Source organism: Ruegeria sp. BHSB196 (genome assembly GCF_059613135.1).
The window spans coordinates 1-52,865 of record NZ_JBXWRY010000024.1; the positions used below are offsets into that span (position 1 = coordinate 1).

General features: G+C 65.2%; 59 protein-coding genes (1 of these 59 running past the window's edge). 26 read left to right on the forward strand and 33 right to left on the reverse strand.

The window, feature by feature from the left end:
• Together AC2FNJ_RS12800 and AC2FNJ_RS12805 are read right to left on the reverse strand one after the other, a co-directional pair.
• The coding region (locus AC2FNJ_RS12800) for a nucleotide-binding protein (protein WP_496764706.1) at positions 1–488 on the reverse strand (488 nt) is incomplete at its 3' end.
• Positions 489–648: 160 nt separating this feature from the next.
• Entirely contained in the window at positions 649–972 is a 324-nt protein-coding gene (locus AC2FNJ_RS12805; RefSeq protein ID WP_496764708.1) for a DUF6280 family protein, read from the reverse strand.
• A 219-nt stretch (positions 973–1,191) separates the two neighbouring features.
• Between AC2FNJ_RS12805 and efp the strand changes: the two genes are divergently transcribed.
• Positions 1,192–1,755 carry an elongation factor P gene (gene efp, locus AC2FNJ_RS12810; RefSeq protein ID WP_496764710.1) on the forward strand — a complete coding sequence of 188 codons (564 nt, stop codon included), beginning with the start codon at positions 1,192–1,194 and terminating at the stop codon, positions 1,753–1,755.
• A gap of 78 nt (positions 1,756–1,833) precedes the next feature.
• Here the strand turns inward: efp and AC2FNJ_RS12815 are convergent, their stop codons facing one another.
• From AC2FNJ_RS12815 to ygfZ, 3 genes are all read right to left on the reverse strand, one after another.
• Positions 1,834–2,772: an ABC transporter transmembrane domain-containing protein gene (locus AC2FNJ_RS12815; RefSeq protein ID WP_496764712.1), complete on the reverse strand. Its 939-nt coding sequence runs from the start codon at positions 2,770–2,772 to the stop codon at positions 1,834–1,836.
• A gap of 139 nt (positions 2,773–2,911) precedes the next feature.
• Positions 2,912–3,829: a DMT family transporter gene (locus tag AC2FNJ_RS12820; protein WP_496764714.1), complete on the reverse strand. Its 918-nt coding sequence runs from the start codon at positions 3,827–3,829 to the stop codon at positions 2,912–2,914.
• A gap of 68 nt (positions 3,830–3,897) precedes the next feature.
• Positions 3,898–4,638 (reverse strand): CAF17-like 4Fe-4S cluster assembly/insertion protein YgfZ, encoded by a 741-nt coding sequence (ygfZ, locus tag AC2FNJ_RS12825; RefSeq protein WP_496764716.1) that lies wholly within the window; start codon positions 4,636–4,638, stop codon positions 3,898–3,900.
• A gap of 72 nt (positions 4,639–4,710) precedes the next feature.
• Between ygfZ and AC2FNJ_RS12830 the strand changes: the two genes are divergently transcribed.
• Positions 4,711–5,388: a TIGR04283 family arsenosugar biosynthesis glycosyltransferase gene (locus AC2FNJ_RS12830; RefSeq protein ID WP_496764718.1), complete on the forward strand. Its 678-nt coding sequence runs from the start codon at positions 4,711–4,713 to the stop codon at positions 5,386–5,388.
• Here AC2FNJ_RS12830 and AC2FNJ_RS12835 read toward each other — a convergent pair.
• The gene (locus tag AC2FNJ_RS12835; protein ID WP_496764719.1) at positions 5,330–6,151 is read right to left on the reverse strand and encodes a hypothetical protein; all 822 of its coding nucleotides are present in this window, start codon (positions 6,149–6,151) and stop codon (positions 5,330–5,332) included. The two genes, AC2FNJ_RS12830 and AC2FNJ_RS12835, sit on opposite strands and share 59 nt — an antisense overlap.
• A 179-nt stretch (positions 6,152–6,330) precedes the next feature.
• Between AC2FNJ_RS12835 and AC2FNJ_RS12840 the strand changes: the two genes are divergently transcribed.
• A complete protein-coding gene (locus tag AC2FNJ_RS12840; RefSeq protein ID WP_496764721.1) occupies positions 6,331–7,125 on the forward strand; it encodes an alpha/beta hydrolase in 795 nt (264 codons plus the stop codon).
• Between the two features lie 209 nt (positions 7,126–7,334).
• Here the strand turns inward: AC2FNJ_RS12840 and AC2FNJ_RS12845 are convergent, their stop codons facing one another.
• From AC2FNJ_RS12845 to gloB, 4 genes are all read right to left on the reverse strand, one after another.
• Positions 7,335–7,889, reverse strand: a complete 555-nt coding sequence (locus AC2FNJ_RS12845) for a hypothetical protein (protein ID WP_496764722.1) — start codon at positions 7,887–7,889, stop codon at positions 7,335–7,337.
• 3 nt (positions 7,890–7,892) lie between these two features.
• Positions 7,893–9,851, reverse strand: coding sequence for a DNA topoisomerase IV subunit B (gene parE, locus AC2FNJ_RS12850; protein WP_496764723.1), 1,959 nt, complete (start codon positions 9,849–9,851; stop codon positions 7,893–7,895).
• Between the two features lie 387 nt (positions 9,852–10,238).
• A complete protein-coding gene (gene clpA / locus AC2FNJ_RS12855; protein ID WP_496764724.1) occupies positions 10,239–12,566 on the reverse strand; it encodes an ATP-dependent Clp protease ATP-binding subunit ClpA in 2,328 nt (775 codons plus the stop codon).
• A 174-nt stretch (positions 12,567–12,740) separates the two neighbouring features.
• A complete protein-coding gene (gene gloB, locus AC2FNJ_RS12860; protein WP_496764725.1) occupies positions 12,741–13,508 on the reverse strand; it encodes a hydroxyacylglutathione hydrolase in 768 nt (255 codons plus the stop codon).
• Positions 13,509–13,569: 61 nt separating this feature from the next.
• Between gloB and AC2FNJ_RS12865 the strand changes: the two genes are divergently transcribed.
• From AC2FNJ_RS12865 to AC2FNJ_RS12895, 7 genes are all read left to right on the forward strand, one after another.
• Positions 13,570–14,304, forward strand: a complete 735-nt coding sequence (locus AC2FNJ_RS12865) for a class I SAM-dependent methyltransferase (protein ID WP_496764726.1) — start codon at positions 13,570–13,572, stop codon at positions 14,302–14,304.
• Positions 14,305–14,625: 321 nt separating this feature from the next.
• Positions 14,626–15,186, forward strand: coding sequence for a F0F1 ATP synthase subunit delta (locus tag AC2FNJ_RS12870; protein WP_496764727.1), 561 nt, complete (start codon positions 14,626–14,628; stop codon positions 15,184–15,186).
• The gene (atpA, locus tag AC2FNJ_RS12875; RefSeq protein WP_496764728.1) at positions 15,187–16,725 is read left to right on the forward strand and encodes a F0F1 ATP synthase subunit alpha; all 1,539 of its coding nucleotides are present in this window, start codon (positions 15,187–15,189) and stop codon (positions 16,723–16,725) included.
• Positions 16,726–16,737: 12 nt separating this feature from the next.
• A complete protein-coding gene (locus tag AC2FNJ_RS12880; protein WP_496764729.1) occupies positions 16,738–17,613 on the forward strand; it encodes a F0F1 ATP synthase subunit gamma in 876 nt (291 codons plus the stop codon).
• A gap of 20 nt (positions 17,614–17,633) precedes the next feature.
• On the forward strand, positions 17,634–19,058 hold the full coding sequence (atpD, locus tag AC2FNJ_RS12885) for a F0F1 ATP synthase subunit beta (protein WP_496764730.1): 1,425 nt from the start codon (positions 17,634–17,636) through the stop codon (positions 19,056–19,058).
• A gap of 12 nt (positions 19,059–19,070) precedes the next feature.
• Positions 19,071–19,481, forward strand: a complete 411-nt coding sequence (locus AC2FNJ_RS12890) for a F0F1 ATP synthase subunit epsilon (protein WP_496764731.1) — start codon at positions 19,071–19,073, stop codon at positions 19,479–19,481.
• 116 nt (positions 19,482–19,597) lie between these two features.
• Complete coding sequence (locus tag AC2FNJ_RS12895) at positions 19,598–19,948, forward strand: H-type lectin domain-containing protein (RefSeq protein WP_496764732.1); 351 nt, start codon at positions 19,598–19,600, stop codon at positions 19,946–19,948.
• A gap of 239 nt (positions 19,949–20,187) precedes the next feature.
• Here AC2FNJ_RS12895 and AC2FNJ_RS12900 read toward each other — a convergent pair whose 3' ends face one another.
• Complete coding sequence (locus AC2FNJ_RS12900; protein ID WP_496764733.1) at positions 20,188–21,207, reverse strand: ribose-phosphate pyrophosphokinase; 1,020 nt, start codon at positions 21,205–21,207, stop codon at positions 20,188–20,190.
• Between the two features lie 107 nt (positions 21,208–21,314).
• On the opposite strand from AC2FNJ_RS12900, the gene AC2FNJ_RS12905 reads away from it, so the two are divergent.
• The gene (locus AC2FNJ_RS12905; RefSeq protein WP_496764735.1) at positions 21,315–21,917 is read left to right on the forward strand and encodes a 2-hydroxychromene-2-carboxylate isomerase; all 603 of its coding nucleotides are present in this window, start codon (positions 21,315–21,317) and stop codon (positions 21,915–21,917) included.
• Positions 21,914–22,732 (forward strand): alpha/beta fold hydrolase, encoded by an 819-nt coding sequence (locus tag AC2FNJ_RS12910; RefSeq protein WP_496764736.1) that lies wholly within the window; start codon positions 21,914–21,916, stop codon positions 22,730–22,732. Before AC2FNJ_RS12905 ends, AC2FNJ_RS12910 begins: the two co-directional genes overlap by 4 nt.
• 11 nt (positions 22,733–22,743) lie before the next feature.
• Here AC2FNJ_RS12910 and AC2FNJ_RS12915 read toward each other — a convergent pair whose 3' ends face one another.
• The 3 genes from AC2FNJ_RS12915 to AC2FNJ_RS12925 are packed head-to-tail and all read right to left on the reverse strand — an operon-like array spanning position 22,744 to position 25,180.
• A complete protein-coding gene (locus tag AC2FNJ_RS12915; RefSeq protein WP_496764738.1) occupies positions 22,744–23,778 on the reverse strand; it encodes a threonine aldolase family protein in 1,035 nt (344 codons plus the stop codon).
• On the reverse strand, positions 23,778–24,251 hold the full coding sequence (locus AC2FNJ_RS12920; protein WP_496764739.1) for a YcgN family cysteine cluster protein: 474 nt from the start codon (positions 24,249–24,251) through the stop codon (positions 23,778–23,780). The genes AC2FNJ_RS12915 and AC2FNJ_RS12920 overlap by 1 nt, the downstream gene beginning before the upstream one ends.
• Positions 24,248–25,180, reverse strand: a complete 933-nt coding sequence (locus tag AC2FNJ_RS12925; RefSeq protein ID WP_496764740.1) for a bifunctional riboflavin kinase/FAD synthetase — start codon at positions 25,178–25,180, stop codon at positions 24,248–24,250. The genes AC2FNJ_RS12920 and AC2FNJ_RS12925 overlap by 4 nt, the downstream gene beginning before the upstream one ends.
• Before the next feature lie 264 nt (positions 25,181–25,444).
• On the opposite strand from AC2FNJ_RS12925, the gene AC2FNJ_RS12930 reads away from it, so the two are divergent.
• Entirely contained in the window at positions 25,445–26,026 is a 582-nt protein-coding gene (locus AC2FNJ_RS12930; protein WP_496764741.1) for a methylenetetrahydrofolate reductase C-terminal domain-containing protein, read from the forward strand.
• Positions 26,023–27,012, forward strand: coding sequence for a methylenetetrahydrofolate reductase (locus AC2FNJ_RS12935; RefSeq protein WP_496764743.1), 990 nt, complete (start codon positions 26,023–26,025; stop codon positions 27,010–27,012). The genes AC2FNJ_RS12930 and AC2FNJ_RS12935 overlap by 4 nt, the downstream gene beginning before the upstream one ends.
• A 222-nt stretch (positions 27,013–27,234) precedes the next feature.
• On the opposite strand, the gene AC2FNJ_RS12940 is transcribed toward AC2FNJ_RS12935, so the two are convergent.
• The 3 genes from AC2FNJ_RS12940 to AC2FNJ_RS12950 form a co-directional block, all read right to left on the reverse strand.
• Positions 27,235–27,678 (reverse strand): MaoC family dehydratase, encoded by a 444-nt coding sequence (locus AC2FNJ_RS12940; RefSeq protein WP_496764744.1) that lies wholly within the window; start codon positions 27,676–27,678, stop codon positions 27,235–27,237.
• A gap of 102 nt (positions 27,679–27,780) precedes the next feature.
• Positions 27,781–28,656: a TIGR01459 family HAD-type hydrolase gene (locus AC2FNJ_RS12945; protein WP_496764746.1), complete on the reverse strand. Its 876-nt coding sequence runs from the start codon at positions 28,654–28,656 to the stop codon at positions 27,781–27,783.
• Between the two features lie 151 nt (positions 28,657–28,807).
• Positions 28,808–29,728, reverse strand: a complete 921-nt coding sequence (locus AC2FNJ_RS12950; protein ID WP_496764747.1) for a manganese-dependent inorganic pyrophosphatase — start codon at positions 29,726–29,728, stop codon at positions 28,808–28,810.
• Positions 29,729–29,877: 149 nt separating this feature from the next.
• Here AC2FNJ_RS12950 and AC2FNJ_RS12955 point away from each other — a divergent pair, with 149 nt between their 5' ends.
• Positions 29,878–30,552: a DUF2161 domain-containing phosphodiesterase gene (locus tag AC2FNJ_RS12955; RefSeq protein WP_496764749.1), complete on the forward strand. Its 675-nt coding sequence runs from the start codon at positions 29,878–29,880 to the stop codon at positions 30,550–30,552.
• A 54-nt stretch (positions 30,553–30,606) separates the two neighbouring features.
• Here AC2FNJ_RS12955 and AC2FNJ_RS12960 read toward each other — a convergent pair whose 3' ends face one another.
• Together AC2FNJ_RS12960 and AC2FNJ_RS12965 are read right to left on the reverse strand one after the other, a co-directional pair.
• Entirely contained in the window at positions 30,607–31,485 is an 879-nt protein-coding gene (locus tag AC2FNJ_RS12960) for an alpha/beta fold hydrolase (protein ID WP_496764751.1), read from the reverse strand.
• A 47-nt stretch (positions 31,486–31,532) separates the two neighbouring features.
• Positions 31,533–32,174 (reverse strand): TIGR02453 family protein, encoded by a 642-nt coding sequence (locus AC2FNJ_RS12965; protein WP_496764752.1) that lies wholly within the window; start codon positions 32,172–32,174, stop codon positions 31,533–31,535.
• Positions 32,175–32,289: 115 nt separating this feature from the next.
• Here AC2FNJ_RS12965 and AC2FNJ_RS12970 point away from each other — a divergent pair, with 115 nt between their 5' ends.
• Entirely contained in the window at positions 32,290–33,702 is a 1,413-nt protein-coding gene (locus AC2FNJ_RS12970; RefSeq protein ID WP_496764754.1) for an MATE family efflux transporter, read from the forward strand.
• Here AC2FNJ_RS12970 and AC2FNJ_RS12975 read toward each other — a convergent pair.
• From AC2FNJ_RS12975 to AC2FNJ_RS12985, 3 genes are all read right to left on the reverse strand, one after another.
• Positions 33,641–35,011 carry a dipeptidase gene (locus AC2FNJ_RS12975; RefSeq protein WP_496764756.1) on the reverse strand — a complete coding sequence of 457 codons (1,371 nt, stop codon included), beginning with the start codon at positions 35,009–35,011 and terminating at the stop codon, positions 33,641–33,643. The two genes, AC2FNJ_RS12970 and AC2FNJ_RS12975, sit on opposite strands and share 62 nt — an antisense overlap.
• Before the next feature lie 71 nt (positions 35,012–35,082).
• The gene (locus tag AC2FNJ_RS12980; RefSeq protein ID WP_496764757.1) at positions 35,083–35,478 is read right to left on the reverse strand and encodes a hypothetical protein; all 396 of its coding nucleotides are present in this window, start codon (positions 35,476–35,478) and stop codon (positions 35,083–35,085) included.
• 18 nt (positions 35,479–35,496) lie between these two features.
• The gene (locus AC2FNJ_RS12985; protein WP_496764758.1) at positions 35,497–36,699 is read right to left on the reverse strand and encodes a pyridoxal phosphate-dependent aminotransferase; all 1,203 of its coding nucleotides are present in this window, start codon (positions 36,697–36,699) and stop codon (positions 35,497–35,499) included.
• A 90-nt stretch (positions 36,700–36,789) separates the two neighbouring features.
• Between AC2FNJ_RS12985 and AC2FNJ_RS12990 the strand changes: the two genes are divergently transcribed.
• The 3 genes from AC2FNJ_RS12990 to AC2FNJ_RS13000 all read left to right on the forward strand — a co-directional run bounded on the left by AC2FNJ_RS12990 (position 36,790) and on the right by AC2FNJ_RS13000 (position 38,010).
• Positions 36,790–37,182: a helix-turn-helix domain-containing protein gene (locus AC2FNJ_RS12990; protein WP_496764760.1), complete on the forward strand. Its 393-nt coding sequence runs from the start codon at positions 36,790–36,792 to the stop codon at positions 37,180–37,182.
• Positions 37,179–37,436 carry a succinate dehydrogenase assembly factor 2 gene (locus AC2FNJ_RS12995; protein WP_496764762.1) on the forward strand — a complete coding sequence of 86 codons (258 nt, stop codon included), beginning with the start codon at positions 37,179–37,181 and terminating at the stop codon, positions 37,434–37,436. The genes AC2FNJ_RS12990 and AC2FNJ_RS12995 overlap by 4 nt, the downstream gene beginning before the upstream one ends.
• Before the next feature lie 76 nt (positions 37,437–37,512).
• Complete coding sequence (locus AC2FNJ_RS13000) at positions 37,513–38,010, forward strand: MarR family winged helix-turn-helix transcriptional regulator (RefSeq protein ID WP_496764764.1); 498 nt, start codon at positions 37,513–37,515, stop codon at positions 38,008–38,010.
• On the opposite strand, the gene AC2FNJ_RS13005 is transcribed toward AC2FNJ_RS13000, so the two are convergent.
• From AC2FNJ_RS13005 to AC2FNJ_RS13015, 3 genes are read right to left on the reverse strand one after another with little or no spacing between them, the layout of a single operon-like run.
• Entirely contained in the window at positions 38,004–38,726 is a 723-nt protein-coding gene (locus AC2FNJ_RS13005) for a DUF1194 domain-containing protein (RefSeq protein WP_496764766.1), read from the reverse strand. The two genes, AC2FNJ_RS13000 and AC2FNJ_RS13005, sit on opposite strands and share 7 nt — an antisense overlap.
• Positions 38,723–39,427, reverse strand: coding sequence for a DUF1194 domain-containing protein (locus AC2FNJ_RS13010; protein WP_496764803.1), 705 nt, complete (start codon positions 39,425–39,427; stop codon positions 38,723–38,725). Before AC2FNJ_RS13010 ends, AC2FNJ_RS13005 begins: the two co-directional genes overlap by 4 nt.
• Entirely contained in the window at positions 39,424–39,852 is a 429-nt protein-coding gene (locus AC2FNJ_RS13015; RefSeq protein ID WP_496764768.1) for a VOC family protein, read from the reverse strand. The genes AC2FNJ_RS13010 and AC2FNJ_RS13015 overlap by 4 nt, the downstream gene beginning before the upstream one ends.
• A 222-nt stretch (positions 39,853–40,074) precedes the next feature.
• Between AC2FNJ_RS13015 and thyX the strand changes: the two genes are divergently transcribed.
• Positions 40,075–40,986, forward strand: coding sequence for an FAD-dependent thymidylate synthase (gene thyX, locus AC2FNJ_RS13020; RefSeq protein ID WP_496764770.1), 912 nt, complete (start codon positions 40,075–40,077; stop codon positions 40,984–40,986).
• A gap of 137 nt (positions 40,987–41,123) precedes the next feature.
• Here thyX and AC2FNJ_RS13025 read toward each other — a convergent pair whose 3' ends face one another.
• On the reverse strand, positions 41,124–41,330 hold the full coding sequence (locus AC2FNJ_RS13025) for a cold-shock protein (protein WP_496764771.1): 207 nt from the start codon (positions 41,328–41,330) through the stop codon (positions 41,124–41,126).
• A 209-nt stretch (positions 41,331–41,539) separates the two neighbouring features.
• Between AC2FNJ_RS13025 and AC2FNJ_RS13030 the strand changes: the two genes are divergently transcribed.
• A complete protein-coding gene (locus AC2FNJ_RS13030; RefSeq protein WP_496764772.1) occupies positions 41,540–41,857 on the forward strand; it encodes an ArsC/Spx/MgsR family protein in 318 nt (105 codons plus the stop codon).
• A gap of 55 nt (positions 41,858–41,912) precedes the next feature.
• On the opposite strand, the gene AC2FNJ_RS13035 is transcribed toward AC2FNJ_RS13030, so the two are convergent.
• From AC2FNJ_RS13035 to thrS, 5 genes are all read right to left on the reverse strand, one after another.
• Complete coding sequence (locus AC2FNJ_RS13035; RefSeq protein WP_496764774.1) at positions 41,913–42,431, reverse strand: DoxX family protein; 519 nt, start codon at positions 42,429–42,431, stop codon at positions 41,913–41,915.
• On the reverse strand, positions 42,428–43,189 hold the full coding sequence (locus tag AC2FNJ_RS13040; protein ID WP_496764776.1) for an HvfC/BufC family peptide modification chaperone: 762 nt from the start codon (positions 43,187–43,189) through the stop codon (positions 42,428–42,430). The genes AC2FNJ_RS13035 and AC2FNJ_RS13040 overlap by 4 nt, the downstream gene beginning before the upstream one ends.
• Positions 43,186–44,043 (reverse strand): MNIO family bufferin maturase, encoded by an 858-nt coding sequence (bufB, locus tag AC2FNJ_RS13045; protein ID WP_496764777.1) that lies wholly within the window; start codon positions 44,041–44,043, stop codon positions 43,186–43,188. The genes AC2FNJ_RS13040 and bufB overlap by 4 nt, the downstream gene beginning before the upstream one ends.
• Before the next feature lie 70 nt (positions 44,044–44,113).
• Positions 44,114–44,416, reverse strand: a complete 303-nt coding sequence (locus tag AC2FNJ_RS13050) for a BufA1 family periplasmic bufferin-type metallophore (protein WP_496764779.1) — start codon at positions 44,414–44,416, stop codon at positions 44,114–44,116.
• Between the two features lie 221 nt (positions 44,417–44,637).
• The gene (thrS, locus tag AC2FNJ_RS13055; RefSeq protein WP_496764780.1) at positions 44,638–46,596 is read right to left on the reverse strand and encodes a threonine--tRNA ligase; all 1,959 of its coding nucleotides are present in this window, start codon (positions 46,594–46,596) and stop codon (positions 44,638–44,640) included.
• Between the two features lie 215 nt (positions 46,597–46,811).
• Between thrS and AC2FNJ_RS13060 the strand changes: the two genes are divergently transcribed.
• The 4 genes from AC2FNJ_RS13060 (at position 46,812) to AC2FNJ_RS13075 (ending at position 49,982) form a co-directional block, all read left to right on the forward strand.
• On the forward strand, positions 46,812–47,561 hold the full coding sequence (locus AC2FNJ_RS13060) for an alpha/beta hydrolase (protein WP_496764782.1): 750 nt from the start codon (positions 46,812–46,814) through the stop codon (positions 47,559–47,561).
• Complete coding sequence (locus AC2FNJ_RS13065) at positions 47,561–48,553, forward strand: alpha/beta hydrolase (RefSeq protein ID WP_496764783.1); 993 nt, start codon at positions 47,561–47,563, stop codon at positions 48,551–48,553. The genes AC2FNJ_RS13060 and AC2FNJ_RS13065 overlap by 1 nt, the downstream gene beginning before the upstream one ends.
• Before the next feature lie 17 nt (positions 48,554–48,570).
• Positions 48,571–49,185 carry a hypothetical protein gene (locus AC2FNJ_RS13070; protein ID WP_496764804.1) on the forward strand — a complete coding sequence of 205 codons (615 nt, stop codon included), beginning with the start codon at positions 48,571–48,573 and terminating at the stop codon, positions 49,183–49,185.
• 86 nt (positions 49,186–49,271) lie between these two features.
• Positions 49,272–49,982, forward strand: coding sequence for an alpha/beta fold hydrolase (locus tag AC2FNJ_RS13075; protein ID WP_496764784.1), 711 nt, complete (start codon positions 49,272–49,274; stop codon positions 49,980–49,982).
• On the opposite strand, the gene AC2FNJ_RS13080 is transcribed toward AC2FNJ_RS13075, so the two are convergent.
• Together AC2FNJ_RS13080 and phaZ are read right to left on the reverse strand one after the other, a co-directional pair.
• Positions 49,979–50,554: a DUF6151 family protein gene (locus AC2FNJ_RS13080; RefSeq protein WP_496764786.1), complete on the reverse strand. Its 576-nt coding sequence runs from the start codon at positions 50,552–50,554 to the stop codon at positions 49,979–49,981. The two genes, AC2FNJ_RS13075 and AC2FNJ_RS13080, sit on opposite strands and share 4 nt — an antisense overlap.
• 3 nt (positions 50,555–50,557) lie before the next feature.
• Positions 50,558–51,832, reverse strand: coding sequence for a polyhydroxyalkanoate depolymerase (gene phaZ / locus AC2FNJ_RS13085; RefSeq protein WP_496764787.1), 1,275 nt, complete (start codon positions 51,830–51,832; stop codon positions 50,558–50,560).
• A 111-nt stretch (positions 51,833–51,943) separates the two neighbouring features.
• On the opposite strand from phaZ, the gene AC2FNJ_RS13090 reads away from it, so the two are divergent.
• Positions 51,944–52,865: the 5' portion of a PHA/PHB synthase family protein gene (locus AC2FNJ_RS13090; RefSeq protein ID WP_496764788.1), read on the forward strand. The gene runs 881 nt beyond the window's last position; 922 of the gene's 1,803 nt are visible here — the first part of the coding sequence; its start codon is at positions 51,944–51,946; its stop codon lies off the right edge, out of view.

The window sequence follows — 52,865 nt, forward strand, 5'->3', positions numbered from 1 at the left end:
ACCAGGATGACCGGCACGCCGGCGGCGCAGGCAAAGCCCATGTTGGCGATGTCGCCCGGACGCAGGTTGGTTTCGGCCGGGCTGCCGGCGCCTTCCACCAGGACCAGATCGGCATCCGAACAGAGCCGGTCGAAGCTGTCCAGCGCGGCGGCGAGCAGCCGCGACTTGTCCTTGCGATAGTCGCGCGCCCGCATCGTGCCCGCGCGCTTGCCCTGCACGATGATCTGCGCGCCGGTGTCGGTTTCCGGCTTGAGCAGGATCGGGTTCATGTCGGTATGGGGGTCGCGTCGCGCGGCGCGGGCCTGCAGGGCCTGCGCCCGCCCGATCTCGCCGCCGTTTTCCGTCACCGCGGCGTTGTTGGACATGTTCTGGGGTTTGAACGGCGCGACGTTCAGCCCCCGCCGGGTGAAGGCGCGCGCCAGTCCCGCCACCAGAACCGACTTTCCGACATTGCTGCCGGTGCCCTGAATCATGATGGCGCGTCCCATGGCTGGCCTCCTGTCCTGGCCCGCAGATGACCCGAAACGGCACCGAAGGAAAAGACCGGGACGGCCCGCAATCGGTGCAAAACCGACATGATCGGGCAAGCGGGCAAGAAAAAAGCGCGCCACCGGACGGGGCGCGCGTTTTGTCACGTCAAAAGCGGGATCAGGCCGCTTCTGCCTGTTGTGCCGCGGCGTTGCGCCGTTCGCTTTCCTCGCGCGAGAGCGCGACCGAAGTCCGCACACCGCGGCCGACGAATTCCATGAGACCCTGAACGACGCGTTCGTTCGGGTCGATGCCGGCGCAGGTCAGAACCTCGCGCCCATCACGCGAGCGCGCCCAGCGGGCGATCTGTTCCGGGCCGTTGCCGTATTTCTTGTCATCGGCGATGGCGTCATCCAGCGCAGCCAGTACGACGGCCGCAAAGAGCTTGCGAGCGCGGTTGCCCTGCTCGTTGTTAAAGGCTGTGCCGTCAACGAAATCTCTCATCTCGTCTTCCTTGTTTTTCTTGCTCTTGCAATTTTCGGCGTGGCGATCCTTATGACCGATACGGCGTGATTCGGATACACCTAAAATGCATAGTTGCGTTGCGTCATCTGCATGGCTCGCTGCAACTGCAGCACTAGGTGTCGTTGTCTTGCCAGGTCCGATCCCGCCAGATATAGGGTCGCCAAACGACGCATCAACCATGTGTGAAGGAATTATGTCATGCCCAAGATCAATGGGAACGAAATCCGCCCCGGCAATGTTCTGGAGCACAATGGCGGGCTGTGGGCGGCGGTCAAGGTCGAGCATGTCAAGCCGGGCAAGGGCGGCGCGTTTGCCCAGGTGGAGCTGCGCAACCTGCGCAACGGCACCAAGCTGAACGAACGGTTCCGGTCGGCGGACAAGGTGGAGCGGGTGCGGCTGGAGCAGAAGGACCAGCAATTTCTCTATGAATCCGATGGGATGCTGGTGTTCATGGACACCGAAACCTATGAGCAGATCGAATTGCCCGCGGATCTTCTGGGCGAGCGCCGCCCGTTCCTGCAGGACGGCATGACCATCGTCGTCGAATTCTACGAAAACGAGGCGCTGAACGCGACGCTGCCGCAGAAAGTCACCTGCAAGGTGGTGGAGACCGAGCCCGTGGTCAAAGGCCAGACCGCGGCGAATTCCTTCAAGCCGGCCGTTCTGGACAACGGGGTCAAGGTGATGGTGCCGCCCTTCATCGCGCAGGACGAGATGATCGTGGTGAATACCGAAACCATGGACTATTCCGAACGCGCATGACGTCGCGTCAGGCATCGTCGGCGCGAACGCCCTGAGGAGTCAGGCCGCCATGTTTTGCGCATGGCGGCATATTTTGTCTCAGGCCGACGATGTGCGATTCTGCGCGACACCGTCACCGAAGATCTCCAGCAGCAGCTCGTATTTGATCCGGTTGGCGCTGACCTGGCGGTAGAAGGCGATGAGAAAGGTGGTCGGACCCTGGATGCGGCTGAGGCCGGTGGTGGCGGCGACCACGGTGCCGACATCGGTCTTGCCGTTGAGCACGAGCCAGCCGCCCAGCATCAGCACGCCCACGGTGCCGGCGCCGTTGATCGCGCTGAGCAGGAACTTGGCCGAGAGCTTCCACAGGAACATCTTGCGCCGCGTCTCGTAGATGGCGTCGAAGCGGGCGTTCGCCTCGCGCGTGACCTCGTCGATCTCTTTGGCGGTCAGCTGATCGGTGGCCGCCCGCAGGATCCGCACCCGTTCCGCGACGAAGACATTCACCTTGCGCTGGGTGAACAGGACGATGACGATCTGCGGCACGATCATCGACAGCGCGATCAGGCCCAGTCCGGGCTGCGTGGACGAGATGTAGCCGATCACGCTGACCAGAGTTCCGATCTGCACCACCGGATCCGAGAACGCGCCGCCCGCGAATTTGCCGAGTTCCTCGGCCTCGGCCGAAATCGCGGTGGTCAGCGTGCCCTTGCGCACGTCCATCTGCTGCTCTTCGGCATCGGCCGCGCGGAACAGGAGCCGGTGCCGGATCAGCCGGATCACGTCCTCGCCCAGCGTGCCGGCCCGGTAGCCCAGCATCCATTTCAGAAACAGGCTCAGCACGATCACGCCCAGCATGCCTGAACCCAGGGCGAAGAGTTCCTCTTTGTCGAAATCCGCGACGGTCAGGTGGTTGACGATGTCGCGCTGGAACTCCAGGGGCACCGCCGCCAGGGCGGCAATGGCGAGCGATATCAGGATCAGGATGATCTGGCGGCCGGAACTGACCCGCCAGATGGCCAAGTAGAGCTGAAACATGAGCGCCCCCGTTCAAGACATGGACCGGAGTGTGGCGCGTGGCGTTTGCGAGTTCAAACGCGACTTGAGGGGAGACGGCGCGTCGTGCCGTGCGGGCCACAGCATTTCGGGGGCATGCCGGCGCGAAGCCGGTCGCCCTCTAGCGGACGAGAGTGGTCGTCACGTTGCGCGCCTTGCGGCTGCGGGTCAGCATGATGGCGGACAGGATCAGCGCCCCGGCGACGGCCTGGGGCATCGTGAGCCGCTCGCCGAACGCCAGCACGCCGACCGCGAACATCGTCGGCAGTTCGATGCTGCCGATCACGGCCGTGCGCGACGCGCCGACGATGGGCGAGCAGACGGCATAGATGAGCTGCGGGATCAGCGCCGTGAACAGCCCGATGCCGATGACCAGGCCCCAGGCCTGTGGTCCGGTGGGCAGGATCTGGGCGACGGGCGATCCGAGCATGAGCGGGGTCAGGCCGATGACCGATCCGAGCGAGACCGACCCGATGCGCGCGAGCGGCGGCAGGCGGGACAACCTATGGACCAGAACGCTGATGCCGAGCCCGAACCCGAATGGCGCGGCCAGCGCCAAGATCAGGGCGGGCAGCTGCCCGGCCGCGACGGCGGCCGGAGACCCGGCGATGACGGCGGCGACCACGATCAGGAGCGCCGCGAGAACCGCGCGCAGGCTGGGCGCGTCGCGGAAGAGCAGCCAGGCGAGCAGGACGGTGAAGACGGGATAGGTCATGTAGATGACCCCGACCGTGGACACCGGCACCGTTTCGAGCGCCTGAACGTAGCCGATCCAGCCCAGACCCATCACCGCGCCGGACATCAGCCCCCAGAACACCTCGCGCAGTTTGCCGCGCTGCAGGAGCAGGCTGGGCAGCAGGATCACGCTGGCCAGCACGTACCGGTAGTAGGCGATGGCGTAGGGCGGCAAGCCCTGGTCCGACAATCCGCGGCTGAAATAGGGAACCAGGCCGAAGCAGACCGATGCAAAGAGAACGCCCAGCGCGGCCAGAAATACGGCCTTGTCCGATGGGGGTGTTTCCAGCTGTTCCTGCGCCATGGTTTTGGATAGCACCAAGCCGGGTGCGCGCCAATCATGGTCGGACCTTGTGCGCCGGGGCGCCCGGGTCAGCCCTGCACGAGCCGCACGGAGGCCTCACCCGCCTGCATCCCGCCCTGTGCCCGGTCGAGCCTGAGATAGGCGATGGCCCGGTCGCCCGACCGGGTGTGCAGCGTGCCGCAGGGTTTGCCGCCCGAAGTGATGGCGGTGCCGGGGGCGGCGTCGCCGGCGATCTCGACGATCCGCAGGCCCTTGCGCAGTTCGGTCTTGTGCTTCATCCGGGCGGTGACTTCCTGCCCGACATAGCAGCCCTTCTTGAAATCGACGCCGTTCAGCGTTTCGAACCCGGATTCCAGAATGTAGCTGTCCGGGGTCAGTTCGATGCCGGTTTCGGGGATGCAATGGGCCACCCGGATCGCGTCCCAGTCGGTGCCGTCATCGCTTTCGGGGGCGTCGGAATAGGCGCGCCAGCCCATGTCCGGGTGGCGCGGATCGGGCAGGGCACCGTGGGGGGCCGGGCCGGTGCCGCGTTGCAGGTGCAGGCCGCTGTCGGCGATGGTCACATCTGCGCGCAGCTTGTAGAGGGTCAGCCGCTTGATCAGATCGTCGGCCAGATCCTCGGCCACGTCCAGCAGGATGCCGTCGCCGTCGCGGCACAGGAAGAAATCGGCCAGATACTTTCCCTGCGGCGACAACAACGCGGCGTAGACCAGCCCGTCGTCCAGCCGCTGGATGTCGTTGGTGATCAGGCCCTGCAGGAAATCGCGGGTGTCCTGCCCGGTCAGGCGGAGGATGCGGCGGGTGAACATGAGTCTTGTCCTCGTCATTTTCCAGGGCCGTTGATATAGGAGATCGCACCGCCATGACCAGAGGAGACCGGCTTGCCCGCACCGCTCAGCATCGTCATTCCGACCCTGAATTCGGGCCGGGATCTGCCGCGCACGCTCGAGTCGCTGTTCGAGGGGCTGCAGGCCGGACTGATCCGCGATCTCGTGATCACCGATGGCGGATCGACGGACGAGACCGGGGCGATCGCGGACGGGGCCGGGGCCGTGGTCGTGACCGGGCCGCCGTCGCGCGGGGGGCAGTTGCGCCGGGGCTGTGCGGCGGCGCGGGGCGAATGGCTGCTGATCCTGCATGCCGACACGGTTCTGGAGCCGGGATGGAGCGAGGCGGTGATGGTTCACACCCAAACCGGCGGTGGGCCGGCGGCGTTTCGGCTGGCCTTTCGCGCCAAGGGGTTCTGGCCCGCATGGGTGGCGGGGTGGGCCAATCTGCGCAGCCGTCTGCTGGGCCTGCCCTATGGCGATCAGGGGTTGCTGGTGGCGCGTGCGGATTACGACGCGGCCGGGGGCTATCCCGATCAGCCGCTGATGGAGGACGTGGCCATCGTGCGGGCGCTGCCGCGCGTGGCGCTGTTGCCCGCCCGTGCCCGGACCAGCGCCGAGAGATATGCGCGCGACGGCTGGCTGCGCCGCGGGGCGCGCAACCTCTGGACGCTCACGCGCTATCGTCTGGGGGCAGACCCCGAGCGGCTGGCGCGGGCCTATCGTCGCTGAGGCTGCGGCGCAGTTCGACCAGCGACTTGCCCAGCCGGAACGGCGCGGCGAAGCTGACCAGGCACAGCGCGATGATCTGCAGGACCAGGATGTGCGCGTTGTCCTGCAGGTACTGCCATTCGTCCCTGAGCTTGCCCACCTGCTCCACCAGATCGTCGTAGCTCTGCGCCAGGATCAGGTAGTCTCCGGCGATCGCGGGCACCTTGCGGCGCATGTTGTCGATGGCGGCCCGGGTGGGATCGTCGAGCGAGGTGAAGACCAGGAACTGGTCGATGCTGAACGCATCCGCCCGCGCCACCATCCTGCGCATTTCGTCGGCATCGTCCTTTTCGCCGCCGCCGAACAGGAACCGCAGCCCCTGCAGCGGCGCGACCTCGTCGGTGACGGCGATGAAGAGCGGCAGTTCGGCGTTGCTGGCGGTCGAGGCGGACAGGAACTCGACCTTGTCGCACAGAACGGCGGTGTCGGGGTCATGGGCCGGGTCGCAGAAGCGCAGCCGGAACCGGGCGGCGTCGCGGTCGAAGGCCGAGGTGGCGGCATAGGCGAGGTCGATCTGGCGGTCGAGCCGCGAACTGTCGGCGGTGTAGAGCCCGGCCAGAACCGCCACCAGCGCGCCGATGCCGCCGAGGACGACCCAGACCAGATCGGCCAGCTTCCACGCCCGGTGATCGGCCGGCTTGCGGAACAGCAAGGCGGTGCCGACCGACCCCAGCAGGAAGGCCAGGAGCAGGAGCGGCAGCTGGTTTTCGGCGATGAAGGTCATGCCCGGAAGTTTACGGGGCCAGCAAGGCCGCGCAACTGCCTTCACGAAGATGTAGGGCGGTTGCCGGGTCGGGATGCCGTCGTCGCCCCGGCGGGCTGTGGCAACCGCAAACCGTTTCGTGCGAAACCGATGACTTTGCCCGCCCGTCCGGGGTATCGTCGGCGGCGGGAGGGGGTTTCATGACCAGAGAGATCGTGCTGATCCACGGGGCCTTTGCCGGACCCTGGTGCATGGAGGACTATGCGGGGTACTTCCGCGACCGCGGCTGGACGGTGCACACACCGGCGCTGCGCTATCACGGCGGTGATCCGGGGGCCGAGCCCGACCCGCGGCTGGCCGAGACCAGCGTGATGGACTATGCCGACGACATCGCCGAGTTCGTGCGGGGGCTGAAGAGCAGGCCGGTCATCCTGGGCCATGCCATCGCGGGCGTGGTGGCGCAGAAGGTGGCGGCGCGCGGGCTGGCCGGCGCCATCGTGCTGATCAACCCCAACGCGCCCTGGGGAACGCTGCCGGCGACCGACGACGAACGCGCCATCCCCCGGTCGCTGATGGAGGGCGGGGCGTTCTGGAAGGCGCCGATGCGGGTGGAGTTCGACCTGATGGCGCCCTTTGCCCTGAACGGGATGCCCGAGGCGCAACAGCACGCGGTGTTCGACCGGCTGGGCGCGGAAAGCGGGCGGGTGATGTTCGAGATGTTCTTCTGGATGTTCGACGATCACGCGGCGATGAAGGTCGATTTCGACAAGGTGACGTGCCCGGTTCTGGTGGTCTCCGGCTCCGAGGACCGGGCAGTGAATCCCGACACCTGCCGCGCCCTGGCCGATCTTTACGGGGAGCGGGGGACGTTCCTGCGCGCCGAGGGCCACGCGCATTTCATGTTCCTGGAGCCGGGATGGGAAAAGGTGGCGGCGCAGATCGCGGAGTGGATGGAGGAGAAGGTGGTGCCGGGAGGGCCGGGAGGGCCGGGCTGAAGCCCGGCCTACGGGGTTTCGGAGCGTTCGAAACGGCCTGGGTGGGCCATGCGGGGTGCCGAGTGTCATGCAAGCGCCCGACTCGCCCGCATGGGCGGGCGCGTGGGTTGAGGCAGGATGGGTTATTGACGCATCGCCGCGTCGGCGGGTTTAAGAATAAGCGCCCATTCGTCGGGTGTTGGCGGGTCTTGGTGGGTTGGAAACCCACCCTACGGTTGCTCCACTTGCCACTCACTAGAACTACTTAGCTTCATCTGCAGCTTATCAGGGTAGTTGTTTCCAAAGTTTCTGAAAATTTCGGTAGTCATAGATATTGAAATTGAATTGCAAAACTTCGACTTGTCTTTGTCGGAGGAAAAAAGAACATGAGAGATAGAGCCGTCATCATCGTGCAGAAAGCTGAATATGAATGAGTGAACAAACTGATCGCTGATATAACCAATTTTCGATGTCACGGTGTGAGAGCTTTCAAAGTCATAAAATTCTTCCACTCGATGTCTATTCATTAAGTCAGGAATCTTATGAGTCTGGCCGTCTGCTACCATAATTGAATATCTGGTGACTTGGTACTCTGTGTTAACTAAGTCGCTAGTAAGCTTGGATTTTGCTTCGACAAGCTTTCTGATTGCGAAGAAGCCGCACATGATTTCTCTCTCTGCCAAGCCCAAGTCGTCATCGTCGGGTTCTAGTTTAGCAGACGTTTTTTCGATTAGATCAGCCGCAATTAGCAGCGGTTCTTTCCAATACCTGCTTTCCCAGATCATTACTCAAACATCCAACTCCTCCACGAACCGCGCGTTCTCCTGGATGTACTGGAACCGCAGTTCGGGTTTCTTGCCCATCAGGCGTTCGACCAGGTCGCCGGTCTCGCCGGGTTCGTCCTCGTCGATGGTGACGCGGATCAGTTTGCGCGATTTGGGGTCCATCGTGGTTTCCTTCAGGTCCTTGGCGTCCATCTCGCCCAGGCCCTTGAAGCGGGAAACGTCGATCTTGCCCTTGCCGCCCAGGCCCTTTTCCAGCCACATGTCGCGCTCGGCCTCGTCCAGGCAGTAGACGCGTTTCGCGCCTTGCGTCAGGCGGTAGAGCGGCGGGCAGGCCAGGTACAGGTGGCCCGCGTCGATCATCGGGCGCATCTGGGTGAAGAAGAAGGTCATCAGGAGCGAGGCGATATGCGCCCCGTCCACGTCGGCGTCGGTCATGATGATGACCTTGTCATAGCGCAGGTCGTCGATGTTGAACCGGGTGCCGAGGCCCACGCCCAGCGCCTGGGTCAGGTCGCTGATCTCGGCATTGGTGCCCAGTTTCGAGCTGGCCGCGCCCAGCACGTTCAGGATCTTGCCGCGCAGGGGCAGCAGCGCCTGGGTCTCGCGGTTGCGGGCCATCTTGGCCGAGCCGCCGGCCGAATCGCCCTCGACGATGAACAGTTCGGTGCCATCGCGGGTCTGGCTGGTGCAGTCCACCAGCTTGCCAGGCAGGCGCAGTTTCTTGGTGGCGGATTTGCGTTGGGTTTCCTTTTCCTGGCGGCGGCGCAGCCGTTCCTCGGCCCGCAGGATCAGGAAATCGAGAATCGCGCCGGCGGATTTGGTGTCGGCGGCCAGCCAGTTGTCGAAATGGTCGCGGACCGAGTTCTCCACCAGCCGCTGCGCCTCGACCGTGGCCAGCCGGTCCTTGGTCTGGCCGACGAATTCGGGTTCACGGATGAAGCAGGAGACCAGCGCGCAGCCCCCGGTGATCAGGTCTTCGCGGGTGATCTGGGCGGCCTTCTTGTTGTTGATCAGCTCGCCATAGGCCTTGATCCCCTTGAGGATCGCGGCCCAGAAGCCGGATTCGTGGGTGCCGCCCTCGGGGGTGGGCACGGTGTTGCAGTAGGACTGGATGAAGCCGTCGCGCGAGGGCGTCCAGTTGATCGCCCATTCCACCTTGCCGGCGGTGCCGAATTTCTCGGTGAAATCGACGGTGCCGGCAAAGGGCTGGTCGGCATAGGTGGACGAGCCGTTCATCGTCTCTTTCAGGTAGTCCGACAGGCCGCCGGGGAAGTGGAAACTGGCCTCGGTGGGTGTCTCGCCATCGTCGATGGCGGATTTCCAGCGGATCTCCACCCCCGAGAACAGGTAGGCCTTGGAGCGGATCGACTTGAACAGGCGGGCGGGCTTGAAGCGGTGGTGGCCGAAGATCTCTTCGTCGGCGTGGAAGGTCACGGTGGTGCCGCGGCGGTTGGGGGCGGCGCCGATCCTTTCGACGGGGCCGAGCGGCAGCCCGCGCGAGAAGCGTTGTTCATAAAGCTGCTTGTCGCGCGCCACCTGCACCACCATCGAATCGGACAGCGCGTTGACCACCGAGGCGCCCACCCCGTGCAGCCCGCCCGAGGTCTGATAGGCCTTGCCCGAGAACTTGCCGCCCGCGTGCAGGGTGCACAGGATCACCTCGAGCGCGGATTTGTCCGGGAACTTGGGATGCGGGTCGATGGGGATGCCGCGGCCGTTGTCGCGGATGGTGACGGCGTAGTCGTCGTGCAGCTCCACCTCGATCCGGTTGGCGTATCCCGCCACCGCCTCGTCCATCGAATTGTCGAGGATCTCGGCCACCATGTGGTGCAGGGCACGCTCGTCGGTGCCGCCGATATACATGCCGGGGCGTTTGCGGACGGGTTCCAGCCCTTCGAGCACCTCGATCGCGGAGGCGTCATAGGTCGGGGCGGGCGCGGCGCTCAGGAGATCTTCGGGCATCGGTGCTGCTCTTGTTCTTGGGTTTGGCCCCATTATGGCAGGTGATGTGGTTGGGGAAAAGGGGGGCGCGAGGTCTTGTGGGTGACGGGGGCGCGCCTGAGTGCCGGCGGCGCTCAGGGATGGGCCGGCGCCGCGACAGGAGGTCGTGGCCCATCCGCGCCCGGTCGAGAGATACCCGGGCTCACTTTCCTGCTTCTTTCTGGTCGAAAATACCCCAGGGAGTTTGAGGGACAGCGGCCCTCAACAAACAACAAGGAAAAGCGCGCCGAAGGCGCACGATTCGCGCATGCGCACCCGCGCCCGCCGCCATCGGCATGTCATGCAACCAAGAAAGAAAAGGCGCCCGCCTCTTGCAAGGCGGGCGCCGGCAGACACGGGTAGTGACGGTCAGTCCGCCGTCAGCAGCGGAGGCTTGTCGCCCGAAATGCGGGCCTGGCCGGGGCCGACCATCTGCAGATCCAGTTTGCCGTTCTTCACCGAGACGCGGACCACGCCGCCCTTGGCGAGCTTGCCGAACAAGAGCTCCTCGGCCAGCGGCTTCTTGAGGTTCTCCTGGATCACGCGGGCCAGCGGCCGCGCGCCCATCTTGTCGTCATAGCCCTTGTCGGCCAGCCATTCGCTGGCCGCGCGGGTCAGTTCGATGGTCACGCCGCGGTCCAGCAGCTGCGCTTCGAGCTGGAGGACGAATTTCTCGACCACCTGCAGGATGACCTCCTTGGGCAGCGGCGCGAAGGAGATGACCGCATCCAGACGGTTGCGGAACTCCGGCGTGAACATGCGCTCGATGGCGGCGGTGTCCTCGCCCTCGCGTCGGTCGCGGCCAAAGCCGATGGCGGCCTGCGCCTGTTCCTGCGCGCCCGCGTTCGAGGTCATGATCAGCACCACGTTGCGGAAGTTCACGGTGCGGCCGTTGTGATCGGTCAGCTCGCCGTGATCCATCACCTGCAGCAGGATGTTGAACACGTCCGGATGCGCCTTTTCGATCTCGTCCAGCAGCAGCACGCAATGCGGATGCTGGTCGACGCCATCGGTCAGCAGCCCGCCCTGGTCGAAGCCGACATAGCCCGGCGGCGCGCCGATCAGGCGGGAGACCGCGTGTTTCTCCATGTATTCCGACATGTCGAAGCGCAGGAGCTCGACGCCCAGCACATCCGCCAGCTGCTTGGCGACCTCGGTCTTGCCGACGCCGGTGGGGCCCGCGAACAGGTAGTTGCCGATGGGCTTTTCCGGTTCGCGCAGGCCGGCGCGGGCCAGCTTGATGGCGCTGGAGAGCGCCTCGATGGCCTGGTCCTGGCCGAACACCACCCGCTTGAGGGAGGCTTCGAGATCCTTGAGCAGCTCGGCATCGTCCTTGGTGACGTTCTTGGGCGGGATGCGGGCGATCTTGGCGACCACCGCCTCGATCTCCTTGACGCCGATGGTCTTGCGGCGCTTGCTTTCGGCCAGCAGATGCTGGGCCGCGCCGGCCTCGTCGATCACGTCGATGGCCTTGTCGGGCAGCTTGCGGTCGTTGATGTAGCGGGCCGACAGTTCCACCGCGGTCTTGATCGCGTCGGCGGTATACTTGATCTCGTGATGCTTCTCGAAATAGGGCTTGAGGCCCTTGAGGATCTTGATGCTGTCCTCGACCGTGGGTTCGTTCACGTCGATCTTCTGGAACCGCCGGCTGAGCGCGCGGTCCTTTTCGAAATGCTGGCGGAACTCCTTGTAGGTGGTCGAGCCCATGGTGCGCAGCTTGCCGCCCTGCAGGGCGGGTTTCAGCAGGTTCGAGGCGTCCATGGCGCCGCCCGAGGTGGCGCCGGCGCCGATCACCGTGTGGATCTCGTCGATGAAGAGCACCGCGTCGGGGTGGTTTTCCAATTCGCTGACCACGGCCTTGAGCCGCTCTTCGAAATCGCCGCGATAGCGGGTTCCGGCCAGCAGCGCGCCCATGTCGAGCGCATAGATCGTCGTGTTCGACAGAACGTCCGGCGCTTCGCCCGAGACGATCTTGTGTGCCAGCCCCTCGGCGATGGCGGTCTTGCCGACGCCCGGATCGCCCACCAGCAGCGGGTTGTTCTTGCGGCGGCGGCACAGCACCTGGATGCAGCGTTCGACCTCGTCGGCGCGGCCGATCAGCGGATCGACTTCGCCGGACCGGGCCTTGGCGTTCAGATCGACGCAGTATTTCCCGAGCGCGCTTTCCTTTTGCTCGGTGTCGCCCGAGCCTGCGGATTTGGCTTCCTCTTCCGAATGGTCGGCGCCGGTCACGGGGCGGTTTTCGCCATAGGCCGGATCCTTGGCCACGCCGTGGGCGATGAAGTTCACCGCGTCGTAGCGGGTCATGTCCTGCTCCTGCAGGAAATAGGCGGCGTTGCTTTCCCGTTCGGCGAATATCGCCACCAGCACGTTGGCGCCGGTCACTTCGGTGCGGCCCGAGCTTTGCACATGGATCGCGGCGCGCTGGATCACCCGCTGGAATGCCGCCGTGGGCACGGCTTCGGACCCGTCGATATCGGTCACGAGGTTCGACAGGTCTTCGTCGATGAATTCGATCAGCGTGCCGCGCAGCTCGTCCAGATTGACGCTGCACGCCTTCATGACACGCACCGCGTCCGGCTCTTCCAGCAGCGCCAGAAGCAGATGTTCCAGCGTCGCGAATTCATGTCGCCGTTCATTCGCGGCCGCCAGGGCCGCGTGGATGGCTTGTTCCAATGTGCTCGAGAATGAAGGCACGCGGGTGCTCCTCTGTCTTGGGCCGAAACGGGGGGCGAGTTGCGGTCGAACCCCCTGCTCAACCATGTCCTCATAGTACTAGAGTTTGGTTGAACATGGCCCGGCTTCAAGGGTTTTCTTGCTCTTGACAGTCACATTTCCCGTGACCGTGGTCGTGAGCGCAGCATTTTGTGGCTAGAATCTGTCCTTGCGGCCCCGGATCTCGGCGAACACCGCGGCGGGCTCGGCGCCGACCATGTCCAGACGGGCCTGAATCGCCGGCTCCGCCGCACGCAGAAACGGGTTGGTGGCCTTCTCCAGCGCCAGCGACGAGGGGACGGTGGGGCGATCGGCCGCACGGGCGCGGGCGATGTCGGCGATGCGCTGGCGCAGATCGGGATTGTCCGGTTCGATGGTCTCGGCAAATCGTCCATTGGCCTGGGTGTATTCATGCCCGGAACAGACGATTGTTTCCTCGGGCAGCGCGGCCAGCTTGCTCAGCGACTCCCACATCTGCGGGGCGGTGCCTTCGAACAGGCGCCCGCATCCCAGGGCCATGAGGCTGTCGCCGGTAAAGACCGCGCGGCTTTCGGGCATGTAATAGGCGACATGGCCGACCGTGTGCCCGGACACGTCGATGACCTGCACCGGCTCGCCGCCGATTTCGAAGCGGTCGCCCTCGGCCACTTCCAGATCGAGCGGCGGCAGGCGGTGCGCGTCCGCCGCCGCGCCGACCACCTGTGCGGGATGCTGCGCCAGAATCTCGGCCAAACCGTCCACATGGTCGAAATGGTGGTGCGTCAGCAGGACGTGGCTCAGCCGCCAGCCGCGCGCCGCAAGCTCGGCCAGGATCGGCGCCGCCTCGGGCGCGTCCACCAGCGCGGTTTGGCCGCTGGTCGGGTCATGCGCCAGAAAGGCGTAATTGTCGCTGAGGCACGGCACGGTGACGACGTCAAGAGGCATGGCCTTTTGCCCTTTCGTTGCTAGACTGCGCCCAGCTAAGCTGATCGGGCCGGTATCCGCAATGCATCTCGACGTGCAGGATCTGAAGAATTTCTACTACCGCAGCACGCTGGGGCGTGCGGCGCAGGCCGCGATCCGCGGTCGCCTGCTCGACATCTGGCCCGAGGCGCAGGGGCAGACGGTGGTGGGCTTCGGATTCGCGGTGCCGCTGTTGCGCCCGTATCTGGCCGACGCACGGCGCGTGATCGGGCTGATGCCGGGGCCGCAGGGTGTGATGCCCTGGCCCGCCGGGGCGCCCAATGTCTCGGTCCTGTGCGAGGAGACGAGCTGGCCCATCGAAACCGGCCATGTCGACAAGCTGGTGATGCTGCACGGTCTGGAAACCTCGGAACGGCCGAGCCAGCTGCTGGAAGAGTGCTGGCGGGCGCTGGGGCCGGGCGGCAAGGCGCTGTTCATCGTCCCCAACCGGGCGGGGCTGTGGTCGCGGTCGGACAAGACGCCGTTCGGATACGGGCGGCCCTATTCGCTGGGGCAGCTGGAAACCCAGCTCAAGGTCCATCAGTTCGCGCCCGGAAACCACTGTTCGGCGCTCTATCTGCCGCCGTCCTATCGCAGGTTCTGGCTGAAATCCGCGAACCTGATCGAAAAGACCGGGCAACGCCTGCCGACGATCATGGCGGGCGGGGTGCTGATGATCGAAGCCAGCAAGCAGGTCAAGCCGCCCAAAGGCAGCGTCACCAAGGATGAGGCGCCGCGCTCGATCAAGGCGCTGGATGGCTTGCTGAAGCCCGCATGAGCGCGCGGGGCGCCGGAACGGACCCGCGAACCCCGGCAGGTCGTGCGGCGCGGAAACCCGGCTGCAGGAATCGCAAAAACCTGCAATCCAGTAACATTTTTCACCCCAATAGGGGGGTCCAAAGGGTCGCAGTTGCGCTAATGCGCTGAAATCAAACGTTTTGTGGATATTTACGTTACCGCTATAGTATATTGCGACGTAGGGAACGCTCTGCTACATCCCCGGTGATTTTGGCGCCCTGCCGTCCTGGCAGGGCTTCTTCACGCCCCGATGCAGCGGCCGCTGCGCCATGTCGGGGCCCAGAATATCGGAAGGGTGGACGTGTCCGAACCAGCTTCGATTTCCGCAGGCATCGCGGAACGCTATGCCACGGCGATCTTCGAGATCGCGAAAGAGAACAACGACCTTGCGGGTCTGGAATCCGGCATCAACGATCTGGCCGCCGCCCTGGGCGAAAGCGCCGATCTGCGCGACCTGATCGCGTCGCCGCTGGTGACGCGCGCCGATCAGGAGGCCGCGATCACCACGATCGCCGACAAGATGGGGCTGAATGCCATCCTGCGCAATTCGCTGGGTCTGATGGCGCAAAAGCGCCGCCTGTTCGTGGTGCCGCAGCTGCTGAAGACCCTGCGCGACATGCTGGCCGACGAGCGCGGCGAGGTGACCGCCGAGGTCGCCTCGGCCAAGGCCCTGACCAAGGCCCAGATGGACAAGCTGTCCAAGACGCTGAGCGAGCGTGTGGGCAAGACCGTGACAATCAATGCGACCGTCGATGAAAGCCTTATCGGCGGTCTTGTCGTCAAAGTGGGCTCGCGGATGATCGACAGTTCGATCCGCTCCAAGCTCAACTCCCTACAGAATGCAATGAAAGAGGTCGGATAAATGGGAATCCAAGCTGCAGAGATTTCTGCAATCCTGAAGGACCAGATCAAGAACTTTGGTCAGGAAGCGGAAGTGGCCGAGATCGGCCGGGTGCTGAGCGTCGGTGACGGGATTGCCCGTGTTTATGGCCTCGACAACGTGCAGGCCGGCGAGATGGTCGAATTCCCCGGCGGCATCATGGGCATGGCGCTGAACCTGGAAAGCGACAACGTCGGCGTCGTGATCTTCGGGTCGGACCGCGACATCAAGGAAGGCGACACCGTCAAGCGCACCAACTCGATCGTGGACGTTCCGATCGGCGACGAGCTGCTGGGCCGCGTGGTTGACGGCCTGGGCAACCCCATCGACGGCAAGGGTCCGATCAACGCAACCCAGCGAGGCGTCGCGGATGTCAAGGCGCCGGGCATCATCCCGCGCCGCTCGGTTCACGAGCCGATGGCGACCGGCCTGAAATCGGTGGACGCGATGATCCCGATCGGCCGCGGCCAGCGCGAGCTGATCATCGGCGACCGCCAGACCGGCAAGACCGCCGTGGCGCTGGACACCATCCTGAACCAGAAGGTCTACAACGAAGCCGCGGGCGATGACGAGAGCAAGAAGCTCTACTGCGTCTATGTCGCCATCGGGCAAAAGCGCTCGACCGTGGCGCAGCTGGTGAAGCGCCTGGAGGAATCCGGCGCCATCGAATATTCGATCGTCGTGGCCGCAACCGCCTCGGACCCGGCGCCGATGCAGTTCCTGGCCCCCTATGCCGCAACCGCGATGGCCGAATTCTTCCGCGACAACGGCCGCCACGCGCTCATTATCTATGACGACCTGTCGAAACAGGCCGTGGCCTATCGCCAGATGTCGCTGCTGCTGCGCCGCCCGCCGGGGCGCGAAGCCTATCCGGGCGACGTGTTCTACCTGCACTCGCGCCTGCTGGAGCGTTCGGCCAAGCTCAACGAGGATTTCGGCGCCGGGTCGCTGACCGCGCTGCCGATCATCGAAACCCAGGGCGGCGACGTGTCGGCGTTCATCCCGACCAACGTGATCTCGATCACCGACGGCCAGATCTTCCTGGAGACAGAACTGTTCTACCAGGGCATCCGCCCCGCCGTGAACACCGGTCTGTCCGTGTCGCGCGTGGGTTCGTCGGCCCAGACCGATGCGATGAAGTCGGTCGCCGGCCCGGTGAAACTGGAACTGGCCCAGTACCGTGAGATGGCAGCGTTTGCGCAGTTCGGATCCGACCTCGACGCCGCAACCCAGCAGCTGCTGAACCGCGGTGCGCGTCTGACCGAACTGATGAAGCAGCCGCAGTATTCGCCGCTGACCAACGCCGAGATCGTCTGCGTGATCTTTGCCGGCACCAACGGGTACCTGGACAAGATCCCGGTTTCCGATGTCAGCCGCTACGAGGCCGGGCTGCTGGCGCATCTGCGCGGCAAGCACGCGGACCTGCTGCAGTGGATCACCGACGAGGATCCCAAGATCAAGGGTGAGGCCGCCGACCGGATCAAGGCTGCGCTGGACGAATTCGCCGCAACCTTCGCTTGAGGAGACGCGGCGATGCCAAGTCTTAAGGATCTGAAAAACAGGATCGAGTCGGTCAAATCGACCCGCAAGATCACCAAGGCCATGCAGATGGTCGCGGCCGCGAAACTGCGCCGCGCCCAGGAAGCCGCCGAAAACGCCCGCCCCTATGCCGAGCAGTTCAATGCGGTGATGGCGGGGCTGGCGGCATCGGTCGGGGGCAGTGACAGCGCCCCCAAGCTGCTGCGCGGCACCGGCAGCGACGACGTTCACCTGCTGGTCGTGCTGACAGCCGAGCGGGGCCTGTGCGGCGGGTTCAACGCGAACATCGCCAAGCTGGCCCGCGCCAAAACCGACGAACTGCGCGCCGAGGGCAAGACCGTCAAGATCCTGACGGTCGGCAAAAAGGGGCGCGATGCGCTCAAGCGCGACTATGGCGGGCTGTTCGTGGGCCATATCGACCTGAGCGAGGTCAAGCGCATCGGCTATGCCAATGCGCAGGACATCGCCAAGGACATCCTGTCGCGGTTCGACACCGGTGAATTCGACGTCGCCACGATCTTCTTCTCGAAGTTCCAGAACGTCGTCACCCAGATCCCGACCGCGCAACAGATCATCCCGGCCTCGTTCGAAGAGACCGAGGGCGACGAAGGCGGCGCGGTGTTCGACTATGAGCCCAGCGAAGAGGCCATTCTGGCCGACTTGCTGCCCAAGGGAGTCGCGACCGCGATCTTCTCGGCGCTGCTTGAAAACGGGGCCTCGGAACAGGGTGCACGGATGTCCGCGATGGACAACGCGACGCGCAACGCGGGCGAGATGATCGACAAGCTGACGATCCAGTTCAACCGCTCGCGTCAGGCCGTGATCACCAACGAGCTGATTGAAATCATTTCCGGCGCCGAAGCGCTGTAGAGACAAACCGGAGACGAAACATGGCGAATGCAAAAGGCAAAGTCACGCAGATCATCGGGGCCGTCGTCGACGTGCACTTCGACGATCAGCTGCCTGAAATTCTGAACGCGCTGGAAACCGAGAACAACGGCAAGCGGCTGGTGCTGGAAGTCGCCCAGCACCTGGGCGAAAACACCGTCCGCACCATCGCGATGGACGCGACCGAAGGTCTGGTCCGCGGCGCCGAAGTGACCGACACCGGCGGCCCGATCTCGGTTCCGGTCGGCAATGCCACCCTGGGCCGCATCCTGAACGTGGTCGGCGAGCCGATCGACGAGAAGGGCCCGGTCGAGGCGACCGAGACCCGCGCCATTCACCAGCCGGCCCCCGAGTTCGAGGACCAGTCGACCGAGTCGGAAATCCTGGTCACCGGCATCAAGGTGGTGGACCTGCTGGCCCCCTATGCCAAGGGCGGCAAGATCGGCCTGTTCGGCGGCGCCGGCGTTGGCAAGACCGTTCTGATCATGGAACTGATCAACAACATCGCCAAGGTGCACTCGGGCTTCTCGGTGTTCGCCGGCGTCGGTGAACGGACCCGTGAAGGCAACGACCTGTATCACGAAATGATCGAATCGAACGTTATCAAGCCCGACAACCTCAGCGAAAGCCAGGTGGCCCTGGTCTATGGCCAGATGAACGAGCCTCCGGGGGCGCGTGCGCGCGTGGCGCTGACCGGTCTGACCCTGGCCGAGCAGTTCCGCGACCAGTCGGGCACCGACGTTCTGTTCTTCGTCGACAACATCTTCCGCTTCACGCAGGCGGGCTCCGAAGTGTCGGCCCTGCTCGGCCGCATTCCGTCGGCGGTGGGCTACCAGCCGACGCTGGCCACCGACATGGGCGCCCTGCAGGAGCGCATCACCTCGACCAAGACCGGCTCGATCACCTCGGTGCAGGCGATCTACGTGCCCGCGGACGACCTGACCGACCCCGCGCCGGCCACCTCGTTCGCCCACCTGGACGCAACCACCGTTCTCAACCGTGCGATCTCGGAAAAGGGGATCTACCCGGCGGTGGACCCGCTCGACTCGACCTCGCGCCTGCTTGACCCGGCCATCGTCGGTGAAGAGCATTACAAGGTCGCGACCGACGTTCAGAACATCCTCCAGCGCTACAAGTCGCTGCAGGACATCATCGCCATTCTCGGCATGGACGAACTGAGCGAAGAGGACAAGCTGACCGTGGCCCGCGCCCGCAAGATCGAGCGTTTCCTGTCGCAGCCGTTCGACGTGGCCGAGGTCTTCACCGGCTCGCCTGGCGTGCAGGTTCCGCTGGAAGTCACCATCGACTCGTTCAAGCGCGTCGTGGCCGGCGAATTCGACCACCTGCCCGAAGCGGCCTTCCTGATGGTCGGCGGCATCGACGAAGTGATCGCCAAGGCCGAGCGCATGGCTGCAGCTGCCGCCTAAGGAGTGTCCCTGATGGCAAACACGATGCAATTCGACCTCGTCAGCCCGGAGCGGAGTCTTGCTTCGCTTCAGGCCAGCGCGGTCCAGATCCCCGGCGCGGACGGGGACATGACGGCGATGCCCGATCATGCCCCCACCATCACCACGCTGAGGCCGGGCATCCTCAAGGTCGAGTCGCCCGAAGGCTCCAGCGAATACCTGGTGACCGGAGGCTTCGCGCAGATCAACGGCGACGGCCTGTCGGTGCTGGCGGAAAAGGCCATCCCCGTGTCCGAAGTGACCCGGTCGCATCTGGACGACCTGATCGCCGAGGCGCGCGCCTCCCACGAGGCGGCCAAAAACGGCGACGATCAGACCATCGTCGACGACGCCGCCAAGCTGCTGGCCGATATGGAAGCCTTGGGAACCCATATGAGCCTCTGATGCGCCGGCCGCGACGGATTTTCGGCACGGCCCCGCCATGGCGGGGCCGCATTGTTTTCGATGATCGGTGAGAGAGTCGCGTTTCGGTACAGGTATTCAGGGGTAAGACGGCACACATGAGGAGTTTTCATTCGCATCCGATCGGCGTGGATCAGGGTGAAACCGTCCTGTTTTCCGAGTTCGAAGACGGCGGCGAGATGTGGACGGGCGCCGGTCCGCGGGAACGGCGCCGGCCGGTTCGGTTCAGCGAGTCCTTCCGCACGCCGCCCTTGGTCCAGCTGACCGTCTCGCTTTGGGACGTGGACAACTCCTCGGCCCTGCGCGCCGAACTGCACGCCGAGAACGTGACCCGCGCGGGCTTCGACGCGGTGTTCCGCACCTGGTCGGACACCCGGATCGCGCGCATCCGGATTGCCTGGCTGGCCATAGGCGAGCTGGCCCATGAGGACGATTGGGACATCTCCTAGCCCCGGGTGATCCTTCTATTGAAACCGAGGCCGGCCGCAGGGGCGCTGCCCCTCTTGCCCTTCGGGCAATTCACCCCGGGGTATTTGTGACCAGAAAGAAGCCGGGGTTTCGCTTTGTGCTTCTTTCTGGTTTCAAATACCCTAGGGAGTTTGAGGGACAGCGTCCCTCAACAATCAAAGAAATGAGCGCGCCGAAGGCGCACAACCAGGTTGGCCGGACCGGGATCTCCGGGACGTGTTCAATCCATGTGGTAGAGGGATTCGTAGATCGGCGTCAGGGTCTTGTCTTCGAACAGGGACGACACGCTGGTGCCGTTCCAGATGTTCAGGATCGCCTGGGTAAAGATCGGGGCGGTGGGCACGACACGGATGTTGGGCGCGTTCGCAATGGCGTCCGTGGGCTGGATGGTGTCGGTGATGACCAGCGATTTCATGACCGATTTCGTCACGCGCTCGACGGCGGGTCCGCTCATGACGCCGTGGGTGATGTAGGAGTGCACTTCCTTCGCGCCGTTGTCGGACAGCACCTGCGCGGCCTTGCAGAGCGTTCCCGCGGTGTCGCAGATGTCGTCCACGATCAAGCAGATCTTGTCCTTCACCTCGCCGATCACCGTCATCTCGGCCACCTCGCCGGGGCTTTCGCGGCGTTTGTCCACGATGCTCAGCGGCGCGTTGATCCGCTTGGCCAGTTCCCGCGCCCGCGCCACCCCGCCCACGTCGGGCGAGACCACCATAAGGTCGGCCATGCGCCCCTTGAACTGGTTCTTCACGTCTAGCGCGAAGATCGGCGAGGCATAGAGGTTGTCCACCGGAATATCGAAGAAGCCCTGGATCTGCGCCGCGTGCAGATCCATGGTCAGCACCCGTTCGATACCGGCGCCGGTCAGCATGTTGGCCACCAGCTTGGCCGAGATCGGTGTGCGGGCCTTGGTGCGCCGGTCCTGGCGGGCATAGCCGAAATAGGGGATCACGGCGGTGATCCGGGCGGCCGAGGAGCGCCGCAGCGCGTCGGCGATGATCAGCAGTTCCATCAGGTTGTCGTTGGCCGGATTCGAGGTGGGCTGGATGATGAACATGTCCTCGCCTCGGACGTTCTCGAACACCTCGACGAAGATCTCGCCGTCGTTGAACCGCTCGACCCGTGCGGTGACGAGATCCTGATCCACCCCGCGATACAGGGTCATGCGACGGGCGATGGAATTGGCCAGCGGCAGGTTGGCGTTCCCAGCGATGAGCTTGGGTTCGTTGAGAGAAGGCATTGTCAGTGATCCCCGGGCAGCGACGGCTTTGTGACAGATTCGTGATGTTGACACCGCTTAACATGGGCTTACCGTCCCGCAAAGGTTCAGCAGCGGAGAAAGTCAACATGGCCGATATTGACTACTTTTTTGCGACACTGTCGCCCTATTCCTATCTGGCCGGGCTGCGTCTGGAGGCCATTGCGGACCGCCACGGGGCGCGCATCGCCTACAAGCCGCTGGACATTATCGCCCTGTTCGGCCGGACCGGAGGGACGCCTCCCAAGGAGCGTCATCCTTCGCGCATCGAATACCGGGCGCAGGAACTGGTGCGGCAGGCCAGAAAGCTCGGGATGCCGTTCAACCTGCAGCCGGCGCATTGGCCGACCAACGCGGCACCGTCGTCCTACGCGATCATCACCGCCATCCGGGACGGCTCGGGCGATGTCGGCAAGCTGTGCCATGCGTTTCTGCGGGCCTGCTGGGCCGAGGACAAGGACATCGCCGAGGATGCGGTGATCCGGGAGTGTCTGGTGCAGGCCGGGTTCGATCCGAACCTCGCGGACAGCGGACTGCTGGTCGGGGCCGAGACCTATGCGGCGAACCTCGAAGAAGCGGTGGAGCGGGGGGTGTTCGGCGCGCCGTTCTACATCACGCCCGATGACCAGCGGTTCTGGGGGCAGGACCGGCTGGACGATCTCGACGCCCATCTGGCGGAGTTGAAAGGGTGAAGGATCACGCCGCCCTGCGGCAGCCCTTTCATCTGCGCAAGCTGGGACATGGCCCGCGCCGGGTACTGGCGCTGCACTGCACCATCGCCCATTCGGGCGCGTGGAAGGGCCTGGCCGGATGCCTGGCGGAGGAGGCCAGCATGGTCGCCCCCGACATGCTGTCGCACGGGCGCAGTCCCGACTGGGACCGGGTGGGGGATTTCCAGGACCGGATCACCGAGATCGCCGAAACCCAGTTGACCGAGCCGATGGACCTGATCGGCCATTCCTTTGGCGCGACGGTGGCGCTGCGCCTGGCGGTCGAGCGCCCCGATCTGGTGCGCAGTGCCGTTCTGGTCGAGCCGGTCTTCTTTGCGGTGGCGGTCCGGGATGCGCCGGACCTGATCGAGCGGCACGCGCAGGACGCGCGACCCTATCTGGAGGCGCTCGCGGCCGGGGACGAAGCCCTTGCGGCGCGGCTGTTCAACCGGATGTGGAGCACCGAGCACAGCCCGCGTTGGCCGCAGTTGCCGGAAAGCACCCGCGCCGCGATGATCCGGGGCATCCATGTGGTGCCGACGGTGGACGCGGCGCTGTTCGAGGATCGTGCCGGGCTGTTGACTCCGGGCAAGCTGGCGCGCGCCGCGATGCCGGTGCTGCTGCTGCGCGGCAGCCTGACCCATCCGGTCATGGCAGCCATCAACGAGGGTCTGGCCCGCCGCCTGCCGGATGCGGAGAGCGTCGTGATCGACGGGGCAGGGCACATGCTGCCGATCTCGCATCCGGGGCAGACCGCCGATCGCATCCGGGCGTTCTGGGCGCGCAAGGCACCCTGACACTTCGCCTGTCAGAGCAGGGCCAGAAACGCGTCGATCTGCGCGGGATCGGTCGACCAGTCGCAGACCAGCCGGCAGGCGAGCATTTCATCCGCGTCGTCCCCGTCCAGCTCGGCGCCCCACAGGTGATAGACCGCCCCGGCCGCGTGCAGGCGTTCGTGGGTGCTGCGCGGGAAGCTGGCAAAGATCATGTTGGCCTGCGGTTCGTGCAGGAACGCGGCCCCGGCCGCCCGCAACCCGTCGGCGAGCCGCGCGCAACTGGCGTTGGCCTGGCGCGCCGATCGCAGCCACAGGTCGTCGCGCAGATAGGCCGCCATCTGCGCCGACAGATACCGGTGCTTGGACACCAGATGCGCCCCCCGCTTGCGGCGCAGTTCGAATTCCCAGGCCTTGGATTCGTCGAAGAAGATGACCGCTTCGACTCCCATCAGACCATTCTTGGTGCCGCCGAAACTCACCGCGTCCACGCCGGCCTTCCAGGTCATGTCCGCAGGCGAGCAATCGAGCGCGACCAGCGCATTGGCAAAGCGCGCGCCGTCCATATGGACCGGCAGGCCGAATTCCTTGGCCACGCCGCACAGGGCCTGCAATTCCTCCAGCGTATAGACCGACCCGCGTTCGGTGACCTGGGTGATCGACACCGGTCCGCGCTGCGGCCCGTGCACGCCGCGGGTCTCTTCCGCGCGGATCGCGCCGCGCAGGGCGTCGGGGGTCATCTTGTCGCCGCCGGGAACCAGCGTCAGCTTGGCGCCGCTGTAGAATTCGGGCGCGTTGCACTCGTCCTCGTGGATATGCGACACGGGCGCGCAGAACACGGTTTCCCACGGATTGGACAGGGTGGCCAGTGCCAGCACGTTTGCCGCGGTTCCGGTGGTCAAGAGGTAGACGGCGGCGCCCGGCGCTTCGAAGATGCCGCGGATCCGGTCGCGCACCTCGTTCATTTGCGGGTCGGCGCCATAGGCCATGGCATAACCCCGGTTGGCGTCGGCCAACGCCGTCAGCACCTCGGGATGCACGGGCCCGGAATTGTCGGAGGCAAAAAACATCAGGTCGGCTCCTCGATTATGTAGTCTTCCCACTCGTCCTCGGGCGTTTCGAATTCCGAAACGGTGCGCCGGCGCACCGAGACTCCCGCCTCGTGCACGCTGTCGGGCGTGCCCGAGATCAGCGGGTGCCAGTCGTAGAGCGGCTTGCCTTCCCACAAAAGCCGGTAGGCGCAGGTCCGCGGCATCCAGTAGGCATGGGTGTCGATGTTGTCCGGGCGCATCACGATGCATTCGGGCACGAAGTGATGCCGGATCTCGTACTGGGTGCAGCGGCAGGTCTCGTCGTCGAGCAGACGGCAGGCCACGCAGGTGAGCGCGACCTGACCGCTGTCCTCGTCCTCGAGCTTGTTGAGACAGCATTTGCCGCAGCCGTCGCACAGCGCCTCCCACTCGCGGGCGTTCATCTGCTTGAGCGGCTTGCGCTCCCAGAAACGCGGGGCGAGGCCCGAGCGGTCGATGGGATCGCGGGTCATGGCGCGGCCAGGATCGCGCGCGCCCTGGCGCAATCCGCATCCATCTGCGCGGTCAAGGCGTCGAGCCCGTCAAAGGTCATTTCCGGGCGCAGGTAGTCGACCAGCCCGACCGACAGGGTGGCGCCGTAGAGATCGCCGGAAAAGTCGAACAGGTAGGTTTCGATATTGGGCTGTTCGCCCTTGAACATCGGCCGGACCCCGACGGATGCGGCGCCGTGATAGCTGCCCCGATGCGGGCCGTCCAGAACATCGACCAGCACGGCATAGACGCCGAACCGGGGTTGGTGCAGCCCCTCGATGGACATGTTCGCGGTCGGAAAGCCCAGTTCGCGCCCGCGCTGCTCTCCGCCTACGACGGTGCCTTCGATCCGGTGCCAATGGCCCAGCATGGCGGCGGCGTCGCGCGGGCGGCCCTCGGTCAGCGCGGTGCGGATCGCGGTCGAGGACACCACCTTGTCGGTCCGCTCCAGCAGCGGCGCGACGGTGACGCCGAACCCCATCTCGCGGCCGAACCGGACCATGTCCTGCGCGTCGCCGCTGCGCCCCTTGCCAAAGCAGAAATCGGCGCCGACGACCACATGCGCCAGCCCCAGCCCGTCGCAGATCACGTTGCGGGCGAAGGCTTCGGGCGAAAGCCCGGCCAGCGCGGCGTTGAACGGCAGTTCGTAGAGTTTTTCGACCCCGAGCTTTTCCAGCCGGTGGGCGCGGGTGTTGCCGCGCATCAGGCGAAAGGGCGGGCTGCCGGGGGCGAAGAATTCGCGCGGATGCGGCTCGAAGGTCAGGACGCCCAGCGGCATATGCGGCGCCGCGGTGCGGGCCAGGTCGATCACCGACTGATGGCCGACATGCACCCCGTCGAAATTGCCGATCGCGACGCTGGCGCCGCGATCCTGATCCTCGACGAATTGATAGTCCCGAACGATCCGCATGAGCGTCTGCGTAGCGGGACATGCGGCGGGGTTCAAGCAGGAGTTCCCAATTGGCCCGTCGCGGCCCTGGTGTCGCCGAACCGAGCGTCCCGGCAAACCGGGCCTTGCCTCCGAACCGAGCGTGCCGCCAGCCTGAAACCCTTGCTTGATCTGAAAAATCGCCGGGGTGTAAACTTGGGGTCCGGACGCTCCAATCGTCCGCGCTCAGACAGCAAATCGCAATCCGGTCGAGGTGTCGGCCGATTCTGCCCGAGGATATGCAACATGTATCGGCTGCGTCTCTTTGCAATTCGCCACGCCCGGGCTTTCGAATGGATCTACAAGCGGGTCGAACGGGGCATGGTGGCGCTGGATCCGCTGTTTGCGAAAATCGGCTACAACCGGGTGGAGCGGCCCATCGCGCTGCTGGAGAAATGCATCAAGGTTCCGTTGTTCGACTGCAAGATGTGCGGGCAATGCGTGCTGTCCTCGACCGGCATGTCCTGCCCGATGAACTGCCCGAAACAGCTGCGCAACGGGCCGTGTGGCGGGGTGCGCGACGGCGGCTATTGCGAGGTCAAGCCGCAGATGAAATGCGTCTGGGTTCTGGCCTGGGACGGCGCCAGCCGGATGCGCGAGGGGCAGGCGCGGATCAGGCAGGTTCTGCCGCCGGTCGAGCACTCGCTGCAGGGTTCGTCCTCGTGGCTGCGCGTCAGCCGCGAGATCGCCGCCAAACGCCGCGAGGCCCGCGACGCCGCGCGGCTGACCCTGGCGCAGGCCTTTCCCGAAGCCCGCAGGAACGAACCCTCGGCCGCACCGTTGGCCGAGGAACCGCCGCGGGCGACCCGTCACGAGGGCGGATCATGAGCGCCGCCGGCGACAAGTCGGTCGAACCGTCCGGTTACGTTCCGACGCCCGACGGGTACGTGTCCCACAGCCGGCTCGAGCGCGTCTTGCGGTCGGGGCGTTTCGCGGTGACGGCAGAGCTAAACCCGCCGGACAGCGCCGACCCCGAGGACGTGTTCCAGGCCGCGCAGCCCCTGGGCGAGGTGGCCGACGCGATCAACGCGACGGACGCATCGGGCGCCAACTGCCACATGTCATCGATCGGGATCTGCGCCCTGCTGACGCGGGCGGGATATTCGCCGGTCTACCAGATCTCGTGCCGCGACCGGAACAGGATCGCCATTCAGGGCGATGTTCTGGGCGCCGCCGCGCTGGGGGTCAGCAACGTGCTGTGCCTGACCGGCGATGGGGTGGGCGTAGGCGATCAGCCCGGGGCGAAGCCGGTCTTCGACTTCGATTCCCTGACGCTGCTGCGCACCATCCGCACCATGCGCGATCAGGGCAGGTTCCTGTCGGGCCGCAAAATCACGCGCCCGCCGCAGCTGTTCCTGGGCGCGGCCGAGAATCCGTGCATCCCGCCCTATGAATGGCGCCCCGACCGCCTGGCCAAGAAGGTGGAGGCAGGGGCGGAGTACATCCAGACCAACTACATCTACGACATCCCGCTGTTCGAGAAATTCATGGCGCGGGTGCGGGACGCGGGGCTGGATGAACGCGTCCATGTCATCGCCGGCGTCGGTCCGGTCGCTTCCGCCAAGGCGGCGCGCTGGATGCGGAGCAACGTGCCCGGGATTCACATCCCGGACGACGTGATCGCGCGCATGGAGCAGGCCCGGAACCCATCGGAAGAGGGCAAGAGGATCTGCATCGAACTCATCCAGCAGATCCGCGAAATCGCGGGCGTTTCCGGCGTCCATGTGATGGCGTATCGGCGCGAGCACCTGGTGTCCGAGATCATTCTGGAGTCGGGTGTGCTGAAGGCGCGCGGAAAGGCGCGCAAACCCTGAAACCACAGCGCCGTGATCGGCCATCATGCGGTGCGCCTTCGGCGCGCTCTTTTTTTGTTTTTGTTGAGGGACGCTGTCCCTCAAACTCCCTGGGGTATTTGAAACCAGAAAGAAGCAAGCGCGAAATTGCCGCTTCTTTCTGGTCAGAAATACCCTGGGGTGAATTGCCCGCAGGGCAAGAGGGGCAACGCCCCTGTTTGAACCTGCAAAGACTTCAGGCGATCAGTCGAACTTGCGCGACGGAGCCAGCACCATCGCCTCGCCGACCAGCACTTTCTTGCCATCGACCGAGCAATGGCAATCCAGGCGGACGCGACGTTTGGCAATGTCGATGTCGATCACCTTGACCTCGGCATGAACGGTGTCGCCGGGGCGTACCGGGGCGAGGAACTTGAGCGACTGGCCCATATAGACCGTGCCATGGCCCGGCAGCTGTTCTCCGATGACGGCGGAGATCAGGCCGGCGGTCAGCATTCCGTGGGCGATCCGGCCTTCGAAGATCGTGTCGCGGGCATAGTCGTCGTCCAGATGCACCGGATTCCGGTCGGTGGACACCTTGGCGAACATCTCGATATCCTCGTCCGTCACCACCTTGCGCAGGTGACGGGTCATGCCCATCTCGATGTCCTCGATGCAGATCGTTCCGCGCGGAAGATTGTCCAACATGTCGCCCTCTCGCAGTCACGTCCGGGCAACAAAACGTCACAACCGGCCATCTTGTGGCAACTTTATTACTTCGCAGGCGCAGAAAATCAAGTCCTTTTTCTGCTAGCGCAAACCCCCCATCGCATAGGTCGGGCTCATTTTTTCCTTTTCCAGATAGGCTGTTAACGCATCCCGGTCCGGCTGGACCGATGTTTTCGTCTCGAATGCGGCCAGTCCGCCGGTGATGAACAGGGAATCGAGTCCTTCGCCGATGGCGCCGGCGATGTCGGTATGCGGGCCGTCGCCAATGGCGAGAATGTCCGCATCGGCGATATCGACCCCCAGAGCGGCCAGCCTGCGGCGGGCCAGGTCGTAGATGGGCGGGTGGGGCTTGCCGAAGTAGAGGCTTTCGCCGCCCATCTCGGCATACAGCCGGGCCAGCGCCCCGGCGCACCATTCGCGCACGTCGCCGCGGTCCACCACGATGTCCGGATTGGCGCACAGCAGCTTGAGGCCCACCTGCTTGGCATAGAGGAACTCGGGCCGGTTCACGCTCGGATCCGCATGCGGGTCGAACGGGCCGCAGCAAACGATGCCCTCGGCCTGATCCAGCGGCACGCGCTCGATTTCGATGGGGTGGTCGAGCAGTTTCAGCGGTTCGAAGAAAGCGGCATCGCGCTCCCATTCGCCCATGAAATAGACCTTGCGGCCGACCGCGCCCTGGAACATCGCCGACCGGGCGGAATCGCCACTGGTCGCGATGGTGTCATAGGCGTCCTCGGGCACCTTGAACTGGGCCAGTTGCACCGCCACACCGGCGCGGGGTTTGGGCGAGTTGGTCACGAGAACGACCTTGCCGCCCGTGGCGCGATAGTCCCTGAGCGCGGCGACCGCCTCGGGGAAGGCGGTGATGCCGTTGTGCACGCAGCCCCAAAGATCGACGAACAGCGCCTTGTACCGGTCGGCTACGTCGGACAGCGAATCGATGATCTGGGTCATGGGAACCTCCGGCGGGCGAGATGGAGTATGGGTCAGCTATGGCAAAGCTTGGGCGGGAATGCCACCCCGTGACGCGTTCAGCAGGGGGCGAAGAAGAACGCAAAGGGGCGCCTTTGGCGGGGCGCCCCTCAACGCGGTCTGCCGGCCGAACTCAGACCTTGAGATTGGGGATGATCTGTTTCTTGCGGCTCATGATGCCGGGCAGGACCACGGTGTCGCCGCTGACGGTCGCGCCGAAGCTCTTTTCGGCCACGCCCTTGACCAGATCGTTCGGCACCAGCAGGGTCGCCTCTTCGTTGAGAATGTCGATGACGAACAGAAGCACCTGGTCGACGCCATCTTCCCTGGCGACCTCGACCATCGACTCCATCAGGCTGGCCTTGCGGTCCATCAGCACGCCGGGCGCGGTGGTTTCCAGGACCGAAACGCGGAACTTGGTGCCGTCCACCTCGTATTCCTTGCTGTCCATGCGCAGCAGTTCGCCGTCCGAAAAGGACGACACGTCCGACTTGGCGGCGAACATCTCGGCGGCATAGCCCGGAATGTCGATGCCCAGATCCTTGGCGAGTTTTTCGGCAACTGCGCGGTCGTGGGGGGTGGTCGTCGGCGAGCGGAATTCCAGCGTGTCCGACAGGATGCAGGTCAGCGCCGCGCCCTTGGCCCAGACGGGCATCCTGTCGGCGTCGCCGCCCATGAGGTCGAGCATGATCGTGGCGGTGCAGGCCAGCGGCCGCACAGTGATGTCGATCGGTCCCTTGGTTTCCAGCCCGCCGGCCAGTTTGTGGTGATCGATGATCGCGCGGATGTCGGCCTTGTTGATGTTGTCCGGCAGTTCCGCGGGGTTGTTGGTATCGACGATCACGACCGGCGCGCCGGCGTCAACATCCGCGATGATGCGCGGCTTGGGCAGATCCCAGCGCTTCAGCATGTAGGCGGCCTCGGTGTTGGGCTCGCCCAGCAGCACGGCTTCGGCCTTTTCGCCCTCGACTTCGTTCAGATACCAGGCCCAGAGAATGGCGGAGCCGGTGGAATCGGTGTCGGGGGATTTGTGTCCAAATACCTGGATGGTCATGTCAGCGTCCTGTGTTGAAATTTTGGCGCCTTATAGGGCGCGGACTCCGGGTTGTCACCTGCCGCCGGACACGATGCGACGGTTGGTCAGAGGGCGACACCGGCGCGCGTGAATTGTGTACTTGGCCGGAATGCGTCTAGCATGCGGCCATGAAGCGCGAGCAGGATCTGTATGTGCCGGTCAAGGCGCTGCTGGAACGGCAGGGATACGAGGTGAAGGGCGAGGTCGGCGCCGCCGATGTCGTCGCGCGGCGCGGCGCAGAGGCGCCGGTCATCGTCGAGTTGAAACTGCGGTTTTCGCTGGCGCTCTACCATCAGGCCATCGCGCGGCTGAAGATCACCGACCAGGTCTATGTCGCGGTCCTGCGGCCCGACGGGCGGGCGGCACGCCGGGCCCTGCGGGACAATCTGGCGCTCTGCCGCCGTCTGGGGCTGGGTCTGATCACCGTGCGAGGGGATGGCCGTACCGAGGTGCATTGCGATCCCGGCCCCCATGCGCCACGCAAGTCGCGCAAGCGGTCGGCGCGCCTGTTGCGGGAGTTCGACAGGTTGCAGGGCGATCCCAATTCGGGCGGCGCAACCCGGCACGGGATCGTGACGGCCTATCGCCAGGATGCCCTGCGCTGCGCCGCCTATCTGGCCGAGAACGGTGCGGCGCGAGGTGCCGCGGTCGCCAAGGCCACCGGCGTGCCGCAGGCGACACGGCTGATGCGGGTGAACCACTACGGTTGGTTCGAACGGGTCGGAACCGGTGTCTACGAACTCACGGATGAGGGCCGGACGGGGCTGAAACACTGGGCCTACAGCTGGGAGGATGACGCATGACGCAAGGTTCGGCATGGCAGGGCCGCTGCCCCTCTTGGCCTTGGGGCGGAGCGCCTAGCCGCGGTCGTCCGTCCAGGTGAGGATCGCGCGGGCTACCGCCTCGGGCTTCTGGTGGTGCAGCCAGTGGTCGGTGCCGGGAATCTCGACACGGGTGAGATCGGGCGCGAAGTCTTCCAGCCCGTCGGTGGATTCGGGCAGGAGCGCCCGGTCCTCGGGGCCCCAGATCAGCACGTGCGGGCAACGCACGCGCAGGCGTTCGACCGGCAGGTCCGGCAGGTCGGTCAGTGGCTGGCCGGGGGCGGCGACGCGCAGCGGCGAGGCGCGGTACCAGTTCAGCATGGCCTCCAGCCGGCCAGGGCGCGCCCATTCGGTGCGATAGGCCTCCATCCGGTCCGGCGAGAGCCAGTCGAGCCCCATGCCGTGGCGGAAGAACTGTTCCAGTTTTTCGAAATTGTCTGCCCCGAGCCAGTCGGCGGCGTGTTCCTCGCGCAGGCGGTTGATGTATTGGGAGGCGGCGGATTGCGCCCCGCCCGCGGCCATCGCCCGCTGGAACGGCACCGGATGCACGCCGTTGGCGATGATCAGGTGGCGGACCCGGTCGGGATGGGCCATGGCAAGCCCGTAGGCGACCGAGGCGCCCCAGTCATGGCCCAGCACCGTGACCGGCCCCGTTCCGTCGGTCAGGGCGGCCATGTCCGAGACCAGTTTGGAGAGGGTGTAGTGTTCGACGCCCTGGGGTGCCCAGCTCTGGCCATAGCCGCGCTGATCCGGCGCGATGCAGTGGAAGCGGTGGGACAGGTGCGGGGCGAGATCGGACCAGGCGCCGCCATATTCAGGAAAGCCGTGCAGCATCAGCAGCGGCGGCAGGGACGGATCGCCCCAGATGCGCAGGTGGAAGGGGTTGCCGTTCAGCTCGATCGTTTTTGAGTCCATATGGTCTGTCCTGATGCGCGTCGTGGGTTCGGTTTCTGCGGCGGGTGCTAGCGGATCTGCCGGAGCATGTCGGTCATCGGCGCGAGCCGCGCGCGTGTGTCCGCCAGGGCGGCGAGCGGGCGGGCAAATTCGTCGTCTTCGAGGTCGCGCCAGACCGTCAGCGATTTGCGGCGCAGAAGATCGGCCTGCGGGTGCTGCGGATCATAGGGGGCTGGTACGCGCTTCAGCTCGGGATCGGCGATCCGGAGACCCTCGGCCCGATAGCCGTCCAACAGGGCGAGCAGGTCGCGGCCCAGCGGTCCGTCCACCCGGTCGCGCCACACCGGCAGGGTGGTCTTGTCGAAACCCATCACACCGCCGCCGATAGTGACATAGTCGGGTGAGATGCCGAAGAACAGGCCGGGCGGCTGCGCGCCATCGCCGGGCAGGGTCCAGAGCATGTGCAGATGCGTGTGATACGGCGTCTTGTCCTTGGAGAACCGCACGTCGCGCTGCGGGCGGAAGAGTTTCGTGCCGGTGCCCGGGCCGATCTCCCGCGCGACCTGATCCAGCAGCCGGGTGGCGGGCGCTTTCAGCTCCGCCTCGTAGCGGGCCTTGTGTTCGTTGAACCAGTCGCGGGAATTGTTGCGGGCCAGCGCGTCGAGAAAGGCGCGGGCCCGGGGGATGAGGTCGGCGAACGGGTCGGACATGGACAGCCTCCTTTCTGGGCCGAGCTTATCACCCGTCAGCCGTCGGAACAGGAAATTCCGCCGGCTCTTGTCAGGGGCGCCGGCCGCTCGTAAGCGTGGGCGGATGAGCACCCCCATGACATACGGCCAGCACGCCCGCGCGGTGGCGGTTCTGGGCCTGCCGCTGATCGGCGGGCATCTGGCGCAGTTCGCGATCGGGCTGACCGACACCGTCATGCTGGGCTGGTACGGGGTCGAGGCGCTGGCGGCGGTCACGCTGGGCAGCACCTATTTCTTCGTCCTGTTCCTGCTGGGGGCCGGGTTCGGCTGGGCGGTGATGCCGATGGTGGCGGCCGCCGCGGCGGAAGAGGACGAAACCAGTATCCGGCGCACCACGCGGATGGGGCTGTGGCTGTCGATCCTGTTCGCGGCGGGCGCGATGCCGCTCTTGTGGTGGTCCTATCCGATTCTGCTGGCCCTTGGGCAGGAGCCGGAGGTGGCGGCGCTGGCGGCGGCCTATCTGCGGGTGGCCGGTTGGGGGCTGATGCCGGCGCTGCTGGTCATGGTGCTCAAGTCCTATCTGGCGGCGCTGGAGCGGACGCAGATCGTGTTCTGGATCACCGTCGCGGCGGCGGTGGCCAACGCACTGACCAATTATGCGCTGATCTTCGGCAACTGGGGCGCGCCGGAACTTGGCATCACCGGCGCCGCGATCGCCTCGGTGGTGACACAGATCGTGTCGCTGGTGGCGGTCGTGTTCTACGCGGTGCGCGAACTGCCCGGGCATGAACTGTTCCGGCGGGTCTGGCGGCCGGACTGGGAGATGTTCGCGCGCGTCTTCCGCCTGGGCGTGCCCATCGGCCTGACCAATCTGAGCGAGGTCAGCCTGTTCGCGGCCTCGGCGATGATGATGGGGTGGCTGGGCACCGTGCCGCTGGCGGCGCATGGCATCGCGATCCAGCTCGCCTCGGCCACGTTCATGGTGCATCTGGGTCTCAGCAATGCGGCAACGATCCGGGCCGGCAACGCCTATGGCCGTCGCGACCGGGCGCATATGGCCCGCGGCGCGCTGGTTGTGATCGGCATGTCGCTGACCATGTCCCTGCTGACCATCGTGCTGTTTCTGACCTGCGCGGAACCGCTGATCTCGTTGTTTCTGGAGCCCGGCGACCCGGAACGCCCCGAGATCCTGGCGATCGGTGTCGGGTTGCTGGCCATGGCGGCGCTGTTCCAACTGGTGGACGGGGCGCAGGTGATGGCGCTGGGGCTGTTGCGCGGGGCGCAGGATACGGCGGTGCCGATGGTGATGGCGGCGCTCAGCTATTGGGTGATCGGCATTCCGTCGTCGTATCTGCTGGGCTTCACCTACGGGTGGCAGGGGATCGGCGTCTGGGCCGGGCTGGTCGTCGGGCTGGCCTTCGCGGGCGTGCTGCTGATGGTCCGGTTCTGGGGCCGGGTGATCCGAAAGGTGGGGCCGGGCGCGGGACTCAGCCCGCAAGTTTCTCCAGCAACCGGCAATAGGCCGTCTGGCCACGGCGGAAGTTTCTGAGCCGGAAGAATTCGTTCGGCGCGTGCAGGTTCTCGTCGCCGATGCTGAAGCCGAACATCACCCCATGCACGCCGAGTTCGCGCAGGAACAGCGTCATGATCGGGATCGACCCGCCGACCCGCGTCACGAAGGGCTTTTGGCCGTAGACTTCTTCCAGCACCTCGCCGGCGGCTTGGGTGGCGTTGTGCCCGCGCGGAACCAGGAACGGATCGGCGTCGCCTGACAGATGTTCGACACGGGCGGTGACGCCGGGGGGCGTGTGGGTTTCGACATGAGCGCGGATCAGCTCGGCGATCCGTTCCGGTGTCTGGTTGGCGACCAGCCGGCAGGTGATCTTGGCGCTGGCGCGGGCGGGCAGCACCGTCTTGCTGCCGTCGCCCTGATAGCCGCCGGTCAGGCCGTTGACTTCGAGCGTGGGCCGCGCCCAGAGCCGTTCGCGGACGGAATAGCCCTGCTCTCCGAAGGTTTCGCTGACGCCGGTTTCGGCAAGATAGGCGGCTTCGTCGAAGGGCACGCGGGCAATGTCGGCCCGGTCCTCGTCGCTCAGGTCGATCACGTCGTCATAGAAGCCGTCGATGGTGATGCGTCCGGTCTCGGCATCCTTCATCGAGGCGAGTATCTGGCTGAGCGCCATGAGCGGGTTGTTGATGCCGCCGCCATGCAGCCCGGAATGCAGATCGGCCGAAGGGCCTTCGACAAAGATCTCGACGCCGACGAGGCCCTTGAGCCCCATGATCAGCGTGGCCTCGTCCGCGGTCCATTGCAGGCCGTCGGCGGAAAAGATCATGTCGCAGCTGAGCCGTTTGGCCTGCGCGGCGATGAAGGCGGGCATGTCGGGCGAGCCGATCTCTTCCTGGCCTTCGAACAGGAATTTCACGTTGACGGGCAGGCGTTGATTGCTGGCCAGAAGCGCCTCGGCGGCGAGGATCGGGATCAGCATTCCGCCCTTGTCGTCCGAGGCGCCGCGGCCATACATCCGGTCGTCGCGGATCTCGGGGTCGAAGGGCGGGCTGTCCCACAGGTCGAACGGGTCGGCGGGCTGCACGTCGAAATGGCCATAGATCAGCACGGTCGGTTTGTCGGTCCCGGCATGGAGCCAGTCGGCATAGACGGCCGGATGGCCCGTAGTGGGCAGGACGGCGACGTTTTCCAGGCCCGCCGCCTGCAACCGGTCCGCCACCCAGCCGGCGGCCCGTTCCACGTCCGGCATATGCGCCGGCATGGCCGAGACCGACGGGATGCGTACGAAGTCCAGAAGCTCCTGTTCGAACCTGTCGCGATGCGTGTCGAGATAGTCTTGCCAGCCCATGCGATCCCTCCGTCAGCCATTGCCGCGAGAGTGGGCGGAAATCGCCGGCAAGGCAATGCAAACCCGAGGCGTCAGCCCTTGGTCGCCCGTTCGGCCTTCTTGCGCACCAGGACCGAGCGCAGATCGTGCATGGCCATCAGCAGGGCGTCGGTGACTTCGTCCAGCTGTTCTGGCGTGGCCTTGGACTGCGCCCAGTGGGCGGTCAGGTTCAGCTGGTCCACCGTGCGGTGGATGTCGTCGATGTCGCGACGGGCCAGCAGGGCCTTGCGTTCGGCCATCCAGCGTTCGATCTCGGCCGTGTCGGCGGGCGTCAGCTGGCGTTGCCCGTGCGGCTTGATCTCGCCGTTGCGGATGTTGACCACCGCGATCTGTTCCATCTCGATCCGGCGCTGCCGGTTCTCGGAGTCCAGACGGAAGACGAATGCGCCGTTCTCGCGGACGCGGAAGTAGTATTCGGGAAGTTCCATCGCGCTGGTGGCCTCCTGTCAGGTGAGCGACGCGCAAAACTGCTGGATTCGGGTGCAGGCTTCGGTCAGGGCCTGGTCCGAGGTGGCGTAGCTGACGCGGAAATTGGGGCTGAGTCCGAAGGCCGCGCCGAACACCACGGCCACGTCGGCCTCCTGCAACAGGGCGGTTGCGAATGCCTCGTCGCAGTCGATGACCGTGCCGGCAGGCGTGGTCTTGCCGATCAGTCCGGCGATCGAGGGATAGACATAGAACGCGCCCTCGGGCGTGGGGCAGGTGAGGCCGTCGATCTGGTTCAGCATCGAAACAACCAGATCGCGGCGGCGTTTGAAGATCACGTTGTTGGGGGCCAGGAACGCCTGAGTGCCGTTCAGAGCCTCGACCGCGGCCCACTGGCTGATCGAGCAGGGGTTCGAGGTGGATTGCGACTGGATCTTGCGCATCGCCGCGATCAGTTCGACCGGGCCGGCGGCATAGCCGATGCGCCAGCCGGTCATGGCATAGGCCTTGGAGACCCCGTTGCAGGTGAGCGTGCGGTCATGGAGCCCCGGCTCGACCTGCGCGGGCGTGCAGAACTGAAACCCGTCATAGGCCAGGTGTTCATACATGTCGTCGGACATCACCCAGACATGGGGGTGGCGCATCAGCACGTCGGTGAGCGCCTTGAGCTCGTCCCACGAATAGCCCGCGCCGGTGGGGTTGGAGGGCGAGTTGAAGATGAACCACTTGGTTTTGGGTGTGATCGCGGATTCGAGCTGTTCGGCGGTCAGCTTGAAGTGGTTCTCCAGCGTGGTTTCCACCGGCACCGGCGTGCCGCCCGCCAGCAGCACCATGTCGGGATAGCTGACCCAGTAGGGCGCGGGGATGATCACCTCGTCGCCCGGGTTCAGCGTGGCCATCAGCGCGTTGTAGAGCGTCTGCTTGCCCCCCGTTCCGACCGAGACCTGCGCCGGTGTGTAGTCAAGCCCGTTGTCGCGCCGGAACTTGGCGCAGATCGCCTGTTTCAGCTCGGGGATGCCGTCGGGCGCGGTGTATTTGGTCTTGCCCGCGGCGATGGCGGCGATGGCGGCATCCTTGATGTTTTGCGGCGTGTCGAAATCCGGCTCGCCCGCGCTGAGGCCGATGACATCGCGCCCCGCTGCCTTCAGTTCGGCGGCCTTGGCGGTCATGGCGATGGTGGGCGAAGGTTTGACGCGGGACAATGTCGCAGACAGGAAACTCATGCCGGCCTCGGTTTGTATGTCGGGTCCGACTGTCATAGGGTGCGCCCGAAACGGGATCAAGCGATATGGAAGAAGGTGAGAGGTGCCTCGATGAGCGACGACAATGACTGGTTCGGACCGGACGCGGCAACGTTTGGAGACCGGCTGGCCGGGGCGCGCGAAGCCGCCGGCATGACCCAGGCCCAGCTGGCCCGCCGCCTGGGGGTCAAGAAAGCCACGATCGTGGCTTGGGAGGAGGATCTGTCCGAGCCGCGCGCCAACCGGCTGTCCAAGCTGGCGGGGATGTTGAATGTCTCGATCATGTGGCTGCTGACCGGTGAGGGCGACGGCATGGACGCCCCGCATGACATGACCGAGGACTCCACCGACCTGGCCGACATCGCCGCCGAACTGCGCGCGATCCGGGGGGCGATGCGGGAAAACGCCGAACGCGCCGCGCGTCTGGAAAAACGGCTGCGCCTGATGATGGAGCAGAGTGCATGACCGAGACACGCGAGATCCGCATCAAGCGCATGAAGATGCGGTCGATGCGGCGCGGCATCAAGGAGATGGATCTGATCCTGTCGGCCTATGCCGAACGCCGCCTCGACGGCATGGACGGGGCGGGCCTCGACCTCTACGACGCGCTTCTGCACGAGAACGATCAGGATCTGTACCAGTGGGTCACGGGGCAGGCGTCGGTTCCGCCGCGCTATCGGGATCTGATCGCGGAAATCGCGCAAACCTTTCAAAACTAGCGGAAATCCACCTTAACCGATTCTTCGGCATTTTCGGCGCATCGTGTCGGGGCAGCTAGTCGAGTCGGAGAAGAGGATGAGTATCGAGACACGGATTGCCACGACCGGCGGCAAGGGGTTCATGGCCTCCTACCTGGAATCGCTGGCGCTCGTCGAACGGCTCCACCGGTTGTTGCTGGACGTGATCAAGGACGAGTTCGAGCGGGTGGGCGTGCTGGAGATCAATGCGGTACAGGCGCTGCTGCTGTTCAACATCGGCGATCACGAAGTCACCGCCGGCGAATTGAAGAGCCGCGGGTACTACCAGGGCAGCAACGTCAGCTACAACCTAAAAAAGCTGGTGGATCTGGGATACATGCACCACCAGCGGTGCGAGATGGACCGGCGCTCGGTGCGGGTCCGGCTGACGCAGAAGGGCCGCGAGGTGCGCGACATCGTGGCCGATCTGTTCGCCCGCCATGCCGAGGGGCTGCAGGCCAAGGGCGTGTTGGGCGCCGAGGGAATCGATCACATCACCACCGCGCTGCGCCGGGTCGAGCGGTACTGGACCGACCAGATCCGGTATATCTATTGAAACGCCCCGTGCGGCAACGCGCTGAGGGTGAGGCTTTCCAGTTCCCGCTTGAGCTTGCGGATCATGGCGGCCTCGTAGGCTTCGAACCCCAGCGCCACCTCGACGAAGGCATCCGCCCCGAGAATGACCCAGGCGTTGTAATAGGCCGACAGCTCGCCGACCTGCACCTGGCGCTTGTCGTCGCCGCGCGGGTCGTCGGCGCCGATGACCAGGCCGTTGATGACCAGGCCGGTGGGCGCAAGCCGGGTTTTGACCTCGCGCGGATGCGGGCCGAGATTGTGCTTGCCGTCGCCGGACAGATCCAGTGTGCGTTTCCAGCATTCATCCTGCTGCGCCAGCAGCTCGGCGCCGAGCTGCATGGCCGATCCAACCGCGGTGCCGCTGGGGGCGGGCGCGCGCGACGTGGCGTCCAGCCCGGCACTGATCCGTGCCAGAACCGCCGGATCGTCGATGTCGGTCCAGTCGAGCAGGATGCGGTGATGCCCCGGTTCGCTCCATTCGAAGATGGCCAGCCGGACCGGAATCGACGGATGCGCCAGAAACGCCCGCGCCACTTCGGGGTGCCGCAGCGCATTGGCCAATCCGCTCAGCTGCAGACGGTATTCGCGGCTGTCCACCGACCCGGAAACATCCATTCCCAGGGCCAGGGCCTGCCGGCATTGCGCCGAAACCTGGGACGCGGCCAGACACAACAGGCAGGCGAGCACCCGGATCATCGCAGGCCCGGTCCGGCCGCTGTGCCGATCACCATGCTCGACAATTCGCGTTCGAGCTTGCGGCGCATCGCGCGCTCGTAGTCGTCGAAGCCCTGCGCGATTTCCAGAAACGCGGCCGGCCCCCGCAACACCTGCGTGCGATAGAACGGAATCAGCTCGGTCTCGGCCTCGTAGGCCGCGCTCATGATCACCAGACCGTTGACCACCACGCCGCCGAAGGGAAAGTGCCGATAGGCGGTCTGCGGATCGTAGCCGTCGTTGTTGATGCCGTCGCCGGACACGTCGATGGTCTTGTGCAGGCAGGGTGGCGCCCGCTCGAGCAGCACGGCGCCGAATCCCAGCGCATGGCCGAGCGCGGTCGGGGACACCCCCTTGCTGCGCACCGAGGTCGCGATGGCGTTTGATGCGTCCCGCAGGTCGGCAGGGCTTTCGATCAGGCGCCAGTCGAACAGGATCTGCTGGTTGAAACGCCCGCTCCATTCATAGACCGCCAGGGCGACCGGCAGCGGCGAGGCGAAAAAGGCGCGCTCGACTTCGGGCGCGATCAGGGCCGCGGACAGCCCGCCCCGCTGCAGGGCGTCCTCGGAGGCATCGACCGAGGTGGACACGTCCATCGCCAGGGCCAGGGCCAGGCGGCAATCGACCGCCCAGCCCGGACCGGCGCCGAGGGCGAGACCGACAAGCGCCGCCCAGCGGATCACCAGTGACCGGTATTTTCCATGCTCAGCCAAGGTTCGGCGGGCTCCAGAGCCTCTCCGTTTTGCAGCAATTCGATCGACACGTTGTCGGGTGAGCGGACAAAGGCCATGCGCCCGTCGCGCGGCGGCCGGCTTATGACCACGCCGTTGTCCTGCAGATGCCGGCACGTCGCATAGATGTCATCCACGCCATAGGCGATGTGCCCGAAATGGCGGCTGTCGCTGGGCAGCCCTTCGTCGCCGTCCCAGTTGTAGGTCAGTTCGATCGGCGCGTCTTCCTGACCCGGCGGCGCCATGAACACGAGGGTGAAACGACCCGCCTCGCTTTCATAGCGGCGGGTTTCGCGCAGCCCGAGAAGTTCGTAGAAGGCCATGGATTTCTCCAGATCCTTCACGCGCACCATTGTGTGCAGGTATTTGAGCGCCATATCGAGCCATCCTCTGATTGCAAATCCTGCCGCGAAGCTTAGCGTGCCGTGCGGTGGAGTCGAGATCGGGCGGGGCGGGCTTTTTCGCGGGCGGTCCCGGCGCGGGCGCTCGAATGGATCGCTGTTCTTGGCGTCGCGTGGCGCCAACACCCTATATCGCGGTTCCGGTCTTGGAATTGCCGATATATAGTGGTGCGCGACTCATTCACGAAAGGACACCCCATGCCGCTTTCGCCCGAACAATTGGCCGAGATCGAGGACCAGCGCGCGCAGTTTCAGCAGACCCGCCGCGTGGTCGCGCCGGGCATGGAGGAGCGGCTCTACACCGCCCACCCGGTGCTGGATCACGGGTTCGTCCGGGTGATCGACTATATGGGCGACGATGCCGCGATCTGTCAGGCCGCGCGGGTGTCCTATGGCAAGGGCACCAAGTCGGTGCAGAACGACGAAGGGCTGATCCGCTACCTGATGCGTCACTGGCATTCGACTCCGTTCGAGATGTGCGAGATCAAGCTGCATGTGAAACTGCCGGTCTTCGTGGCGCGGCAGTGGATCCGGCATCGCACCGCCAATGTGAACGAATACTCGGCGCGCTACTCGATCCTGGACCGCGAATTCTACATCCCGGCGCCCGAACATGTCGCAGCCCAGTCCGAGGTCAACAACCAGGGGCGCGGCGCGGCGTTGCAGGGGGAAGAGGCGGCGCGGGTTCTGGAGATCCTGAAATCGGACAGCGCACGCTGCTACGACAATTACGAGGCGATGATCGGCCAGGACGGACAGCAGGGTCTGGCGCGGGAACTGGCGCGGATGAACCTGCCGGCGAATGTCTATACGCAATGGTACTGGAAGGTCGATCTGCACAACCTGTTCCATTTCCTGCGCCTGCGCGCGGATGCCCATGCCCAGTATGAAATCCGGATCTATGCCGAGACGATCTGCGACATCGTGGCGGACTGGGTGCCGTTCGCCTACAAGGCGTTCGAGGATTACCGGCTGGGCGCGGTGAACCTGTCGGCGCAGATGTTCGATTGCCTGCGGCGCATGCTTGGCGGTGAAGCGGTCACGCAGGAGACATCCGGCCTGTCGGCACGAGAGTGGCGCGAATTCGAGGCGGTCATCCGGTCGGCGTGACGACGCAAAGACGCCAACGCCCGGCGCCGGGCTGGTCGCCCGTCCGGTCTTGTCGGGGTTTCGGGGAAACGGCCAACGGCCGGAAATTCAGCCGCCGACCTTGTTTGTTGGTGCGCGTCGCGCGCGGGTCGTGGCCTTTACAACGCCTTCAAATCGCCGGCCATCTGCCGGCCATCGCGTCCGTCCTGCAATTCGTACGAGACTTTCTGATTGTCCGCGAGTCCGGTCAGGCCGGACCGCTCTACGGCCGAGATATGAACAAACACATCCTTGCCCCCTTCGTCGGGCGCAATAAAACCATAGCCTTTGGTCGTATTAAACCACTTCACGGTGCCGGTTGGCATTTCCCGTGTCTCCTTCTACTTAATCGAATCCCCCAGATCGGGGCAGGGGTGGCGCACCCACCCCCTTTGAGCCGATTTGCAGAAACAAAGCGGCGAAGAAGGCGGGTTTCGCCACTGCCACCTTTGCATGGCCTTGCAAAAAATCAAGAACAACGCGAAGAAGTGGACCGGATTGTTCAACTTTTCAGCAAAATCGGGAAAGGGACGGGATGCGGCTGTATGGGCTGAAAACCTGTGATACCTGCCGCAAGGCATTGAAATCGCTTCCGGAAGCCGAGTTCATCGATGTCCGTTCCGACGGCGTGCCGGCCGACGTCTTGGAACGCGCCCTGGACGAATTCGGCGACGTTTTGCTCAACACGCGCTCGACGACCTGGCGCGGACTGGGCGAACACGACCGCGCCCGCGCGCCGCTGGAGCTGCTGACCGATCACCCGACTCTGATGAAACGGCCGCTGATTGAAACGGGCGACCGGCTGATTCTGGGCTGGACTGCCGAAACCCGAAAGGCCCTGGGCCTGGCGTGACCGGATGCCTGTCCGGGCAGCCGCCGCTCGTCAGGCCCAGGGTGTAGCACGGAACTCAGGACAACCGCAGGATCCGGTCGAGCGACAGGGGACCGGCCCCGTTGATCACCAGGACCAGCATCAGAAAGGTCCACATGGTGCGCTGATCGACCAGAGTGATGGCGTTGTCGAACAGGCTGCCCAAAGCGACGCCGTGGCCGGTCACGTCCACGATGGTCTGCACCCAGATGAACCCGATCATGCCGAGCGCGGCGAGCCGGGTCAGAAGGCCGACCAGGATCAGGGCGGGCAGGACGAATTCCGCCACCGTGCCCAGAAAGATCACCACGCGCTGAAAGACGGTCATCTGCGAGACATCGTACAGCACCGCCTCGGCCGCCTTGGGAAAGATCTGCCCGAAGGCGCCGGCCGAGGGCGAAAAGATCGACCCGTCGATCTTGAGCATGGCCGAGTTCCAGTAATAGACCAGCAGGACCGCGACAAAGACCAGTCGTGCGAGCGTCGGGGTCAGCAGGTCCGAGGCCCGGCCGATCTTTCCGAAAGTATCGTTGTGGAGAGTTATCAGCGCAGTCATCGTTCCAGCCTTTCGATAGTCACGGAGGTTATTGCGTTGCCCTGCAACAGCAGCGAGAGCGTGGCCCCGAGGTCAAACTCCTCGGCGGCGGCGAGGGCGGCTTCGTGGGCCTCGCCGATGGTCCGGCCCGCTTGCAGGGCCGCGATCCACTCGGCGCCGCCGGCGGGCAGCAGATGCGGGATTGGGTCGAATTCGGGGCGTGTGATCAGGACATCCTCGGCCCCCGGTTGCGGTTTCGACGCGCCGTCCTCGGTGTTGAACCGCCAGATCGCGTGGATGGGCCAGGGCGAGCGCAGAACCTGCATGGCCGGGGCGAAGGTCAGCCGGGCCGTCAGCAGCTTGTCGGTGCTGATGGCCAGCGCCTCGGGCGCGATGGGTGTGCTGTCGGCCGCGTGATAGGCGCGGCGCAGCGCCAGTTCCAGCCGCGCGACATCCGGCAGGTAGCCGAGATGGGAAAGTTGTTCCATGCCCGCCAGGAAGTCCGGGAAGGCCGCGCCGTAATGCATCATCAGGGGCGAACTGGGCGGGTGGCGGCGCAGAAAGATCCCGGCGAGCCCGTCCATGTTCTGTGGCCCGAGGAGCTTGGCGATGACCGGAAACGCCTGATGCATCGCCTCGGTCAGGGACACGGCGACGTTGTTGCGGTAGACGCTGAAGCGGCGTCCGGCCGGGCGGTTCCGCGCGTCGCTCAGGCCCTGCGGGACCGGAAGCGTTGCATCGAGCAGCGCCTTTTCAAAGGTGGTCTGAGAAACGGTCATGCGGGGATCCGCTCCAACGCCGATTGCGCGCGCAGGGCTTCGGCCTTCAGCACCGGCCAGTCGGGCACATCGGTGTCCCACTCGATCAGCACGGGTTTCGGCCCGGTGCGGTCCAGCACATAGTCGAGCAGGGCCCAGACCGGATCCACGACTTCGCGGCCGTGGCTGTCGATCAGCAGCGGCTGGCCGTGATCGTCCTGGTCCTCGTCATGGCCGCCCAGATGGATCTCGGCCACCTGGTCAAGCGGGTAGGCGTCGATGTAGCCCTGCGGCGAGAATTCCAGATTGGTGGCGGAAACGAAGACGTTGTTGACGTCCAGCAACAGCCCGCATCCGGTGCGCCGCGCAATTTCGGCCAGAAACTCCGGCTCGGACCGGGTGCTTTCGTCGAAGGCCAGATAGCTGGACGGATTTTCCAGCAGCATCTGCCGCCCGACCGCCTCTTGCAGCTGATCGATGTGGTCGCAGACGCGGGCGAGGGTCGCGTCGGTATAGGGCAGGGGCAGCAGGTCGTTCAGGAAATGGCTGTCATGGGTGGACCAGGCCAGGTGTTCCGAGAAACTGGCGGGGTTCAGCCAGCCCACGAGGTGTTTCAGCCGCGCCAGATGCTCGGGGTCGAGCGGGCCTTCGCCGCCGATGGACAGACCCACGCCGTGCACCGAGATCGGGAATCTTTCGGACAGGTGGCGCAGCTGCGCCAGCGGCCGGCCGCCGTCTCCCATGTAGTTTTCGGCATGGATCTCCAGCCACGCGACCGGTGCGGCATCCTCGACGATCTGGGAAAAATGCTGCGGCTTGTAGCCGACGCCGGGGGCGGCGGGCAGCCGGTTCGGGCGGTTGGCGCTGTCCAGCATGGCACGGGCCCTTCTTGACAAAGAAATGGGGCGGGCAGACAGCGCAGCCCGCCCCATCGTGTTTCGCGGATCAGGACGGCAGGTCGCGGTCGAGCGCTTCCAGCGAGCCCTTGCGCGGGGTGCCATCGGCCGTGGCGGGCAGTTCGATGTTTTCGCAGGTGCCCGCATCGACCAGGGTCCAGGCGTTGCCCTGATAGTCCACCGTCGAGGTTCCGGCGCAGGTCGTGCCGGGGCCGGCGGCGCAATCGTTCTGACCGGCCAGCGACACGCCATAGCACTTTTCTTTGGCCTGGGCGCTTGCGGTCGTGGTCGTTCCTGCCAGCGCGACGGCGACGGCGCTTGCGATGACCATGGTTTTTGCAGTGTTCGACATCTCGAAAATCCTCTTGGTGATTGCGTATGTCTGCTTGTGACAGTGACCAAGGTAGCGGTTGGTCCGGTTCAGTTGAATTCACGAGCCCGTGTCTCACAAGCCCGTCAGGGGATGTCATGCCCCGTGCGAGGTTAACATGCTGTTATTGAAGTGAAAATCCAAACCTGTTTCGATCCGGCCCCGGTTTCGGGGCCGGAATCTCAGCCGTTTTGCGCCGATTGTTACAGCAGATCCGGCGGCGTCGCGGCGCGCGCCAGCTCTTTTGTTACATCCGCGAGCGGTTGCACCTGCGTCTGCTTTTCGCCGAGGCGGCGGACGCTGACGGTGCGGTCTTCGACCTCGCGGTGTCCGACGGCCAGAATCACCGGCACCTTGCCCACCGAATGCTCGCGGACCTTGTAGTTGATCTTTTGGTTGCGAACGTCGGCCTCGGCCCGAACGCCGGCCTTGGTCAGGGTGGCGACGACCTCGCGCGCATAGTCATCGGCGTCCGAGGTGATCGAGGCCACCACGACCTGCCGCGGCGCCAGCCAGAAGGGCAGCTTGCCGGCATGTTCCTCGATCAGGATGCCGATGAAGCGCTCGAAGGAGCCGAGGCAGGCGCGATGCAGCATGTAGGGGCGCTGCTTGCTGCCATCGGCGGCGACATAGGTCGCCCCCAGCCGCTCCGGCAGGTTGGGATCGACCTGGAAGGTGCCGCATTGCCAGACCCGGCCGATCGCGTCGGTCAGGTAGAAGTCGAGCTTGGGACCGTAGAAGGCCCCGTCGCCGGGCTCCAGCGTGAAGTCGCGGCCGGTGGCCTTGATCGCGCCTTCCAGCGCGCCTTCGACATGGTCCCAGCTTTCGTCGCTGCCGACCCGCTTCTCCGGGCGCGTGGCGAACTTGATCTCGAACTGTTCAAAGCCGAGATCCTTGTAGACATCCGCCAGGAAGTTGATGAAGCGGGCGCATTCCGACTCGATCTGGTCTTCGGTGCAGAAGATGTGGGCGTCGTCCTGGGTGAAGCCGCGCACCCGCATGATGCCATGCAGCGCGCCGGACGGTTCGTAGCGCGAGCAGGAGCCGAACTCGGCCAGCCGCAGGGGCAGATCGCGATAGGATTTGAGGCCCTGGTTGAACACCTGGACGTGACAGGGGCAGTTCATCGGTTTGAGCGCGTTGATCGCCTTTTCCTTGGCATGTTCCTCTTCGACTTCGACGATGAACATGTGCTCCTGGTACTTGTCCCAGTGGCCCGACGCTTCCCAGAGCTTGCGGTCGACGATTTGCGGCGTGTTGATCTCGCGATAGCCGCCCGCGCGCTGCTTGCGGCGCATGTAGTCCTGAAGCTGGGTGTAGATGGTCCAGCCGTTGGGGTGCCAGAAGATCTGGCCGGGCGCCTCTTCCTGCATGTGGAACAGGTCCATCTCCTTGCCCAGCTTGCGGTGGTCGCGCTTGGCGGCCTCTTCCAGCATGTGCAGATGCGCCTTGAGCTTTTCCTTGTTCTGGAAGGCGCAGCCATAGATGCGCTGCAGCATCGGGCGGGACGAGTCGCCGCGCCAATAGGCGCCGGCAATGCTCATCAGCTTGAAGGCGTCGCCGGGCAGTTGGCCGGTGTGCTGCAGGTGCGGGCCGCGGCACAGATCCTGCCAGTGGCCGTGCCAGTACATGCGCACCGGCTCGTCGCCGGGGATCGCCTCGATCAGCTCGACCTTGTAGGGCTCGTTGCCCGCCTTGTAGAACGCGATGGCGCGGTCGCGGTCCCAGATCTCGGTGGTGACGGGATCGCGTTTGTTGATGATCTCTTTCATCTTTTTCTCGATGAGGCCGAGATCTTCGGGCGTGAAGGGCTCTTCGCGGTCGAAGTCGTAATACCAGCCGTTCTCGATGACCGGGCCGATGGTGACTTTGGTGGCGGGCCAGATCTCCTGCACCGCGCGGGCCATCACATGGGCGAAGTCATGGCGGATGAGTTCGTTGGCCTGCGCCTCGTCCTTCATCGTGTGGATGGCGATTTCGGCGTCCGCCTCGATCGGCCATTGCAAGTCCCAGTGCCGGCCGTTGACCGTGGCCGAGATGGCCTTTTTGGCCAGCGAGGTCGAGATGTCGGCCGCCACCTCGGCCGGCGTGACGCCTGCGGCGTAGGATCGGGAATTGCCATCGGGAAAGGTAAGGGAGACGGATTTCGTGTCCAAGGCCATGGTCTGGCTCTCCTCGTCGGTTTGGCGCCCACTGAACGCCCGGTTGCGGGTTATGGTGTCCGGCCCGTGTGGCAGGTGGTGGGGCTTGTGTCAAGTGGCCGAGCGAGGGGCGCTGCCCCTCGCGCTCCCCGGGGTATTTGCGACCAGAAAGAAGCGGGAAGAGCGATTGCGCTTGGCCGCGGCGCGTGCAGAATGCGTCGGGAAACGGAGGGGTCATGGCAGCGACGGACTTTCTGGAAACGCCGCAGGGGCGGCGGCTGGCCTATCACAGGAGCGCGGGGCGCGATCCGGCCATCGTGTTCCTGGGCGGGCTGAAATCGGACATGGAGGGCACCAAGGCGGTGCATCTGGAAGCCTGGGCGCAGGCGCGGGGGCAGGCGTTTCTGCGGTTCGACTATTCGGGGCACGGCGAGAGCGCGGGCGCCTTCGAGGACGGCTGCATCGGCGACTGGCACGAGGATACCGTGGCGGCGGTCGAAGCACTGACCGCGGGGCCGCTGATCGTGGTGGGCTCGTCCATGGGAGGCTGGCAGGCGTTGCTGCTGGCGCGCGTCATGCCGGAGCGGATCGCGGGGCTGGTCACGATCGCGGCGGCGCCGGATTTCACCGAGGACGGGTATTGGGCCACCTTCACCGATGCGCAGAAACAGGCGCTGGAAACGGTGGGGCACGTGGAACTGCCGTCGGACTACATGGAGCCCTACGTGATCACCCGGCGGATGATCGAGGACGGCCGGCGGCGGCTGGTGCTGCGCGCGCCGCTGGACCTGCCGTTCCCGGTGCGGTTCCTGCAGGGCACGGCGGACACCGCGGTGTCCACGGACACCGCCATCCGCCTGCTGGAGCATGCCACCGGCCCCGACATGCGGCTGCTGCTGGTCAAGGATGCCGATCATCGGTTTTCGGACGACCGGTGCCTGGCTCTGATCGAGGACGCGGTGCTGGACGTGATGGGCGGGTCGTGATGCGCTGGTTCGGGAGGCTTCTGGGCCGGGTGCTTCTGGTTCTGCCGGTCGTGCTGGCGGTGGCGTTCTGGTTCGGCCCGTATGAGAAGGTCGATCTGAACCCGTCCTTCGATCCGCGCAAGTTCGGCGAGGGGGTTCAGGTTTTTTTCGAAAGCGTCGAATCCGCCCATGACGACATCACGCCCGGTGTCGAGAAGCGGGTGATCTGGCAGGACGGGTTCAAGGAGCGGCGCACGCCCTATTCGGTGCTCTATGTGCACGGCTTTTCCGCCACGTCCGAGGAAATCCGTCCGGTGCCGGACCGGGTGGCCGCGGCGCTGGGGGCGAACCTGGTCTACACCCGGTTGCAGGGGCATGGCCGGGGCGGTGCGGCGATGGCCGAGGCGACGGCCGCCGGCTGGATGCTGGACATGGCCGAGGGGCTGGCCGCCGCGCGGGCGGTGGGTGAAAAGGTGGTCGTGATCTCGACCTCGACCGGCGGGACACTGGCCGCGGCGGCGGCGGCCGATCCGGAGCTGAGCGCGGAGATTGCGGCAATGGTCTTCGTCTCGCCCAATTTCGGGGTCAACGATCCGACCGCCTGGGTGCTGACGCTGCCGGGTGCGCGGTTCTGGTTGCCGCTGGCGCTGGGCGGCGAACGCAATGCCTCGAGCTCGAACCCGGATGTCGAGACCTATTGGACGACGCGCTATTCCTGGGGGGCGCTGGCGCCGATGGCGGCGCTGGTCGAGGCGGTCGTGGCGCTGGATTTCTCGGAGGTCCGCATACCGGCCCTGTTCTGGTTTTCCGACGCGGATCAGGTCGTGCGGCCCGACAGGACGCGCGCGGTGGCGGCCGAATGGGGCGGGCCCGTCACCCTGGAGATCGTGACGATGGGGCCGGGCGATGATCCGGCGTCGCATGTGGTGGCGGGGGACATCCTGTCGCCGGGCCGGACCGATGCGGCGGTTGCGGGCATCCTCGACTGGCTTCGGGCGCAGGGGATCGTGTGATGCGCAGGCCGGGCAGCATGTGGAGCCTGGAAAACCTTGGCCGTGTCAGGCTTTCGCGGCACTTCTTCATGCGAGATTTCCTGTATTCAGAGATCGGGAATTTCCACCAAAAACAGAACATACCCGACAATCCGGATCTGGCCATCGAGACCGGGCGCGCGTTTTGCCGGACGCTGCTGGACCCCTTGGAGGAGACCTTTGGCCGGATCGCGGTGCGGTCCGGGTATCGGTCGCCGTCGCTGAACCGCTTCGGCAACGAAAACAGGCTCAACTGCGCGCGCAACGATCATCCGCTGGAATGCCATATCTGGGACCGCGGCGAAGGCGCGGCGCGCATTGCGGGGGCGTCGATCGTGATCCCGTGGTTCGCGGATCGCTATGCGGAAGGGCGCGACTGGCGCGATCTGGCGTGGTGGCTGCACGACCATCTGGACTATTCCGAGATGTGGTTCTTTCCCAAGCTCTGCGCGTTCAATCTGGTCTGGCGGCCAAGGCCGCTGCGCCGGATCGACAGCTACATCGCGCCGCGGGGACGTTTGCTGGCGCCTGGCGCCGAGCCGTCGGAGCCTCTGGCGGAGCGGCAGGCGCGCTATGCGGATTTTCCCGCCTTCCGGGGCATTCGCTATCCCTGAGCTTTTTCTTGCCGGGGCCTGCGCAAGAATCCATGCTGGAACGGGAGGCGTCACGCGAAACGCCGCTTTGCGCAAGGGCAGTCGAGATGATCGAGCCGTTGGTCCTGTTGCCGGGCATGATGAGCGATGCGCGGCTGTTCGAAGATCAGATCCGGTATTTCTCGCGTTTTCGTGCCGTGACCGTCGGGCCGATCACGCAGGGCGAGCGGATCGAGGAGATCGCATCGGGGCTGCTCGACCAGTTGCCGCGCCGCTTCGCGCTGGCCGGTCTGAGCATGGGCGGTGTCGTCGCCTTGGAGATCGTGCGGCGGGCGCCGGACCGGGTCGTGCGGTTGTGCCTGATGGACACCGATGCGCTGTCCGATACCCCGCAGATCGCGGCCGCCCGCGAACCGCTGATCGTGCGGGCCAAGGCCGGCCGGCTGGAGGAGGCGCTGCGCGAGGCGATCCGGCCCGAGATCCTTGCGCCCGGTCCCCGGCGGGTCGAGGTGCTGGACCGGTTCTACCGGATGGCGCTGGAGATCGGCCCGGAGGTGTTCGTGCGCCAGATGCGGGCCTTGCAGCGGCGGCCGGATCAGCAGGGCACCCTGCGCAAGATCAGGGTGCCGACGCTGGTGCTGTGCGGCGCGCATGATGGGCTCACACCCGTCAAGCGCCACGTCTTCATGTCGGAGCTGATCCCGGACGCGACCCTGCATATCGTGGAAGATGCGGGGCATTTGCCGACCATGGAAACGCCTGCGGACGTGACCGAAGCGATGGCGGGGTGGCTGGCGGCGCCGCTCAGGCTGACCTAGTCATAGAGCGCGGCGCGTTCCTGCTTGGTCAGAACCTTGGCCGGTGCGACCGGATCTCCGGTCGTCGCATCGAAAAACGGTGTCCTGCGCCAGCGCCCGGAAACCCGCGACACAACCATGCGGCGCAACAGCGCCAGGATCGCCGGGCGCGGGTTTTCGTGCCGGCGCACCCCGTCGGGACCGGGTACGAACCCCTTGGACACGACCGGCCCGAGTCGGTCGGGCTGGGCCAGGCGGTTCACAAGAATGCCGGCAAAGGGGCGTTTGGGCGAGGCCAGGGTGTTGGCGATCGGCGTGTTGCAGCAGCTGGCGTACCAGCGGAACACGCCCTTGGGGCCAAGGCGCAGCAGCGCGAGGTGCTCCTTGCCCGTCTCGATCACGATCGCGTCGGGGCTGAGTTGGAACACGTCCACCGGGCCGGGCGCCGGATCGGGCTGGTCGAAATGGAGTTCCGCGGCCCGGCAATCGCGGCAATAACACACGACATGGGTTCCGGACCGGACGCCCTCGGCGGTGATGTGGCCCGTCAGGGCGCCGCAATCGCAGGAAAAGGCGAGCGGCGCGGCCGGCATGGATCAGGCCGCGGTGTTCTTGTTCGCGGCCCGGCGGCGGGCGGGCTGACGCTCGTTCGCCTTCATGAAGTCGATGACCAGGGGGCGGATGTTGTCGCGCCAGCTGCGGCCGGCGAAGATACCGTAATGGCCCGCGCCCGGTTCGACATGGCTGGCCTTTTTCTCGGCGGGGACGCCGGTGCTGAGGTCGAGCGCGGCGATGCACTGACCGGGGGCCGAAATGTCGTCATTGGCGCCTTCGACCGTCATGATGGCCACATCGGTGATCTTGCCCAGATCCACCTGGTGTCCGGCCACGACGAATTCGTTGCGCGCGATCTCGCGCTTCTTGAACACGCGCTCGACCGTGGAGAGATAGAATTCGGCGGTCATGTCCATGACGGCGAGATACTCGTCATAGAACCGGTTGTGAGCGTCGTGATCGGACGCCTCGTCCCGCATCACGCGCTGGATCTGTTCGGAAAACGCCTTGGTGTGACGGTCGGCGTTCATCGACATGAACGAGGCAAGCTGGAGCAGCCCGGGATAGACCATGCGGCCCACGCCCTTGTACTTGAAGCCGACGCGCTGGAGCATCGACTGTTCCAGTTGGCCCATGGTGACGCGGCGCCCGAAATCGGTGACCTCGGTCGGAGTTGCGTCCGGGTCCACCGGCCCGCCGATCAGGGTCAGGGTGCTGGGCTGCGCCTTGGGGTCGAGTTCGGCCAGATAGGCCGTGGCGGCCAGCGTCAGCGGGGCCGGCTGGCAGACGGCGATCACATGGGTGTCGGGGCCGAGTTCGCGCATGAAATCGACGAGGTAGAGCGTGTAGTCCTCGATGTCGAACTTTCCGGCCGACACAGGGATGTCACGGGCGTTGTGCCAGTCGGTGATGTAGACCTCGCAGTTGACAAGCAGGCTCTTGACGGTGGAGCGCAGCAGGGTCGCATAGTGGCCCGACATCGGCGCTACCAACAGCACCTTTTGCGGCTGCTGCGCGCGGCCGTTTACGTTGAAATGGATCAGATCGCCGAACGGACGCTCGACGATCGTGTCGATTTCCACCAGATGGTCCTTGCCGTCTTCGCAGGTGAAGGTCCGGATGCCCCAGTCGGGCTTGACCACCATGCGTTGATAGGTGCGCTCGGTCACTTCGCCCCAGGCCGCCATCCAGCTGAAAGCGGGGCTCGGGAACATGCTGAACAGCGGATAGGACGCCATCGAATTCGCGGTCGCGCCCAGCCATTGATTGGTGTTGCGGACAGTTTCCATCAGGTCGTAGGTCATCATGTAGCGCATAAGAAGGGCCTCCTGAGTCGCACCCTGAGAGTTCGGACCATTCGTCGCTTTGCTCCCCGCAACCCACGACGTTATTCTGCGTAGCAGCGAGGTTAGGGGGAATTCCTTAAAATGACAACTACAGACGACAAGTCGCCGGAATTGAACGGCGAACATATTGAGCAACTTAAGGAAAACATGGCCAAGGTCGAAGAGCTGTCGAAACGGCTCGTCGGGATCCTGGCCGGCAAGAAACCCCGCTCGCCCGCGCTGGACGCTCCGAATCAAGAGCTTTTTGCAAAAGCAGCAACGGCTTATTGGACCGAGGCTTGGCAGAATCCCGCCAAGTTGCTGGAACAGCAGATCGAATTCTGGGGCAAGTCGGTCATGAACTTCGCCGAGGCCCAGCAGGCGCTGGCCAAGGGTGGCGTGGAGACCGAGGGCGACGCCCCAAAGGACCGACGGTTCCAGAACCCCCTGTGGGAGACCAACCCCTATTTCCGCCTGATCCGTCAGCAATACCTGACCAACGCCGAGGCCATCGCGCAGGCCGTCGCCTCGGTCGAGGACATCGACGAAAAGGACCGCCGTCGCCTGAACTACTTCTCGCAACAGATCATCGACATGATGGCGCCGACCAACTTTCTGGCGACCAACCCGGATGCACTGGAAAAAGCGGTCGAGACCGAGGGGCGGTCACTGATCCAGGGGCTGGAGAACCTGGTCGCGGACCTCGAGGCCAACAGTGGCGAGCTGGTCGTGCGGCTGGCCGATGAAAGCGCCTTTGAGGTGGGCGGCAACATCGCGACGACCCCGGGCGATGTGGTTTATCGCAACCGCTTGATGGAGCTGATCCAGTACAAGCCCGCGACCGAAACGGTCCACGAAACCCCGATCGTCCTGTTTCCGCCCTGGATCAACAAGTTCTACATCCTCGACCTCAAGGCGCAGAACAGCCTGATCAAATGGATCACCGAACAGGGCTATACGCTGTTCGTGGTGAGTTGGGTGAATCCGGACGCGTCCTATGCCGACGTCGGGATGGAGGACTATG

Excerpts from the sequence above, each read along its gene's own strand:
- AC2FNJ_RS13050 (WP_496764779.1), bottom strand. The coding sequence starts at position 44,416 with ATGTCGAACACTGCAAAAACCATGGTCATCGCAAGCGCCGTCGCCGTC.
- ygfZ (WP_496764716.1), bottom strand. The coding sequence starts at position 4,638 with ATGTTCACCCGCCGCATCCTCCGCCTGACCGGGCAGGACACCCGCGAT.
- phaZ (WP_496764787.1), bottom strand. The coding sequence starts at position 51,832 with ATGCGCTACATGATGACCTACGACCTGATGGAAACTGTCCGCAACACC.
- AC2FNJ_RS12900 (WP_496764733.1), bottom strand. The coding sequence starts at position 21,207 with ATGCCTTCTCTCAACGAACCCAAGCTCATCGCTGGGAACGCCAACCTG.
- AC2FNJ_RS13000 (WP_496764764.1), top strand. The coding sequence starts at position 37,513 with ATGAGTATCGAGACACGGATTGCCACGACCGGCGGCAAGGGGTTCATG.
- gloB (WP_496764725.1), bottom strand. The coding sequence starts at position 13,508 with ATGCCTCTTGACGTCGTCACCGTGCCGTGCCTCAGCGACAATTACGCC.
- AC2FNJ_RS13075 (WP_496764784.1), top strand. The coding sequence starts at position 49,272 with ATGATCGAGCCGTTGGTCCTGTTGCCGGGCATGATGAGCGATGCGCGG.
- AC2FNJ_RS13005 (WP_496764766.1), bottom strand. The coding sequence starts at position 38,726 with ATGATCCGGGTGCTCGCCTGCCTGTTGTGTCTGGCCGCGTCCCAGGTT.
- AC2FNJ_RS12950 (WP_496764747.1), bottom strand. The coding sequence starts at position 29,728 with ATGACCATCCAGGTATTTGGACACAAATCCCCCGACACCGATTCCACC.
- AC2FNJ_RS13080 (WP_496764786.1), bottom strand. The coding sequence starts at position 50,554 with ATGCCGGCCGCGCCGCTCGCCTTTTCCTGCGATTGCGGCGCCCTGACG.
- AC2FNJ_RS12920 (WP_496764739.1), bottom strand. The coding sequence starts at position 24,251 with ATGACCCGCGATCCCATCGACCGCTCGGGCCTCGCCCCGCGTTTCTGG.
- AC2FNJ_RS12925 (WP_496764740.1), bottom strand. The coding sequence starts at position 25,180 with ATGCGGATCGTTCGGGACTATCAATTCGTCGAGGATCAGGATCGCGGC.
- AC2FNJ_RS13060 (WP_496764782.1), top strand. The coding sequence starts at position 46,812 with ATGGCAGCGACGGACTTTCTGGAAACGCCGCAGGGGCGGCGGCTGGCC.
- AC2FNJ_RS13070 (WP_496764804.1), top strand. The coding sequence starts at position 48,571 with ATGTGGAGCCTGGAAAACCTTGGCCGTGTCAGGCTTTCGCGGCACTTC.
- AC2FNJ_RS12865 (WP_496764726.1), top strand. The coding sequence starts at position 13,570 with ATGCATCTCGACGTGCAGGATCTGAAGAATTTCTACTACCGCAGCACG.
- AC2FNJ_RS12915 (WP_496764738.1), bottom strand. The coding sequence starts at position 23,778 with ATGTTTTTTGCCTCCGACAATTCCGGGCCCGTGCATCCCGAGGTGCTG.
- thyX (WP_496764770.1), top strand. The coding sequence starts at position 40,075 with ATGCCGCTTTCGCCCGAACAATTGGCCGAGATCGAGGACCAGCGCGCG.
- thrS (WP_496764780.1), bottom strand. The coding sequence starts at position 46,596 with ATGGCCTTGGACACGAAATCCGTCTCCCTTACCTTTCCCGATGGCAAT.
- bufB (WP_496764777.1), bottom strand. The coding sequence starts at position 44,043 with ATGCTGGACAGCGCCAACCGCCCGAACCGGCTGCCCGCCGCCCCCGGC.
- AC2FNJ_RS12945 (WP_496764746.1), bottom strand. The coding sequence starts at position 28,656 with ATGACCCAGATCATCGATTCGCTGTCCGACGTAGCCGACCGGTACAAG.
- atpD (WP_496764730.1), top strand. The coding sequence starts at position 17,634 with ATGGCGAATGCAAAAGGCAAAGTCACGCAGATCATCGGGGCCGTCGTC.
- AC2FNJ_RS12805 (WP_496764708.1), bottom strand. The coding sequence starts at position 972 with ATGAGAGATTTCGTTGACGGCACAGCCTTTAACAACGAGCAGGGCAAC.
- AC2FNJ_RS12895 (WP_496764732.1), top strand. The coding sequence starts at position 19,598 with ATGAGGAGTTTTCATTCGCATCCGATCGGCGTGGATCAGGGTGAAACC.
- AC2FNJ_RS12890 (WP_496764731.1), top strand. The coding sequence starts at position 19,071 with ATGGCAAACACGATGCAATTCGACCTCGTCAGCCCGGAGCGGAGTCTT.
- AC2FNJ_RS12975 (WP_496764756.1), bottom strand. The coding sequence starts at position 35,011 with ATGGGCTGGCAAGACTATCTCGACACGCATCGCGACAGGTTCGAACAG.
- AC2FNJ_RS13030 (WP_496764772.1), top strand. The coding sequence starts at position 41,540 with ATGCGGCTGTATGGGCTGAAAACCTGTGATACCTGCCGCAAGGCATTG.
- AC2FNJ_RS13065 (WP_496764783.1), top strand. The coding sequence starts at position 47,561 with ATGCGCTGGTTCGGGAGGCTTCTGGGCCGGGTGCTTCTGGTTCTGCCG.
- AC2FNJ_RS13025 (WP_496764771.1), bottom strand. The coding sequence starts at position 41,330 with ATGCCAACCGGCACCGTGAAGTGGTTTAATACGACCAAAGGCTATGGT.
- AC2FNJ_RS12820 (WP_496764714.1), bottom strand. The coding sequence starts at position 3,829 with ATGGCGCAGGAACAGCTGGAAACACCCCCATCGGACAAGGCCGTATTT.
- AC2FNJ_RS12930 (WP_496764741.1), top strand. The coding sequence starts at position 25,445 with ATGTATCGGCTGCGTCTCTTTGCAATTCGCCACGCCCGGGCTTTCGAA.
- AC2FNJ_RS12815 (WP_496764712.1), bottom strand. The coding sequence starts at position 2,772 with ATGTTTCAGCTCTACTTGGCCATCTGGCGGGTCAGTTCCGGCCGCCAG.
- AC2FNJ_RS12835 (WP_496764719.1), bottom strand. The coding sequence starts at position 6,151 with ATGACCTTCATCGCCGAAAACCAGCTGCCGCTCCTGCTCCTGGCCTTC.
- parE (WP_496764723.1), bottom strand. The coding sequence starts at position 9,851 with ATGCCCGAAGATCTCCTGAGCGCCGCGCCCGCCCCGACCTATGACGCC.
- AC2FNJ_RS12845 (WP_496764722.1), bottom strand. The coding sequence starts at position 7,889 with ATGATCTGGGAAAGCAGGTATTGGAAAGAACCGCTGCTAATTGCGGCT.
- AC2FNJ_RS12995 (WP_496764762.1), top strand. The coding sequence starts at position 37,179 with ATGACCGAGACACGCGAGATCCGCATCAAGCGCATGAAGATGCGGTCG.
- AC2FNJ_RS12980 (WP_496764757.1), bottom strand. The coding sequence starts at position 35,478 with ATGGAACTTCCCGAATACTACTTCCGCGTCCGCGAGAACGGCGCATTC.
- AC2FNJ_RS12880 (WP_496764729.1), top strand. The coding sequence starts at position 16,738 with ATGCCAAGTCTTAAGGATCTGAAAAACAGGATCGAGTCGGTCAAATCG.
- AC2FNJ_RS12905 (WP_496764735.1), top strand. The coding sequence starts at position 21,315 with ATGGCCGATATTGACTACTTTTTTGCGACACTGTCGCCCTATTCCTAT.
- AC2FNJ_RS13040 (WP_496764776.1), bottom strand. The coding sequence starts at position 43,189 with ATGACCGTTTCTCAGACCACCTTTGAAAAGGCGCTGCTCGATGCAACG.
- AC2FNJ_RS12990 (WP_496764760.1), top strand. The coding sequence starts at position 36,790 with ATGAGCGACGACAATGACTGGTTCGGACCGGACGCGGCAACGTTTGGA.
- AC2FNJ_RS12965 (WP_496764752.1), bottom strand. The coding sequence starts at position 32,174 with ATGTCCGACCCGTTCGCCGACCTCATCCCCCGGGCCCGCGCCTTTCTC.
- AC2FNJ_RS12970 (WP_496764754.1), top strand. The coding sequence starts at position 32,290 with ATGACATACGGCCAGCACGCCCGCGCGGTGGCGGTTCTGGGCCTGCCG.
- AC2FNJ_RS12955 (WP_496764749.1), top strand. The coding sequence starts at position 29,878 with ATGAAGCGCGAGCAGGATCTGTATGTGCCGGTCAAGGCGCTGCTGGAA.
- AC2FNJ_RS13015 (WP_496764768.1), bottom strand. The coding sequence starts at position 39,852 with ATGGCGCTCAAATACCTGCACACAATGGTGCGCGTGAAGGATCTGGAG.
- atpA (WP_496764728.1), top strand. The coding sequence starts at position 15,187 with ATGGGAATCCAAGCTGCAGAGATTTCTGCAATCCTGAAGGACCAGATC.
- AC2FNJ_RS13035 (WP_496764774.1), bottom strand. The coding sequence starts at position 42,431 with ATGACTGCGCTGATAACTCTCCACAACGATACTTTCGGAAAGATCGGC.
- AC2FNJ_RS12940 (WP_496764744.1), bottom strand. The coding sequence starts at position 27,678 with ATGTTGGACAATCTTCCGCGCGGAACGATCTGCATCGAGGACATCGAG.
- efp (WP_496764710.1), top strand. The coding sequence starts at position 1,192 with ATGCCCAAGATCAATGGGAACGAAATCCGCCCCGGCAATGTTCTGGAG.
- AC2FNJ_RS12840 (WP_496764721.1), top strand. The coding sequence starts at position 6,331 with ATGACCAGAGAGATCGTGCTGATCCACGGGGCCTTTGCCGGACCCTGG.
- AC2FNJ_RS12960 (WP_496764751.1), bottom strand. The coding sequence starts at position 31,485 with ATGGACTCAAAAACGATCGAGCTGAACGGCAACCCCTTCCACCTGCGC.
- AC2FNJ_RS12935 (WP_496764743.1), top strand. The coding sequence starts at position 26,023 with ATGAGCGCCGCCGGCGACAAGTCGGTCGAACCGTCCGGTTACGTTCCG.
- AC2FNJ_RS12985 (WP_496764758.1), bottom strand. The coding sequence starts at position 36,699 with ATGAGTTTCCTGTCTGCGACATTGTCCCGCGTCAAACCTTCGCCCACC.